Source organism: Methanobacteriaceae archaeon, assembly GCA_013403005.1.
Classification (GTDB): domain Archaea; phylum Methanobacteriota; class Methanobacteria; order Methanobacteriales; family Methanobacteriaceae; genus Methanobacterium.
This window is the reverse complement of sequence record JACBOA010000005.1, coordinates 1-57,671: the sequence shown is the minus strand read 5'-3', so window position 1 is coordinate 57,671 and position 57,671 is coordinate 1. Positions and strand designations below refer to the sequence as shown.

Sequence of the window (57,671 nt, the reverse complement as noted above, 5' to 3'; positions counted from 1 at the left end):
TCCGGAAACCAAGGAACACAAACAGTTAACTTCACCGTTAGAAACATAAGCCCCATAATAAATTACACAGTTACCTCCAAGGTAAAATCAAGAAATAATTTAATTATAATAGTTCACGCCAACCCCGACCCATGGAAAGTCACTGTATCAAGCCCCTTTGGAGAAATAGATCTAGAAAAACAAGCCAATGGATCATGGACAACCAATTACACAATCCCAGATACCGAAGACGGATATAAAAATCTATATATTAAGTGTTTATATGAAATGAACTGGTTTTCATGGCTATTACCCAATTATACCATAATGAATTTAGTTAGAAATACTGGATTCACAGTTGACAACACCCCACCTATTATTTCAGTTTCTGCCACACCTAATCCCATAAAATCAGGTGATGTAATCAAGATTTCATGTATCAGTACATCATATTTCGACCCAGACGATACTAGTACAATCACAGTCAATATTTTTGGACAAAATTTAAACCTGAATTGGACTTCTTGGACCTATTCATGGAGTCGAAACTCTGGTACCTGGAATGCAGAAACCATTATCCCACAACTTCCCGATGGAACTTATTCAGCCCTAGTAACAGCTAACGATGATGTGGGTAACCAAATCACCGAAAAAATCAACTTCACAGTGGACAACACCCCACCTACGATAACAGCTATAATAACTCCAGATAGATTAAAATATATTGATTTTAGCAGACAAAATACATCAATTATTGCAGAATCATCACCTGATGCGAAAGAAATTCACGCATATTTCGAAGATGGTTCCGAAGGTCTATTAGGTTACTCTGATAATAATTGGATTTTGCAATTAAATTTCCCATACCTACTCCCAATTGGAACCTATGTCATAAATCTAAAAGTATTCGATTATGCTGGTAATGAAGCACAAACATCTGTTAACTATTATGTATACCCAAACTTAAGTGTAAAAAATCCTTTAATTAAACCTTCAGAATCAGGAAGTGATTCATCAAACAATAATCAACCAGGGGACGGATCTTCAATAACAGGATCAGCCACAGGAACGTCAACACAGTCAACTGGAAGTGCAGCCGAAACCTCAGATGATCCCAACGATGGAACACCTTTATTGAAATTCGTCTTACAAGTTTTACTTATATTAGGGGATGCATGCACAATTATATTTGCTATTGGATTTATTGCTGTCCTAATATGGGCACTTTTAGCTGTTTTAACAATTTGTGGATGGATCCTTGGAATATTCCTAATATTTGTGGTTGCATTAATCATTGCAGCAATAATTATAGTAGTTACACTAATATTATATCAATATTATTATAATCTTAAGAGAGGTTGAATATATATGAAAACCGATAATATTGATTCAAGTAAGGTACTTGTAGGATTAGGTGCTTATATGATAGAATTAGATTCTTTTCGACCTCCTTTTATGTTGGGTATTAGCCCTCTATCTTTTACAGGGTCTTTAGAATTGTTATTTAAACAGCGGGCCAAGTCTTATTTTATCAAAAAAAATCGTGCAGTAAATCAGGAAATTAAAAAAGAGATTCATAATTTTAGATACGATACTAAAGTTGATTCTGAAGAGATGAAAGTGCCCCTTATGCTCATAGTAGGTGTTATATTTGTTACATTGGCAATTGCTCTTGGAATAACAATTATTTACTCACTCAGCATGCTCAAAATGAGCCTAATAGCATTTATAGTTGGTTTTACTCTTATTTATTTATGTTTTGCATATATTATCCCAAAAAGGAGAAGTGATGTAGGGGAAAGGCATGATGAAGAGTTAAAAAGAGCCGTACAGTCTTTAATTGATTTTGGAGTCCTTTTCTGCACAGAAAACAACTTAAATCCAGATATGTTCCCAATTAAATTACAGCACAATGATTATGATGGTTTAATCTATCAAAAAAAAGGACAAAATAATTATGTGGGGTATCTTAAAATTGAAACTAAATAAAAAGTTTATCCTAGTTATTTTGGCATTATTCTATGTTATAGTTGTCCTGAGGATAATTACTTTATACCTATTCCCAGCCGTAGGTATCAACACATCTTTAAGCCAACTACAGCAAGACACACTCCCTTATGCCATGATTATAAAAATAATACTTCTTATAATGGCTTTGTTTATGATTCCAATGTTCCTAGTTTTAAAAAAGGACATCGGAATAGATGATCATCCTGTTCCTAAAGAAATGTTTATTATTTTAATTTTGCTTGTTTCTGCAATTATTCCAATCGCAGCATTGTTAAATATTTTTTTAACAGGGGAACTATTCTTTTCTTCAATACTCATTATTTATGGATTAGTGTTCACTATTGTTATTTATGTCATTGAAAACTGAATAAAAAAGACTAAATTAATAACTAAAGTGAATATATGTGTGATGGAAGGCTCAATTACTATGATAACATTTAACTGGTTAAAATGAATCAGTGATACAACTTTTAAAGATACTATGAGTATAAAATAGCAACTACAAAAAATATACAATCTTTCATAAAAAAATAATTCATGTCAAATAGAAGAAAAAGGATATAATCCATATTCCAAAGGTGTTGAAGCTATCATTATAGAGCATGTTTTATATAAAAAAGAAAGTAGAATTAAATAAATTAATGTTTACAATTTATTTCTGATCTTTTTGACGACAATTTTTTAATCTCAAGAATAAATCCCAAAGATAATAATTTTTCTGGTGATTTAAATGATAAGATCGAGTTTATATGAATCATTTTTCAATCACTTCAAAACAGGACACAGGGAATCTAATTTTCAACACAAGGATATAAGATAACAATGAAAAAGATATAGTAATCATATGATGGAAATAAAGTTACACGACGGGCCTTCTAGATATGGTAATTATCAGGATACTGAAACACCATGTATTTTAACACCAGCAGATGAAATAATTGTTGAAGATGAACCTATGCCCTTTGATGTTCCCCTGGAAATGGCTAAATGGTCCGTGCAGAGCACCATTGAAAAAGCCAGAACTGATATTGATAAAGAAGATGAAAGGGATGGGAAAGAAAAGATAGCTGTTATTCATGGATCCAAATATCCAAAACTCCGCCTTGAATGTGTATCTGCACTTGAAAAAATGGGCTATCGCACTTTTCTAGTGGCGAACCCGGAAGAACTTCTTAAAAGACCCCGTGATCTTTTAGAGATTATAATCAGCCTCAGGGAGCATATGAATCCTAATTCCACCCTATTTTTTCCCTTCGCTGAATTAAACTTCATTCCCCTATTAGTTTACTTGGGTGTGGATTTATTTGGTGAATCAACTGCAGATTTCTATGCCCAGTTAGGAGTAATGACCACTCCCCATGGAAATTATGAACTCAAACAATACCCATTATACGATTTCAATCAAAAAGAACTGATTGAATACAACAGAAAATCTCTGGATTTCGTTTTAAGAGAAGTTAAAACACATATAATTAATGGAACATTGCGTAATCTAGTGGAAGAAAGATGTTGTTCCTCTCCAGAGGCTATGACAACTTTAAGAATATTAGACAGAGATTATGGTAGGTTTTTGGATAAATATACACCATTATACTAATCTATTCTTAGCTGCCATTCTAAGCCCAAACACTCCATCAAAGTCTTGATTATGATTTTTAATTAATTTTGATAAAAATTAACTAAATTTGGTTATTTGAAGAATTTTCATTGGACTAATAACTACAAATAATAACTAAAACAATTTTTTACGAAATCCATGGATTTAGCTATGCTTTTTCATTTTTTTTATACCTAAGTTCATTTCATTTTTACGGACTCAACCAGGTAATGGTATCTACCAACTTCTTGAGTACCCCTTATAACGAAACCATGTTTTTCTAGGATTTGTTCCACAGACTCCGGACTTAAACGGACATTGTAGGGAGGCCCTGGTGGTCCTTCCACTTTGTTGAATTCAACCACGGCAAAGGTTCCACCAGGTTTAATAACCCTCTTGATCTCATTTAAAACAGGTTCTAAGGTTCCTTCACTGGCAAATCCGTGTAGAACATTGGCCATGACACAAATATCTACAATGCTGTCCTCTAAAGGAATATTCAGAGTCATGTCCGCCAGGATTACTTCAATGTTGCTTATTTGAAATTCTTCAATCTCTCTTCTAAGACCATCAAGACTGGGTTCATATGCGTCAACTGCATATACTTTTCCACGTGCCTTCACCATATTAGACGCTTCTATGGAAATAAATCCATCACCACATCCTGCATCCATAAAATTTTGGCCTTCCTTTAATCCTATTGCCGTTAGAACACGTTTAGGATCCAGTATGTCCCTGCTGGATTTGCCATGATGTTTGTGGCCATGTTTTTCTGTTGTCATATTTACCTATGACCCTCCCCTTTAGTTTTATCTCCCTTTTTAGGTTTACAATCTCACCTTTTTTTTAAAGAATCATATAAAGAATTATATAATTCCTTTTTGTGAGTTCATCTCTTGTAATTTTTTCCTGATTATGATCTTGAGCATGTTTTCAGTTTTCAGCCCTTAATCTGTTTCTTGAAAATAAAAACACTCCTACTGCAAATAGTATAAGTGTTAAGAGTAGGGACCATCCCACCTGGTATGATATGCTATCCCATCCACCTCCAAATGTAAGGGTGGACCGGAGTGCCTTGAGAACATGGGTCCAGGGTAAGATGTCATAAATCTGAAAGGGTTGTCCCCAGAAATTGGCGATTACCACCTGAGGGAGTTGGAAGAAGGCCCCAACCAGGAAACTGGTAGGTACACTTATCAGAGTGCCCAGGTTGGCTGCTTGCCGGTCATTACGTGCAAATGCAGCAATAATCATTCCCAGTGAAATGGATGCTATTCCCCCTATAATTCCCACCAATACCGCCAGTGTCAGAGTATATAATCCGCCCTGCCAGTGAAAACCAATGAGTACGGCCACTGTCAGGAGAATAACTACTTGTGCTGCTGCAACCAGAGCCCATGGTATTAGACCCCCAAATAACAGATCAAATGAAGTCATTTTAGATAATTTTAATCTGGCAAGGGTACCTTTCTCCACTTCCCGGGTAAGGGCAGCCGCAACTGTGGTGGAAAGAAGTAGAATGGCAAATACAATCATTCCAGGAGCCATGAAGTCGAATGTGGTGAATGAACCTGTGCCGGGGATGGCTTCTACTTTGCTCTGGAGGTAATTGTTGGCATCAACCCCTGGACTGCCACTTACTGCAGACTGTGCCTGATTGACAATTTTATCCTTATATTGTTCTAAAACTCCAGTAAGTATTCCCTGACTAACACCGAAGCCCATGTATCCTGTATCTCCCTTGATGATTATGGTTGAAGTGATATTGGATGATTTTACGGAGTTAGTAGTGCCGGTTACTAGTTTTTGCTGTAGGGTATCGGTTATCAGGGCTACTACGGATTGGGAGAAGTTTTCAGGGATGATAACCTCTGCATCAACATCCCTCTGTTTAAGTAATTTTTCGGCCTCTGATTCCGTGGTCTGGTTAACTTTGAAAAGGTACACCTCACTGTTTTCATATTTGGAATCCTCTAGGACTTTGGTCAGGTTATTGCCGAAGTTAACCTGCTCCCCATTGGACATGGTGGCTCCCTTATCATAATTTACAACTACAATTTTGTGGGGCTGGTTGCTCTGCCCCATTCCTCCAAAGGCAAATCCAAAAACCAACATGAAAAAGAGTGGGAAAAGTAATATCATTGCCAGACCTCGTCGGTCACGGATTAACTCCTTGAAATCTTTTTTGGCTATGCTTATGAACTTCATTTTTTTTACTCCCTCAAACCGGTTCCAGTTAAATCAATGAAAACATCCTCTAATGTGTTCTGTCGCATGGCAAGGTCAATTACGCGGACTTCCAGAGTTTCTATTTTATCCATTATCAGGGGGAGTTTTCCAACAGCGTCCAGTGCTCTGATATTAATCTGACCGTTCACTTCTACCACCGACTGCACATCTTCCAGTTCTTTAACTGCATTTATTACTTCCTGATTTTTCAGAGAGTCTGAAATTTTCATTTCCACCACATCACCCTCTCCAATTTCCTTTTTGAGATTAGAGGGCGTGTCCAATCGGAGTAGTTTACCATGATCTATGATGGCAATGCGATCTGAAAGCCTGTCTGCTTCATCCATAAGGTGAGTGGTTAAAATAACTGTTTTACCCTCATTATCACGCAGGTTCCGGATATAGTTCCACAAAACCCTACGAGATTGAGGATCCAGTCCCTCAGAGGGTTCATCCAAGACCACAATTTCTGGTTCATGCACCAGTGCCAGTGCCAAGTTTAATCTACGTTTCATACCTCCTGATAGTTGTTTGACCACTGTATCTGCCTTTTCTGTGAGGAAGAGGTCTTCCAACAATTTTTGTACTTTCTTTTTGAGTTCTCGACCTGGAACCTCGTACATATCCCCCATAAGCATCAGACTTTCCTTGCAGGTTAAATAATCCCACAATACCAGTTCCTGGGGGCATATACCAATGGTTCCCTTTTCTATCTCCTGAACATCCTTACCACCAATGAATACCTGGCCACTGGAGGGTTTAAGGAGTCCCACCATCATACTAATGGACGTGGTTTTACCTGCCCCGTTGGGTCCCAAGAATCCGAAAACCTCTCCACGGTTTATTTTGAGATTGAGTTTTTTCACTGCCCGGAAATCTCCAAAATCTTTGCTTAGGTCCCGGGCTTCCATGATAACTTCATTCATAATTTTTCTCCCCAATATTTTCCTATATTTCTTACTTTGGTTCTTTATGGTTATTATTCAATATCCCTTATATAGTGTCGGTCTGTGTTTTCCTCATGATATAAGATAATATAAAAACCAAGAACATATAGTAAAGTGGTGATGGTGATGATCGATAGAATTGAAGTGAGTATGATAAATGAATCCGTGCATAACTTCCGCAGGGGAGAATTTGGCGTGGATTCTATTGAAATTCATGAAAAAAGAGGCTTGATTGAAATAATTTATGCATCACAAGAAACAGGAACTAAAATCGTGCTAATTCCCATGGAAAACGTTGAAAAATGTGAATTTATCATGAAACCAGAGTTAAAGGAAGTTTGAAAGAGCCAATAATGAGTTTAATTTAAAAAAGAAATTAAATAAAGTAATTAAATAAAAAGTTATTAACTAAAAAAATAGGTTAAATAGATAGTTTGTTCATGTAGTACTTGGAATATACTGCACCCAGAGGATTATGCGCCAGTATCCGGTCTTTTACAGCCAGTGTGGTTACTGGTGCCTGGGAATGTTCTGTAAATAACATATCATGACCTATACAGAGCCCAACTATTATATTAAGATCAGTATTTTTTTCATTGAGAACTGATGCTTGGCCAATGGGATTGCACATGGATTCTTTACGATTTTTATCGATTTTTTCCAGGTTAAAATCCTCTTTATCAATTCCACATACTTTACAACATGCAGAATACACTTTGAAATGTTTTTTGAAGATGGAATTTATTAGATTTGATTCTTTATCCAAACCCACACAGAATGCCAGGCCTATCTTTTTATACTTCATCATCTTCGAGAAAAGTATGATTTCCTCAATGCGGGTTTTTTTCATGTAATATCTGGATTCTACAGTTGCTGCTGTTTTTAATATATCCATCTCAGACTCATCGTACATTTTTTTAATATCTTCTTTAATTTTCAAGCAATCTTTTCCATCATAACAATCTCTTTTATGGCAGGAAGCACACTGCAAACTAAACATCCCCTTTAAACTTATTGAAGAGTGATTTAATCTATTAAACTTGATTTTAACTTGAATAATGCATCTTGAACAATGAAAATTCAGTATTATTCCTATTTTTTCATAATTACTAATTTTTAATAATTTCTTATAATTAACTCCTTTATTTCTCCTCTTCCCGATGTTTTGGAATTGATGTTACGCTTGGCAAGAACTCTTTCGATATTATATCCCGCATATAGTTCATCAAAAAAGTTATCATTTATATCATGATTTTTAGGGTCGCTGTTACTTAAAATAAGATTTGAACCCTTTTCATCCATTTTTTGAAAAAATTTTGCCAGTTTCCTCTGGTCTTCGTCATTAAATCTTTCACTGGAATATGCTGTGAAGTGAGAAGTGTTGTTAAGTGGCCTGTAAGGTGGGTCCAGATATACTAAAGTGCCCTCTTCGATAAATTCCTGGGCATGGGTGAAATCTGCACAAAGGAGTACTGTTTTTTTAAGTGCTTCATGAACATGCTGTAAGTTTACCTCATCACAAATCTTAGGATTCTTGTACCTACCAAAGGGCACGTTAAACTCACCCCTACTATTCAACCTATAAAGTCCATTGAAACAGGTCTTATTAAGGAAAATAAGACGGGCTGCCCGTTCGATCCAATCAACACCATAATTATAGTAGTCAATCTCAGGAGTCTGCTGGTTGTAAAGCTTTCGAATAATATAATAATTCTTTTTCCGACCTTCTTCAGATTTTTGGAGATGTTCATCCTCCATATCTCTTAACTGATGGATCAATCTAAGACAATCTTTCTGAACAACCCGGTAGGTCAAGATGAGTTCAGGATTAATATCCAGTAGTATGGAATATTTAACCTGATATTTTCTCTTTAAAAAAAAGAACATAGCCCCACCACCTAAAAAAGGTTCCACATATCTTTCAATAACCTTACTCTCCAACAAGGATTCAGGTAGTCGATTTTCTAATTCTAGAAGCAGCTGAGTTTTACCTCCAGCCCATTTAAGGAATGGTCTGGGAAGTTTAAAATCCCTTCTGGATGAATTTTCTGCCATTGAAATCCCATATTTGCCTAATGTGATATGAAAAATTTAAAAAAGTAATTACCCCTTTAATCTGATCACCCCCAGAATTGATAAACTATTTTTGAAATGTATTTATGCTTAATTTCCCACCTGAAATTAATTTCAAACTAACTAGTCTTTGAAAAGTTTTTCAGGAGCTCCTCCTAAAATAACCAGCCCTTCAGCCTCTAAAAAGTGCAAGTCCCCTGGTATTATAATACAATGAAGGGGTCCTCCAAAATCCTCCCCTAATAATTTTCCAACTTCATCAGCCCTGACCAGAGGGTTTTCTGAACCAGCGCGTGCAATCACCACTGCCAGTGAATCATCCGTGAATAATCCTTCCTTTAGATCATTTTCTACACGCATGAGGTATTCCAGACCTTCATTGGCAGTCATGTAATAGTCTCTGTGAGCTTGAATATCCAGTAAAACCAGAGTGTGCAATCCCATCTCCAGATTATCTTTTATTACCTGATAGGGGGAGTGGGGGAAGTAGTTATCCTCTGGACGCGGAATTGTGGTAACCTTTCCGAATTTGTATGCTTGAAGTCCTGCGATACCTGGAGCTGCTGATAGGATGGATGATGCGTGGATCACCCTGGTTTTAATCCCTTTCTTGCGTGCTTCCATTAAAATATCAGTATGTGTGGTGGCCATTAAAGGGTCGCCAGCTGTTAAGAATGCCACATCTTTATTTAAAGCCTGTTTTAATGGCACGTTATCTTCTTCAACTTCCTCTCGAGATAAAATATTTATTTGAACCCCTGAAAGAGTTTCCAATGACTTTAAATCTCCTCCGAAAAGACGTGCCGTGTAAAATTCAGCGTATACCTCATCAGCAGATTTGATGGCCTCCAGACCATTAATAGATACGTCTTTTTCATCGTAGAGTCCCAGTCCAACCAGGTAGAGCATGTTTTTCACCTTCAACATCTATATTATGAGAAGGGGAGTTTATAAAATTTTATTTTAGAGAGTTTCATTAGTTTCAGTTATATAAAAAATTTTTTAGAGTTTATTTTAGTTTGAGATTTTTATCATGGGTTATCATAATGTAACCTAGTATTAGGTAGGTGATAAAAAAAATTGCATGTACCCCAATTTGAGTATTTTTTGGGGATTAAATAGTATGCTGTAGTATGCTGCATGAGATCAGCATTAATTAATGAAATTAGATTAATGAAATAAAACTTATCATAAAATGGATCTGATTATATGGAAGTGCATATACCAGATACAATGATGAAAGAATTTCACAAGGTAAGATAATATTGAGGAATTCCATGATTGGATTAAAGTCTCCCAAAAAAGAAGCCAACCACTTACGGATTGTTCTACAGGAGAAAAATCTGCTGAACCATGAATTTAAGATCAGACGTTCAGATGATTATGTGTATCTCCCCCTTAATCAAAAACCTGATAATAATGTTTTGGAAGAACTGAACCTTAATAGTAGTTATATTGTAGATACTGATTTTGAAGAATATGAAAAAAGACCCCGTAGCATGGAGGATTACCTTAAAGGGAAAATCTCTCCTGGGAAAATGGATGATTTCAAAAAATCTTTTGATATCATTGGTGATGTGGTGATCCTGGAGATTCCAGATGAACTGGAAGAAGATAAGTACATCATTGGTGAAGCTGCCCTTAAATTCACTAAAAGGAAATCTGTTTACCGTAAAAAGAGCGAAATAAAAGGTATTGTTCGCACCAGGGAACTGGAGCACCTTGCTGGAGAAGACCAATCTATTACCATACATAAAGAATATGATTCCCAGTTAATGCTGGATGTGAAGAAGGTTTATTTCAGCCCCAGATTAGCCACAGAAAGGAAAATAATAGCAGATCAGGTTCAGGATAACGAGATAATCATTGACATGTTTGCAGGAGTGGGGCCCTTTGCCATTAACATCGCCAGACGACATAAAGTCCAGATATATGCCGTTGACATTAACCCCCATGCCATTAAATATCTTGAAAAGAATATAAGCTTGAATAAACTTAAAGGTAAGATTGAACCCATTCAAGGAGACGTTGCAGAAGTTTTCCAAAAGCATAATCTCAAGGCTCATCGAATCATAATGAACCTGCCAGGCAGCGCCTATGAATTTCTCCCAATTGCAGTTAAACACCTCAAACCAGGAGGGGTGCTTCATTACTACCAGTTCAGTCGCGATTTCGAAGACCCCATAAAAAAAATTGAAGAAGCTGCTTGTTCAAGAATTTTGGAGATTTTAGATAAAAGGAAAGTCAAATCCAGGAGTCCTGGTGTATGGCATGTGGCTATTGATGTGAGGTTATATTAAAACGGATATTAAATTGGATCGATTATTCCCTCCTCAGTAATAATACCCGTTATAAGGTCACTGGGCACAACATCAAAGGAGGGGTTCCTCACTTCAGTTCCCATAGGGGCTGCCTGACACCCTGCGAAATTCAAAACTTCCATAGGATCTCTTTCCTCAATTTCTACATCATAAATACTGTTCTCATAATCAAAGGTACTTTTGGGTGCAGCCACATAAAAGGGTACATTGAAACGTTTGGCTGCCAGTGCCACCATGAGTGATCCGATTTTGTTGGCTATTCCTCCTCTAGCCACACGATCTGCACCAATTACCACCTTATCTATTTGTCCTTCCTGCATCAGGCGTCCCGCAGCACCATCAACAATCAATTTCACTGGAATGTTTTCCTGCTGCATTTCCCATACACTCAATCTTGCCCCCTGGAGCACGGGACGGGTTTCATCACACACCACATTTATGTTTTTACCTTCTTCACTGGCTGCCCTTATAACTCCCAGAGCTGTGCCGTAATCAACACATGCCAGTGCACCAGCGTTACAGTGGGTTAAAATAGTATCTCCATCATCTATTACTGTGGCTCCGTGTTTTCCCATGAGCCGGTTGGTTTTTCGGTCCTCTTCATAGATGAGAAGTGCTTCTTTGACAGGATCATCTGATTCTATTACTCGGTCAACTGCCCAGAAAAGGTTCACTGCTGTGGGTCGTGCATCTTTCATATCTGAGGCTGCTTTTTCCATATCAACATCCGCAAGATATGCCAGTGCCATTCCAAAAGCTGCTGCCACACCTATGGCTGGAGCTCCACGAACTACCATAGTTTTGATTGCATTTATAACATCGATATACGTTCCGCAGACCATATATTCAATTTCATGGGGGAGCAGTGTCTGGTCTAAGAGATAAAGGAGATCATCCTTCCAGTACATGGTTTTCATAGTCCTAACATCCTGTTGTTACTAGATTTTAACAGGAAAAATGAATCTGCAGATTGAAATAATTCTAGAAATCTATCTGCAATTATTTCTTAACCTGTTCCAAAGTTTTTTAAAAGTTCATTAAGAAATTGAATAAGGGATTAGAGAGATTAACCCCTTAATAGTGGCTGGCTGGAGTCATATCCAGGTGCTTGTCCTCTTTTCCTGGGACTCCGTAGGCATCTGCCCGGCACTGGGTACAGGCCCGGAAGACGGGTAATATCTCTTCAACGGTGTCTCTTACATTGGAAAGTTCCTCACAACCGGGTCGTGGGTAGTCTTTCATTTTATAGAGGGGTATAAGTGGTATGACGTTCATAAGATTAGCACCGCGTTTTTTCACTTCCCGGGCTATGTCTTCAATATGCTTGTCATTAAGGCCAGGTATGAGTACGCTGTTGACTTTTACCACCACTCCCAGCTTGGCAACTTTTTCAATTCCTTCCAGCTGTTTCTCGGAGATTATTTTAAAGGCTTCCTCACCCTCGTAGACTTTACCTTTATAGACGGCTCTGGAGTATATTTTTTTACCTATTTCCGGGTCAATGGCATTCACGGTCACGGTGATGGTGCTTACATTGGCGGCGGCCACTTCTTCAGCCATATCTGCCAGTAACAGTCCATTGGTACTCATACATTTAATGAGGTCTGGGAATTTTTTGTCAATTATTTTGAAAAATTCCAGTGTTTCTGGGTTGGCCAGGGCATCTCCAGGTCCTGCTACTCCCACCACACTTATGGGCATTTCTTTTATGACCTTGGCCACATGGGTGACTGCTTCTTCCACTGTCATTACTCTGGATGAGACTCCAGGGCGCTGTTCACATTTGTTTATTTCACGGGTGCAGAAGTTGCACTGAATGTTACAGCGGGGTGCTATGGGCAGATGAACTCTTCCCACCTTATCATGCATTTTTTCATTGAAACATGGATGAGCCCTGGTTATATGGGCAAATTTAGATTCATTCACTCAGATTCCTCCATCTAGATATGATTTTATTTGAATAATATAATCGTATACTGAATAATGTAATCATCACTTGACTTTATTTAATGATAGGACTTATATGATAGGAATTATTTATTCACATATAGCTTGATTAGTATGGTGATTGTGATTGGAACTTCCTATTTTTTCATATCTTCAACAATTTCTCTGGTTTTTTCCAGGTATTCTTCTTTGATGTATTCATCAGAACAGGTTAATGCTATAATGTTCCCTTCAGAGTAATGATCTATAACCCGAAACCCTTCGGGTATGATTCTAAACAGTGCATCGTAAACCTTCTTTTTAAGATCTTCTTCAGGGTCATGTACCACCAGTCCCTCTAATTTAACCTGAGGGTCGTCGATTATAACCTCAAAACGGCTGGGCTGATGTACCTTATTCCTCCCTTCAAGTTCCCAGAGCTTTTTAAGAAGTTCGGGGAGGTATTTTTCATCTTTGATCCTTATGAATGCCTCATTTGCCTCGGGTTCGTATTCGTATTCAGTGAAATCCTCAATAACCACTGGTGGTGAAGTTTTGAGGTACTGCACAGCGATTATAAACACTGGCTCGCGGGGATCAACGTATACTCGAACATCTTTGACAGACCTGACAATCTGTACTTCCTGGAGTATGTGCCTGACAATCATGTCGTAGACTTCTTGTCCGCTTTCATCGTAGCATTCTACTTGCATTTATATCCCCTATAATTTTTTAGCTCCGAATTCTTTCTTATCTCCCAGTCCAGATACCAGTAAAGCAGCTCCTACAGCTCCAATGTGTTGAGAGTGTTCAGGTACAATGACATCCATACCACCCAGTACTGTGCTTACGGCTTCCACCAATCCACCTATAAGACTAGTCCCTCCGACCTGAATTAGAGGTTCTCGTACGTCTATTTCCTGTAATTGCTGTTCGTAAACCTGTTCAGCTACAGAGTAACATGCGGCTGCCGCTACATCTTGTTTAGTGCCTCCTGCAGCTAACGATGTGACCAGATCCTGAATTCCAAATACAATACAATAACTGTTGAGTAAGGCTTTTTTAAAGTTTCCCTTAAGAGCCAAGGGACCTAATTCGCTGATATCAACACCTAATCTTCGAGCGGTGATTTCCAGGAATCTTCCCGATGCTCCGGCACATATTCCCCCCATGGTGAAGTTGTCAGGGATTCCATCATTAACCGTGATGACCTTGTTATCCATACCCCCTATATCCAGGACTGTGGCTTCTCCTCTCTGGTGTCCAGCGAGATATACTGCACCTTTAGAGTTTACAGAGAGTTCTTCTTGAATAAGAGCAGCGTCCAAGTGTTTTCCAATGGTTAGCCTACCATATCCAGTTACTCCTACCCCCTCCACATCATCGAATTTGTATCCTGTGCCCTCAAAGGCCTGGTTCATTCCTTCCTGTGCAGTAGCTATAACATCAGTAGTTGGCAACCAACCAGTTCCTATAATCTTATCATTTTCCATTAAAACCACTTTAGTAGTGGTGGAACCGGAATCAATGCCCAGAGTAAGACCTTCCTGTTTTTCCCTGGCCAGTAAACTTTTCCGTGCTACAATGGTAGAAAGTGCTTCCATCCTGATGAAAAGTTCATCAGCCTTAGTTCGTTCAGTGAAGGAATAAGTAACCACAGGAAGGTTAGTGTTCTGTTGTATGAAACGCCTTACCTCATTTCTTACCAGCGCCCCTTCAGCACACCGAAAACAGGTGGCGATGAAAACAGCATCTGCATCTGATTTTCCTTCCACCAGAGACATTGCCCTGGCTATCATTAAGCGTATGCTACTGCTGGCTGCGTTGAAACCGAATTTGTTATATGCTTCATCAATGTAATCCAGGTCTGCTTCAGGGATTATTATTTCTGCTCCAAAGGTGGCTGCTGCTTTTTCTATCTCTTTCTGCACACCACTGTACTCGGTTCCGCACGAAATCTGCGCTATTTTAACCATTACTATTACTCCCCTTGCTCCTCAGTTTTTACTTTTAGAGACTCTTCGTACTCTTCTGTTTCATCTGAATTTTCCAATTCTTCCAGGAAGGTGTTGATCTTGTTAACCACTTCCATTGTTTCTTCCCTGGTTTCTGGATAGTGGATTTCCAGTACGGGTATGCCTCTTTTTCTTAAAAAGTACATGGAAAGTTCGTTGGTACGTGCACAGCCTATGCACCCAAATCCGTAAGGTGCATCTTCCATTATTATAGCTGCATCGGCTTCATCTATAATTGGTCCAAATATGGCCATCCTACCCCTCACACCAGAAGGAACTTCAATAGCAGCATATTTAAGACCCTTTATTGGCTCTTCTTCGGTGATGTTAAATGGTGGAGAATCTATTTCCGGATCTGTAACCTTCTTACGGATTTCTTTTTGGATAACCAGTGGTTCATGACCTCTCCTTTCCACCATGTCTGCCAGTATCAGGGAGTTTGGAGGAAAAACTGCTATTTTCATTATTAACCACTCCTAGAATCGTCTAATTCTTCAGGTCTCTTTGTAATTTCAATTATATCACTGTAAATACCCTGAGTTATGTCCACAAGACCTATGGCTGCTATTATTTCCCCTTTGTCAATGATAGGAACCACAATCACAGGTGTTCCCTGGTATGCCCCACTTTGAGGAATTACCTGAGCCATTTCCCCAGTTGCAAGAACTTCTTCCAGAATAGGTCCAGTGTAGTTATAGTCTATAACTTCACCGTCTTCAATGCGAACACCAGGACTTTCAAGGGTGCGCATGGTTAGTGGAAGGCCGTTTACTAATTTATGTATGGCTAGGGCTATGGGTGCTATTTCTTCTCCAGTGGAAGATGCATTGATATTCATTTTTCACACTCCTGGGCTATTTTTCTAAATTCATCAGGGGAAACTTTTTCCGGTTTTTTTAAAGTGACTTTCTCTGGGTTTTCCAGGGCTTCACACACATATTCTAAGAGTTCATATTCCTTCTCTAACTGGTGGAATCCTTCCCTGGCTGCTCCTCTTTTAGCACGGCACCTTCTAGGATCTCCTGGAGGAAATCCCCTGTCTTTGGTGAAAATATTTGATGGATCAAGACTTCGGATCTGGTTAATGGCATTCATCACCACTTTTTCCTCTCCATGTATAACTGCCCCGTAACAGGTTGATTTTATGGTGAGTGGAAGTTCCAGCATGTGTAGTTTTCCAACCAGTTCACTTTGACTTATTTGAGCTTTAGGACCCAGAACAATCATTCGAGTGACTTTATCTTCAAGTTTTTGGCCATTATCAATTTCTGGTGAGATTTTATTAGTTTCGAGTGACTCTTCCTTATTCATTGATGAAACTTTGCTGTTTCCTGGTGAAACTTCCTTATCCTCTGGTGACTGTTGCCTATCTGGTGGTGACATAAATGGTATCCCCCTCTTTATATTTTTCCAAGTTTTCCAGTCCTCTTATCACTCTTCCGATGATGTTGGTTCCCTGGAATGGTTCTCCAGTGGGTCCGAATTCATTATGATCCTCAAAGCGAACCCCCACCATCCCAATATGGCGGCGGGACATGTTGGTAACCCCTATCTGTCCTGCTTTAACCACATCCTTAGGAGTGTTTTCTGGTATTAATCCTTTAGATTCCTTAGGAACATCTTTAAACATCATTAATTTCATCCCTGGGAAGGCGAAATGCACATCCAGAGATCCGACTGGTGAATCAAGCAGTCCGGTAATTTTCTGGAAGTACCAAGTAGAACGTGGTGCCTGGTTATCCAATTCCAAGCGAACCAAGTCTTCTTCGGGAATTGCAAATGTTTTAACTTCACCCTGGGCTATTATATCCATGGTAAAATGGGGTTCCTGTCTTACAACCACTGCATCATCATCTTTGAGACCTTCACGAACCTGTTTAACACCTTTATCTATTAAAAATTCTTCTGCCTCTTTTTGTGTCATGGAAAGAGTCATTATCCTACCTGGAATTGTTCGGAAGGTTACCTCATCACTGTAACGGACCATATCCAGTAATTGCATTCCTTTCTCCACTTTACCCAGTACAGTGTGAGAAGGAGTGGAAACCCGGTCTTCCCTGTAAATGTAAACACGACCAACGCCTTTTCCCTTATTTCGTAGAGTTATAGTTCCTCGTTTTCTTTGGTCTATTTTTTCAGCTTTTTTTTCCAGTCCTTGTAATGCATAAAAACCAACAAAGGAGTTAGAATCATAGTCCACCCTGATTTTACCTGATTCCTGGAGTGCGTAGAAGTGCTCCACTGATTGTGGAGAGTCCGGATTGGGTTTTACTTCCACATAGGTAAATACCTGGTTTCCTTCTTCAAGGAGAGTTTCCAGATTAGTGATTGCAGAGCTTTTTATAATATTCTCCCTTTCCAGTACAGGTTTAACTTCCAATATTTCATCATCATCAGTGAGTTTCAGGACTGTTCTTTTCCCCCCAATTATACGAGCAAACACTCCCCTGTTTTCTTCTGGAGCTCCGTAAGTGGCTTCATGTTCTCCAAGAGATAATATGAGATGGGTTGCTTCTGAAGTGAATCCTGATAGGCTGAAAAGAACATCCCATCTATGGTATTTGTATTTATCTCTGCTGGGGGTAAGATCTGTTTTTATAGGGCCTACTGCCACTTCCTGGGAGGTGGTCCAGCGTACTCCCATTTTGGAAAATTCTTTGTAGCGATCTTTCCAGATTGCAACCAGATTTTTCGGGGCATTATCCAGTATTTCAATGATGATACTTCCCTGGTTGGTTTTGAGCTTGTACTTGTTTACATGCCTTTCAACTTCTTCTGTGCCCTTGATCAGACCCAGGACGCACCCTGATATGTAAGGTGCTTTCACTTTCTCGATGGCATCCTTTATGGTTGATCCTTCAGCGAGATCTACTTCTTCTTCATTGACTTTCACCCGCATTAATTACCCTCCTGGGTTTTCATCATGTATTCCAGTGATTTTATCTTTTTCAAAATCAAAAACGAGTTCTTTTTCACTGCCTGATATTAGGTATAGTTTTTTTTCTGGTATAATACTGCCCACCACTTTTGTGGTTATGTTTACTTTTTCCAGGATTTCAATGATGCTTTCCACATTTTCCTCCTTTGCAGTGAGGATGAATCCTGCTCCAGGGTATAGTTTAAGCCAATCCTCCCAGTTAACATCAGGGTTTCGGGGTATTAATTCTAACTCCACTGTTGCACCCACATTGGATGTTTCCAGTAACATTCCCAGAGTTCCCAGAGTTCCAGGGTTGCTGATGTCTTTCCCTGAACTCACCAGGTGCTTTCGTGCCAGCTGGTTCATGGTCTTGATCTGTGATTGTACCAGTTCTGGGCTTTTCATGGTGGTGGTGTCCCAGTTGAGTTTGAATTTAGGGTGTATTTTTCCATCCAGATCCACAGCCACTAGAACCTTTTCACCAGGTTGGGCGTTACAGCTGGTTATGAGGTCATCACGATCCATGATGCCGGTTATTGAAACATCCAGAGAGTTGTAGGGTGCATCAGGGTGAACATGACCTCCCACCATGGGCACGCCAAATTTTTTCACCCCCTCATTGATTCCGTCAATTATCTGCCTGCAGATGTCTTTATCTTGAGTGGCTAAAACATTGGTCATTGCCAGGGGTATTCCCCCCATGGCCGCGATGTCATTTACATTAACCAGAACAGAACAGTAGCCTGCCCACCAGGGATCTGCTTCCATGAGCTTTCCCCACATTCCATCGGCAGCTAAAAGTACCACCTGTCCGTTACCTATTTCTAGGGCTGATGCATCATCACCAAAACCCAGGATAGTTCTTCCAGATATGTTATAGGTCTCCTCCAGAAGATTAGTTACATCATTAATAAGATTTTTACGAGTAATCCCCTCAAAATTTCTTATAGAATCAACCAGTGGCTTTAAATCCAAGGGTGCACCTCTTTATAGTTTAATATTCTGTTATAATATCCCTATTATTGATTTGTGGATTAAGGGGAAGGGAATATATTATCTAGAATTTTATTATTAGAATTTAGGAATAATTTGAAATAGAACTCAATTCTGAATAACTGTTTCTTGATAATATTTCCATTATTCAAGTAAATTCATTTAATTCCTTTAAGTTTGAATCTCTAATGATTCACTCCCTTCATTTCACTCCAGCAAAAACTTATTCTTTAACCTTATTCTTTGACCTGGTAATTACTAGTTATACTACTAACTATCTGTAAGAGTTTACTTTTAAAATTTTCTATATTTTCTATTTCTATGGTCTCTTGATTGTTAAAGAGTTCAGAAAAAATCTTAGCACCTGCTAAATCATCTAAACCGCTTTCAAGTTCAACTATCAGCGATCCTTCGGCTTTAAAACCTTCCTCAACTACTTTATCTAAATCTCCATCAGTAATACCGATTATAGGAACTTTGAAACGGTATAGAATATCCGCAGCGACTAGAGTGGTGTCATCACCCACAGTAACTACCATATCTGCATTTTTCAACTTGTAAATGTCTTCTGCAGCATGGTTAAGAAAAGAAATATTGAATTTATGGTTATTTTTAATAGAATTTATTATACGAGGTGTAACTTTCGATTTACGTAGGAGTCCTGTTTTTATTATGGCTTTATCAAGCTCCACAACCCCCAGCTTCTCAACTCCATGTTTCTTGATCTTCCCCCCTATAAGTTGGGTTATTATACCATTTTCAGCTATTATTGCCACTTCTGAAGATGTGGATTTTCCGATTACTATCCCGTTGACAAAGATATTCTCATGTGGGGATACTCCTGCAATATTTCTACATATTCTGTTGTTATTCCCTTCAGTTCCTTCAGTGATGAATTCCTGGCAGGGATCTTCTTTAAATAATTTTTTCCTGATGTTTTGTGGAGAAATTAGTTTTAGGCCCAGCTTTTTTGAAATATCTTTTGCCAGTTCTTGAAGGTCCTGCCTCCAGGCAATGACTGTCCCGTCATTTTCTCCTGGCCTTTCCATTTGTATGAGAGGCGGCTTACCCTGGGAATTTGCATATACTTTGAATCCGAAGGCATGACCAGTTACACTGGATTTGCCATAGTTTATGAGAAAGATAACATCACATTTTTCCTGATTAAATATGTCAACTGATTGGCTGGGAAATAATTTTTTACTGATATCAATTCTATCTTCCAGGTGTGCATCAATTACCGCAGTTCTGCCCATAGTACCACCTAAGCGAGCATGAACCGTCCCATAGTCCTCTAATAAATCCATAATTTTTTTGGCATAACCTGAATCCACGATTTCAGGTCCATGTACCACCACACCAATCTTCATCTGATTCATGTTTCACCTTGGAATTAACAAGTTTTTATAATTACCCTCTAATACCCTTGAAAAGTCAGAAGATTGTACAGACGTGATAAATGATTGTGATATGCTTAAATTGAGTTCTAAATGGCCAGTTTAGTATTTTGAAGTTACTATTTTTATATTCTTAGATTTTTGTAGGGGATTGAAGTTCTAATTGAATATAAATGCGTCTAGAATGTTTATCATCTCTTTATTTTTATTTCTTTATTCTTTTACGGTAAACAGAAGAACCACAAATTTCACATTCATCCTCTTTATATTCCGGTGGATATTTTTTCCGACAACCCCTGCATATTTTTATCCAAGCATATACTTCATTTATACCCTCTGTTAAAACACTGCAATAGGGAATCTGGAGGATTTTCAGGATATTCTGTATGGAGTAATCATCAGTAACCACCAATGGATAATAATTTTTTTCCAGTGTCAGGGCCAATGCCACCAACTCTTTATCAACTGTAGATAACCTTAAAATATCACCAGAAGTGGTAATTGCACTTTGAACTTTACTGATTGAATCGGAACCAGGTTCTCCAATAACAAGTGAACCATCTTTTAAAGCGGATTCAACAATAATTTGCGATTTTATATCCTTTAATTCAGATATAACTGAGTTTGTGGTGATATTAAGATGTTTTGGAGATATAAAACCTCCGATTATTCCTGAAGCATCCAGCACATATATTTTATCTTTCATAAAACCCACCAGAAATTATGCATTAAAATTATATGAGATTAAGTGCATTTATTTGACTATAAAATGTACCTATAAGAATTTTTTTAAAAAATATAACATATACTAACGTTTTTGAATTATTTGAGTATTTAAAGTCGTTTTTTATTCCTGCATACTGCTGCGGGGAAATCTTTTTATGTAATTAAAACAATAAATTATTTGTTGAGGGAGGGTGACATTAGACTCCGTTCATAATTTTTCGCCTGCGAAAAACCGCCTCCGATTTGGACCTAATACCCTCCCCCACAATAATATGTTTAATATCCTGATCTAAAGAATTATCTATTAAATTACAACATTGAATGGAACTTTTATCTTGATAGTGATTTGATAGTGATTATATTATTTTAATACAGTTAACATTTTTAGAAATATTTTCAGATCTGTAATATTTTATTTATATGTAAATAATTATTTTAAATTGTATTTGAATAATCATATCTTATAAATATGTGCTTGTATCACGAATTGGACCCGCATAATCCCTTTATACCTTGATTAATTAGAATTAGTTAATGATTATAGTCCTGGAATGCTTTAAAAAGAGGATGAATTAATGAAGAGTAAAAGTATGGAAGAACACAGAAAAAAAAGCCCTTTAATGGTTAAAGTGGGGATAATTACTTTGAGTGATTCAAGATCCCATTCTCCACGATTAAAAAATTCTAATAAGGGAGATGTGTTGGATTATGCAGATTTGAAACAGGATTTATCTGGAAGAATTATAATTGAATCAATAAAAGATCAGCATGATATCATATCTTATAAGGTTATCCCCGATGATGCAGAGATTCTCCTGAAAACTATCCATAAAATGAGGGATGAAGGGGCTGAAATCATAATCAGCACAGGAGGTACTGGAATTGGGAAACGTGACATTACCATAGAAACCATTAATCCCTTATTTAATAAAGAATTGCATGGTTTTGGTGAAATATTCCGTTATGAATCATATAAAGAACTTGGAACCGGTGCCATATTGTCAAGAGCGACTGCAGGAGTCTGGAATGAAACAATTCTTGTGGCATTACCCGGATCTCCCAATGCAGTTACCCTTGGAATGAAACTGATTAAAGGAGAACTGGGACACCTGGTAAAACACGTGAAAAGTTAATATATTTTAATTTTTAATCATCATTAAGTTTTTAATCAGTTATTTCAGTTTGAAATACGGAATTGGAATTTTAATTGAAAAGAAAAGATAAATTGAAAATAAAAGACAATAAAGTTAGTTTTGACAAAAATTTAAAAAAAATAGCATCACTAATACGATAACTTTGCTATTTAAAATAACTGATTGCTATTTAAAATCATTGATGGTTACCAATGGTTCCAGAAGCAATCCTTCCTCTTTTAACTTTTCCACTGCACCTTCCTCCCGATCAACTACCACAAAGGTTCTTTCCACCACACCACCATTATCTAAAACCGCTTTAACTGCTTTCAGTAGGGAATTTCCAGTGGTGGTAACGTCTTCCACTACAATAACCTTATCACCGTCTTTAAGTTCCCCTTCAATGAGTTTTGAAGTCCCGTAATCTTTCTGGGCCTTTCTTATCATGAGCATTGGGATTTCAGAGTGGAGTGCCACAGCAGTTGCAATGGGAACAGCTCCCAGGGCAGGTCCGGCTATCCTATCGATTTCATCCTCCTTTATGAGATCAGAGATGATCTTTGCAATCTGGGATAGGATGCGGGGTTCAGTAATAGCCTTTTTCATATCCACATAGTAATCGCTTTCTTTGCCGGATGATAGGGTGAATTTACCCAGTTTGATAACTTGATTATCCTTTAATAAGTTAATTAGAAGGTTTTTTTCCGATTTTATTGACATTAACATCATTCCTTTATAAAACTGAATATTTTTTTTAAATATATTTTAGATATAACATTTAATCAGTTTTTTAAGAGATCAGTAGATTAACAGAGTCAGTAGAATTTTGGATGACTAGAATTTGAATGTATTTAAGTCTATAAATTGTTGATATTATCTAATGAATAACACTAATAATATGAATTATCTTTTTTATGAAACTTTAGACCCTTCTGGCAGCGTTTACATATTCCCTGATTTAGCTGGAAACACCTGCCACAAACTAATGCACCACACATTGAACAGGTGTACATTTTACCCGGTTGACCGCAGATATTACATATACCTCGGACTTCCACCACCAAACACCTTATTGTAATTGCTTTCTTAATGAATCTTAATGAAAGATTTCTGGTTATTAGATAAAACAATATTTAATATTTAACTAGAGTAACCAAGTGTTTAATTGAAATATTCGATTCTTAATGGATTGAATCCAGTAATTTTTTTAATAAATAAAGAATTGGCTAAAAAAATGAAATTGATTAGAACTCGTAAGTTGTAGTTTCATCTCGGCTTTTAAGAAGGATTTTATCCCCAATTTTACTCACCATATCACAAGGAACGATGGTTTCACCTTTGGATAGTCCTAATCCCTCTGAAATACCTCCTTTACCCACAACGAAAGCTTGGATTTCATTGGTCTCCAGATTTACTTCAACATCCTTTACTTTTCCAATTATAACTGCTGAACTATCTAAAACCTCTTTTCCCACGATTTCTTGTACTACTCTCATATTATCACCATTTACAAATCACATGCAAACAAAACTTAACCTAAAGGAAGTAAAAATTTAATAAATTAACTTAATCCTATGTTCTTGTTATAAATTTAAGTTTCAAGTTATACTTATAGTTTCAGAGATTATGAACATGATTTAGAAATAAATGATGTGAATCTTCTATAAATAGGAATTGAAATTTAATATTTAAAAATACGCCTAATTATGCCTTAATTTAAAAAAAAGGGAAATAGAGTAGAATTATTCTACTCCTTGGAAACATTTTTCCATGTGTTCCTTGCTGGGTTTTTTGGTTAGAAGGCTTACCACTATTGTGACCACAAAAGCAATTGGTAATGCAATTACAATGGGGTCTACGGTAGGCCATGGCATGCCTGGAATAACCATTGCACTTCCGGTAATGGCTTTTGCAATTCCCAGGGCTTCTGCTGATTTTTTGTATTCAAATACCAGCCAGAATAAACTGATAATAGTTCCAACTACCAGTCCAGATATGGCTCCAGCTTTGGTACAGCCTTTCCAGAAGAGGGCGAATACGTACATGGAGAGGAATGCTGCTGCGGTTATGGAGAACCACATGGAAGTTCCCACTGCAATAATATTTGCCGGTAATATGAACCCCATAATGACTGCAATTATCATGGCAATGGCTATTCCCATCCGAGCAACCATTACCGAAGCTCCTCCTTTTTTCCGGGCAATTGTTTCATAGATGTCTCTACCAAGAGCAGTTCCCTGTACATGAACCTGAGCACTTAGGGTTGACATTGCCGCAGATAAAAGGGTTATCATGAAAAGGTATGCAAACCATAAGGGCATAGCTGCTGTGATGAAAGCAGGTATTATTTTATCTGCATTTCCCCCTACAACCTGCACAGACAATTTCCCCACAGTGTCAAAGAAATATACATTGGATAATGCACCAACTATGAATGCAGTGCCGGTCATCATTAGTATGAATATTCCGCCCACTAAAACAGCTCTGTTTAGTTCTCGGTTTGATTTTACAGTCATGAACCTTACTACAAGCTGTGGTTGAGATAGAACTCCTATTCCTACACCCAAGATAAGTGTGCTGACCAGTGTCCACCAGAAGGGACTTCCCAATGCCGGCATGGAGGTCCATCCTGTGAATCCTGTGGCAGTTGCCGTTGCTGTGGCATTGGCCGGTACCATGTTAACTAGGTTAGTGAGAGCTTGATTGGCATTAACTACGCCTCCTAACATCCAGTAGGTGGATACCAGTAATATTGCCATTCCCACAAACATTATAGTTCCCTGAACAGCATCAGTGTACATCACACCCCTTATTCCTCCGAAAATAACGTATAATGCCACAATAACTGCCAGTACAATTAAAGCTATATTGTAATCTATACTCAGAGTTGTTTCAGCAAATCTAGCCATACCAATTAAAACCACAGATGCATACAATGTCATTCCGAAGAATATTACCAAACCACTGAAATACTGTATGAATCTGCTATCAAAACGTTTGGATAAAAATTCAGGAAAAGTTAGGGCGCCTAAATTGTGTCCCATTTTTCGGGTACGTTTTCCAAAAAATACGAATGCTATGAAAATACCCACCAGAATGTTCAGGAATGTCAACCATAAAAGACCCATTCCATAAACTCCTGCTGTTCCCCCAAAACCTACTATAGCTGCTGTGCTGATGAAAGTTGCACCGTAACTTAAAGCCATTATGACAGGATGAGTTTCCCTTCCCGCCACCATATAATCATCAGCAGTCTTGGTACGCCGCCAGGCCACGTATCCCACGTAGCCAGTTATAAATAGGTATATTAAAACTACTATACTTAATATCAATAAATCATTCATTTAATCCACAACCTATATCTTTATGAAATGTAGATTATTATGCATCTTCTTCATCCCAGAGACCCAATTCTTTCTCTTGCATTTCTTTTTCCTTTTTATGCCACTCCACTTCTTCTTTTACTTGCTCTTCTTCATCTTCGCCGCCTTTATTCCAATTTAATACTCCATAAACAACACAAAGAAGAGTTGCTAGAATGCATCCAATATATGCACCCCAAATCCATGGATCATTTATCCCCAGAACCAAGTTCTCACCTCCTTACCACAATCTATTTATCATTATAATTAATGAACAACTACTTTTTATATATTATTATCGATTTACTTGTCAAGCTCGAACCTAACATTCCCAATGGGTTAATAATAGATGAAATGAGGATATTCAATTAAAATACATAGAAAAAATATATAACTATTACAATTTCCTTAATATTCCCCTGTCAATGTTTCAAATTCCAATTAAAGAGCTAATTCTAGGAATTCGTTGGAAAAACAGAAGAATATATGTTTTTAAATATAAAAGAAGCTATTCATTCCCCATAACATGGTTTTTGAGCAAGTTAATAAAAAGTAAAGTATAATGAAATCTTCTAAAATTTGTAGAAAGATGAAAGGATTCCCATTTTGTGAATAGATTCAGTTTAAGATGGATAGATTAAACATGCAAATCATAAAGATACAATTGGAAAATGATTGGAATCTTAAGAATATACTAAATACTTAGAGGAATTTATTATCATAAAGGTGTTAATTATCAAGGAACTGGATGATGTAGACATGGAGGATTTTTTATGGAAAATATACCCGAAGCAATAACTTTTGAAAAAGTAAAACCTGCAATAGATGAAATTACCATCCCTGAAGAGTTTATTAAAGACTTTCATTGGTCCAATGATAATCATCTTATGATAATATTGCGGGTCATAGGCCAGGATTCTGGAAAAGTTAAAGATTTTTTTGAAAATAGTGAAAAGGATACATTCATCCTTAAAATCATTGGAAAATCAAACCAATCAACATCTGAAAAGTATGTTCTGACCTCAATGTACTTGGATGAAGGCCCTCCTATTTCAGTGGATATAAATCTAGAAATGCCAATGGTGAGAACCATTTTAGACTTTAAAAAGAGATAAAAAAGAATATTTAAAAAAATGTTAAAGTTGCCTATATTCTTAATTTTCTATTTTATCATAACATACCTTTTTTTCCATAATTGTTATCCTTCCTTAAAGCACAACATTAATCTTCACAACACATCCAACTTTTATTTCACAGTTTTATCTTGATTATTTTGAAATATTTTCCGCTGTAGATGGTGGTTCCTGAACTAGTCAATGATTCTAAAAATTTTAATGATTCCCCATCAGAACCTGATCCGATATTATTTATAGGAGCTCCCTGAGTCTGGTTTCTACTTCCAGGCATGCCCCCATCAGGTTGTATATTGTTAGAAGCCATATTTTCAGGAGGTGCAGCATTAGAGGTCATGTTTCCAGGAGATCTATTTGTGGTGTTGTTATTTTTTTCAGGATGCTGATTGTCTCTGTTTAGTGGATTTTGCATGGCAGTTGAGCCTCTATTATTTATCAATATACTATCCCACGAATTAGGTAAAAGGGGAGGTCCATAGGGGAGGAGGAAACTTAGATCATAACTGTTGTCCATGCCCCCACCTCCCATATTCCTTACCCTATTTCCAGGGTTTGATCCTGCATTCATGGGATCTGATGGCATGTTGCCCTGATTTGATATTGTATTTCCTGAATTGGATACTATATTCCCCTGATTTAGTGTTGAAGTTCCTGAAGCTGTGTTAAAGGTCTTTATAGAAGATGTTTGAGTATTTAGAGAACTTATTGCATATAAGGTGCTATTTTGATACTTTTCTTGGACTCCATTAATGTTTTCAACAACATTTACATTTTTACCTTGACCTAAGTCACCTAAAATATACTCCACCCAGTATTTGGTCTGGAAGTCTGATGCTAAAATGACTATATTTTCATCACTGTTGTTGACAAAGCTTGCCCTAATTTTAACCAGATCATTATACTCATCTGTGGTGATGGTAGGGCCCAGATTGTTGAAAGATTGTGAAGCTGTGTAGAAACTGGAAAAAGCAAATATTATTGCTATTCCAATTACTAAGAGAGTTGTTGGTAGCTTTTTAGAAGGATATCTGGCTAGAAATTCTGTTTCCATAAATTTTAGTCCTATTGGAATTATCAGCCCTAGGGGTAAAAAGGCAATTAACAAGAACCTTGACTGATAATCGGATGCTGGCATGACAGCTAATACAGTCACAACAGCAGCAAAGGAAATATAAACCCATGCTAAGAGTGTATTTATATTGATTTTCATCTGTGAAGAATTATTAATCTGGGATTCATTTGAGATTATTTCTTTTAATCCCCGGTAAAGTATTAATAGAGAAGCTGCAACTCCCAATAGGTAAGGTAAACTGCAAAATATCATGCCATTAACCGGACTACTCATTCCATGACCACCAGTTGTGATTGTAGAAGAGGAATTTAAAAAGGATAGAACAGTTCCATACTTGGTGTACATCACTGGATATGCCACGAATAGGATAATAAAACAGCCCAGTATTAATAAACTTAATAAACCCAATATTTTCAGGTCGAAGAGGGGTAATTTGCGAGTATTATATGTTTTTAAGACAATGCTGAAGATTAACAGGGAAAAGAAAATGGTTACAGCCAGGGCTCCTGTGTAAATATGCGTTAATAAGTTTATACCTAAGAATAAGATAGTTAAGGCTCCGTATTTTTTCCAATTTTCAATGTCTTCAAACCATTTAATGACATAATAAAAGAATATCGATAGGAAAAGAACCCCTACCAGGTTCTGCATGTAATTTCCTATTAGGGCAAAATAGTTTACATTAATTGTCACCATGAAAGCACTTAGAAGTGCTGGTATCCTTGATCCTAAGATTTTCCCATTTTTTTCCCTTCTATACAATTCTGTGAGCTTGAATGCTGGAAAAGCAAGCAGTGAACCTATTAGGGACATTCCAATTTTGATTCCTAAAAATGAGTTTCCAGAAAGAAATGCAAATGGTGCGAGTAAATAATACGCCAATGGAGGATCGTTACTCATTGGAAATCCGTATTGCATTATATTGCGTATTTGTATATCGTAAAATGCACCATCAATACCATATGAGAAGGAATATCGGGTTAAAACGAATATATCAAGTGCAAATGAGAATAAGAAAATGGCTATCAATATGATTAACCAGTATTTCTCTTTAAAGAATTTTATAATATCAACCCCTGAAAGAGATGCAATAACCTTATAATTTGCTATATCCATCATATCAACCTTTTTTGCATAGAATTTGTATTTTTTAATTTTTTTTGTTTAATGAGTAATTGTATCTAATTTTCCTTATCTGGCCATTTTCTAGGGTTAATATAAAAAACCATGGGAATGAAAATGAATCAGATCAACACATTTTCTTAAAAATTTTGTGTATGAAAATTCCTTTTACGATGATTCATTTTATTAAAAAACATCCTGTTCGGAACATTACAGCATCTTTAAATCCTTTTGATGTTTTTTTCTAGAATTAATGCATAAAAGTAGTTTTTCCCAGATTAAACCGAATTTTTACCGGTTCAATACAGCCTATACCCAAATCTTTCCCAATTTCAAGAATAGATCATTCTGTTAAAAAGATCGTGAAGCCATAAACTGGTCAAAAAAGCAAATTATTAAGGTAAATTCACAACATTTAATAAAAACTTAAAAAAGTCAAAATAAAATTGTATTAGCATTAATTCAAAAAAATAAATTTGAGTGAGGGTGAAATTGATTAAATAGATTTTCATTATGATTAAGATAAAAAAATAATTAAAAAGAACTAAAAATAAAAAAAAGTTGTGTTTTGCGGTTATTTCATGTTATTATTTCCAACTGATTTTTAAAAGCGCAGCCAGTGCTACTAACTGACTTATATTAATCAGTAAGAGGGAATATTCATTTCCTAAACCTCCTCCTGAAGGTTCTGGTGGTGGAGGTGGTGCTAAAAACCCCATTGAAAGTAGATTCTGGATAAGTAAAAAAGTTCCAAATATTAAAAGTCCCAAGGTGTATTCAGATTTCCATTTACTATAATTTTTCCAGTAAATTGAAAGTAAAATTACTATTATTGAGATATTGGCTAATGCCACTGCCATGCCTATATATCTTAACATACTGTCCACTCCAATATAAAACTCCAATTCAATATTATTTTAATTATTTCTTTCCAGATTCCTTCCAGATCTTCTTGAAAGAATCGAAGTTCTCTTCCATGGTATCTGAAAGCATGTAAACAGTCCCATATTGCCCCTCACCACACATAACCACAATATTGTTCTTATCCAAAACATTTAAATGATGTTTAACCGTCTTATAATCTAAATCAAGAATATTTGCCAGTTGATTAGCATTATATGGACGGTTTTTCAATTCATTGATAAGTCTGGCTCGATTTATACCACCTCTAGTCCCAGCAATCAGCCACCAAAGTAAACCTTCCATAATTATCACAGTTATATCTACAATTAAATTGTATAAAATCCTTCACCGAATACATTATTTCTAAACCAATTAATTTATATTAATTAGATTTAAGCTTTTACTACTATGAAAATTATTAGTGTTAATGAGTTTGCCAATAAATAAAATTATAGCTAAAATTTCTCTTTTTTTGAATTCAACCTCCAATTTCCTTACTTTTTTCCGCAATATCTTAATATTAGACATACTCTACCTTAAAAAAAAGTAAATATAAATAAACCCAGATAATGTATCAGTTGACTATTTCAATTGAGGGTTAACAGTGTCTTATAATCAAAAAAACAACTTAACTGAAGAAGTTTTTGAAGGGATCAGTGATATTTTTTTATCAGTTGACCCGAATTTTAGAGTTAATTATGTTAATAACGCTGCTGAAAAGTTCTTTGGAGTTTTAAAGGAAGATTTTATTGGTAAGGATATTTTAAAAGCTTTTAAAAACTGTGAAAACGATATTTTTCAGGACAAACTCCAATTATTACACCAAAAAAGAAGTTTTGAATTTGAATCTCATTTTAATACCCCTAATTCTGATAAATGGTACCAAATCCGTGTTTTTGCCTATAAAAATGGATTTAATATATTTTGTCAGGATATTAGTTCTCTAAAAAAACCAGAATTAGAACTTAGGGTAAGTGAAGAAAAATACCGATCCTTACTGAATAACATTCCCGATGTGGTGTGGACCACCTCCCCTAGTGGTGAAACAACATTCATCAGTTCTTCAATAGAAAAGATCTACGGTTATACTCCTGAAGAAATATATGCTGGAGGTAATTCACTATTTTTTGGAAGGATACACCCTGAAGATATTGAAATGGTAAAAAGGTCCTTTGAAAATCTTTTCACCAAAAATGAATTATTTGACATTGAATACAGGATCAAAAGAAAAGACGGTAAATGGATATGGGTGCATGATCATTCCATGGCTACCTACAAACAAGAAGGGGAATGGTATGCAGATGGTATTTTAAGAGACATAACCCATCGGAAAAAAATGGAAAAAAGTCTAGAGGAATCTGAAAAGAAATACAGATCAGTGATTGAAACAGCAGGGGAGGCCATAATACTTTTAGATCATAAGGGTTTTGTATCTGAAGCTAATCAAAAAGCATTAGAGTTAACTGGTTTTGAGAAAGATGAATTGGTAGGGAAATCTTTGATTAATATTGCCCCACTCATAAAAATAAATCCAGAAGAAGTTTTATCTGCCTTTGAAGACGTTATCCATGGCAGAAGTTTGGGAAAAATCCAATGGAATTTTACCGATAGAAAAAACAATGAAAAAACCGTAATTCTCCATTACAGCCCCCTTAAAGAAAATAACGAAATTAAAGGGATCACCCTTATCTTAGAAGATGTAACTGAACTTAAAAAAACGGAAGAAGCTTATAGGAAGCGTGACCAGCGTTGGACTAATCTGATTTCTAACTTACCGGGAATGGCATATCGCTGCAGGTATGATAAAAACTGGACTATGGAATTTGTTAGTCACCAATGTGAAGAAATCACAGGTTATAAACCCTCCGAACTTATTAATAATTCAATAATAGCATACAAGGAACTGATTTTTGAGGAAGACCGTGACCACGTATGGAGCACAGTCCAGGATGCAATTGGAAAAAATCAGCCCTATGAAACCAGCTACCGAATAAGAACTTTTAGTAATGAGATTAAATGGGTTAGGGAAAGGGGTTTGTGTGTTATTGAAGATGAAGATTTATTCATTGAAGGTTTCATAGAAGATATCACAGAACAAAAAAATGCAGAAGAGCTGTTAAAAAAATCTGAGGAAAATTACAGAAGTATTTTTGAAAATTCCATAGAAGGAATATTTCAGAGCACACCTGAAGGAAGATACGTTAGTGTTAACCCTTCATTTGCCAGAATAGCAGGATTTGATTCTCCAAAGGAAATGATTGGCTCTGTTACTAATATTAAAGATCTTTATGTTCACCCCCAAGATCGTGAGAATTTAATTGAACTTTTGAAGCATCAAGACGAGGTTAATGATTTCCAGACGGAAATTAAAAAAAAGGATGGTTCAGTAATATGGATTAAGATCAATGTCCGGGCAGTTAGGGATGAAAAAGGAGATTTATCTTATCTTCAGGGAAGTATTATCGATATCACTGCCAGTAAAAACGCACAGGAAACTGTGAGGCGTAGTGAAGAACAGCTTCGTCTGATTATCGACTCCAGTCATGATTTCATCTACAGTTATGACCGGCAGGGTAGATTTGTCAGTGCCAATAAAAGTCTTTGTGATAGTATGATGATTTCAGAAGATGAAATTATTGGCAAAACCCATGAAGAGCTCGGTTTCCCCCAAGATCAGTGCCAGGAATGGAATCAATTACACCAGAAAGTTTACAGAACAAACTCCACTGTTACCTCTCTTACCACATCTATCATGCCTGATGGTAAAATTCATGACTATGAGGTGGTTTTAAACCCCCTCCATGACTACAATGGAAATATTATCGGAATCTCTGGAATCACTAGAGATATAACTGAACGAAAAAAAGCAGAAGAAGCATTAAAGGAAAGTGAGGATAAATACAGAACCCTTTTTGAATCAGATCCTGATTATACCATCCTCCTGAACTTAAAGGGCATTATTCTGGAGGTTAATAATGCTGCTAAACAGATAACTGGTTTATCAAAAGAAGAAATTGTAGGGAAACACTTCATGGAGTTAAAAATTTTCCCTCCAGAAGAATTAAAGTGCAATGCTTCCATGTTTACTAAGTTTTTAAATGGTGATGATGTTAAACCATACGAATCCCTAATTTATGATAAAAATGGAAATATTCGGTGGATTGAAATTAAAATAACAAGTATTAAAAAAAATAATACCTTATCGTTCATTTTAGTTATCTGTAGAGATATTACAGATCGGAAGATAGTTGAAAATAAAATGAAGGAATCCTTACATGAAAAAGAAGTCCTACTAAAGGAGGTTCATCATAGGGTCAAGAATAATATGCAAATTATTTCTAGCCTGCTGAACCTTCAAAAAGGATACGTTGAGGAACAGGAAACTGTTAATGTTCTGGTGGAGAGTCAAAACCGGGTTAAATCTATGGCAATGGTGCATGAAAAACTGTATCAATCTAGGGATTTGACTAAAATAAATGTTCCAGGATATGTTAAAAATTTAATAAGTGATTTATTTTATTCCTATGCAATTAAAGAAGGTGAAGTTGAATCTATAATTGATATTGAAAATATAACATTTAATATGGAAACTGCCATTCCCTGCGGACTTATTATAAATGAACTTGTATCTAACAGTCTCAAATACGCATTCACCCCTGGGATGAAAGGTAAAATAGTGGTATCCCTCCAATCCAAAAGTGAGAAATTTGAATTAATAATTGCAGATAATGGAATAGGTTTTCCTAAAACGATTGATTTTAAAAATACGAAATCTTTAGGATTGCAGTTGGTTAACAGTTTAGTTAGGCAGTTAGATGGAGAAATAAAACTTGATAGTGGTCATGGGACAAAATTTACCATTAAATTTGCTGAATTAAATTATAAACCACGTTTCAATGAATAATATATTCCAATAGTTTATTATAAACTAAATTTTTTATAAACTAAATTCTAGCACATTATAAAAATCTTGATTGCTCTAAAAAAGCGAAAATTTGAATACAAAAATGTTTTAAAACCTTTAATTCGGGTTTTTTTGAATAGGACCTTATTATGGAATTAAGACCTTATTTAACTCAGCCCTAGTGCAGAAGTTCTTAGATAAAAGGAAAATTGATCTTTTGAAAAAATTTAAAAATTTTAAAAGTTCAGATGCTCATGTTGTAGATTATTTGAAAATGATTCAAAGAACAAAATTAGTAAAAATTATAATCACTGATTGCTATCTTTTTAATTTTCGATACATCTTATAACCGTAAAACCATCTAATAGACCAAATAAAATGGAATATTATCATGAAATAATAAGAAAAGAAAAAGAAATAAAAAATTAGGCCCAGTGCCACTTGTATGAACCCTATTATTAAAAATGAAACTGGATTTCTTATTAGAAAAGAAACAACACCCACTAATCCCAATCCCCCACCAGATAAAGATAAAACAGTTTGAGCAGAACCACCAGCCAAAAACCATAGAAAAGCCAGAATAGCGATTACAATTCGAAATAAAGATCTTCGTGGAGAAAGCTGTTTATCCATTTTGTCCTTCAGCTTTTTTTCTTCCTCTGAATCATCAGAAATCTTATTTGTGTTATTTTTGTCCATATGACCAACCAAAAAAAATCAAACAATAACCCGCTACAGCTTATCTGCCAAGGGCAATTTCACGAAGGTAAATAAAAAATAGACCCACCATCCTTTTTTTTGAACCTAATTTTCCTGATATTGAGACTGGCATCTAACATATCTTTCCATTAAATATAGCTCCTGCTTAGTTTATATGATAAAAAAGAAAACCATTAGACCTTATTCATGATTTTTAGTATCCCATAGACAATGAGGAAAAAACCAATGACCAGCGCCACGAAAAAAGGATTCATGGAATAATAGCCTAAAATAATAGATAGAATACCAACTATCACCCCTAGAACTCCTATAAGTTTCATGTTGCGGTCTTCTCCCATTAAAATAAATAATATACCTACTATTAAAAGAATTAACCCTGCCAGGTAAAATGTTATTCCAAAGAAAAAGCTGTATAAATTAATATTACCTATAATTAAAAATCCAATTGTGAACCCTATTATGCCTAAAACTAAAAAGGCAGAAGAACTTGTCCTGTTAACTTTCCAACCCTGAATACCGTGTAAAATTATCCATAAGCTAATTAGTAAACAAATGATACCATCAATAATACTGGCAGCAAATACACCTATCAATGGAAATACCATGACCATAATCCCCAGGATTATTACAAAAAGACCTATCAATAAGTTTCTATTTTTCAGCATGAAAATCCCCCTCTTTTTAAATTAATCAATCTAAATGTATTTATTTGATTTAAGTCTATTTATAAGTCCCTGTTGAAACTTTAATGTCCAAGATATGCCATCCAGTGGTAAGAATTAGATTCCCCTCATACTTATTTTTTTCCTATATTATCGGTTTTGAATTTTATAAAAAGGTTAAAAAATATCTATCTTTAATAAAAAGAGTGATATGAATCTTGTAATTAATTTTTCAAGCAATCTTAAAATGATTTTATTTTAAAACATCATGACCCGCACCCACCCTCACCTGAGGATACCTCTTTAAAAATTCAATTATTTTCTCCAGTGTTTCTTGTGCCTTTTCCACGTCCCATGTGTAATCAGAGGGTGCAACACCGCATTCCAGGTTTTCATGTATGAAACTAGCATCCATGGTTAAAAAAATAGGCCCCTCCAAGCCATTTGTTAGAAAAGAGATGTGTGAGGGTGTGTGTCCTGGAGTTAAAATAGCCCACAATGATCCATCCCCCAGAATATCTACGCAATGATCAAAGGGTGGAATTTCAGAGGCCTTAGAGAAATCAATTTCATGTAATTCTTCCAGTCCTTCCAAAAAATCACCATGGATCTCAGGGTGATATTCCTGATATTCTCCTTTACTTATAACGTAGGGGATGTTTTTGGGAAGTTCTCTAACTCCAGCTGCATGGTCTGGGTGAAGATGGCTTAAAAATACCATTTGAAGATTTATATTATGTTTTGATATGTGATAGGAAATATTTTCATGCATTTCCAGTTGAAATTCATCAACTGAAGATCCCCTTAAACCTCCTTTTGGATCATTGATATATGAGCTGTCCAAACCGGCATCTAAAAGAAAATCACCCATCTCTTCATGATGAATCCAGTGAACCAGTATTGGTACCTCTAATTTCTCATCAGTTACTAATCTGTCATGGGGATGATGAGGATTAAGGGCACCCTTCCTGTTTATGAACACAGAACCTGTTTTGAAAGTATATAAACTGACCGGACATGGATTTCGGAAGATTTCATCCCAGCTATTTATTTTATTTTTTTCAAATGGAAATACACTAATTTTCATAAAAATCTAAGATAGGGAATAATCTAGTGTTATTCCCCTTTTAAAAGGGATAATTATCCCTAGCCATCAACTCCCTCAAAACACTTATCCAGGAATTCCTTTTCAGGAGGTTTGGTGAGCAAACTGACCACTATAGTCATCAATATGGCCACGGGAAGGGCTACAATCATGGGATCCACTGTGGGCCAGGGCAACGTGGTTATAATCGTGGTTTGTCCTATTAAAGCTTTGGAAACTCCTAAAGCTTCTGCAGATTTTTTAAAGCCGAATACTAACCATATGAGGCTTACAACTGCTCCTGATACTAATCCTGCAATTGCCCCTTCTCTTGTAGCACGTTTCCAGTATAGAGCTGCCACATAAATTGCCAGGAATGCTGCTGCAGTTATCCCAAACCATATAGCAGTTCCTACGGCCACTATACTGGCTGGTAAGATGAATCCCAGAATAACTGCAATAACCACGGCTATAACTATTCCCATTCTAGCCACCCTTACTGAGGATCCTCCTGTTTTTTGAAGTACAGTCTCGTATACATCTCTTCCCAAGGCAGTTCCCTGCACATGGAACTGTGCTGATAGTGTGGACATGGCTGCGGATAAAAGGGTTACCATAAAAAGGTATGTGAACCATAAAGGCATTGCTGCAGTGATAAATGCAGGGATAACCTTGTCCAAATTACCTCCTGCCACCTGCACTGCAGTCTGTCCTGTTGTCTGGAAGAAATAGACATTGGAAAGTGCACCTACCACATAGGCACCGAAGGTGATCACAAATATAAATAATCCTCCGATTAGTACTCCTCTGTTTAATTCCTTGTTTGATTTGACAGTCATAAATCTGACTACCAGTTGTGGTTGGGATAAAACACCGATACCCACCCCCAAAATTAGGCTAGAGACCAGTGTCCACCAGAATGGGCTTCCCATGGCGGGCATGGATGTCCATCCTGTGAATCCTGTGGATTTGGCCGCTGCTGTTGCATTGGCAGGTACCACATTCACCAGGTTGGTTAGGGCTTGGTTGGCATCAGTCACTCCACCTAGTATCCAGTAGATGGCAATGAGTAAAAATATCATACCAAAAAACATTATACTTCCCTGCAGGGCATCGGTGTACATCACACCCCTTATACCGCCAAAAATAACATATAAGGCCACAATGACCGCCATCACAACTAATGCTATGTTATAATCCACTTGTAAGGTGGTCTCCACAAATCGGGCCATTCCGATCAATACTACCGAAGCATAAAGTGGCATCCCAATGAATATCACTGCACCGGAGAAGAACTGTATGAATCGACTGTCAAAACGTTTGGATAAAAATTCAGGAAAGGTTAAAGCACCCAAATTGTGTCCCATTTTACGTGTACGTTTTCCAAAGAATACGAAGGCGATGAATATTCCGACAATGATATTTAAAAAGACCAGCCAGAGTATACCCATACCATAGTTAGCAGCTACCCCACCAAATCCCACAATAGCTGCAGTGCTGATGAATGTGGCCCCATAACTCAGGGCCATTATGAAGGGATGTGTTTTTCTACCTGCAACCAGATAATCATCTGCACTTTTTGTTCTGCGCCAGGCCACATATCCCACATAACCAGTTATCATGATATAAATCAAAACAACAAGACTCAGTATCAGTAAATCCATGAAATCACAACCTCCTTGTTAAAAGTTTATCATTATTAACAATGATTAATGAGGGAAAGAAGATTATAAATAACTAACGAATTTTTTAATATAAACAATAAATAAGATATGATAAAAAGATTTAGGGTTGTTACTTATCTACAAATTTAAATAATGCTTGGGATCAAATGCTCTCATATCTACTAGGTTAAATATGGTTTTAGATAGGGTTAAATTACCTTTAAATCAAATAAGATAAAAGGGAATCACTTGAGAGTGTGAATTTTTTGAGCGAAAAAATCCCCCCAAAACTGAGAAAGCCAGGAACTAGTAAACAGGAGAAGGAAGGTTCTCTTAAATTAGAAAAACTAAACATCAACCTTATTAAGGAAAAGTTAGGTTCTCTTAAAATTAATAAACCAGAAACTGGCATTAAAAATAAAGTTACTTCCCTTAAATCAAAGACAAAGGAAGATGCAAATAAAAATGATGGGCCTCTGAAACTGAGAACTCCTGATACTGAAAAGAAAACAGAATCCAAAGTAGATCTTCTAAAAAATGCTAAACAGATTGTGAGTGAAAGGCCATTATTAAGCCTGGTTGGCCTTGCAATTTTAATAATTATAATAATTTCCATTGCTGTTTGGTCTGCTGCTGATAGACCTAACAACTTCACCAACAATACTACCAACAATTTCACTACTTTCCAAAATCATTATTCAGATGGAAACATATCTTTTGACTATCCAGAGGGTTGGAATGTTACCCGCACTGGTAACAGCACTAATCAGTACAAATTCATAGTAACTGTTTCAAAAAATGAAAATAATAGTTTTACCATCTTTAAACAGGATTTAGGGCTGCAAAACTTCACCTATCTGGTAGCAGCTTGGAGGTCTAATATTCTAAAAAATGGGATGATCTACTATGAAGGTGATCTGACCATTGATAACACCACGGCCTATGAACTTGAAGCAAACTACAAACCAGGAGATACTGTTTTCACAACCAGAGGAATAGCTTTCAAAAAGAATAATACAGCATATTTCTTAATTTTCGTATTTGATGATCCGCTTCTGGAATATAAAAATGAGATGGATAAAGTGATAAACAGTTTCCATGTAATAGAAAAAGTTGAAAAGTGATTCTTAATTTAATTAATGGCCAGGAGATTGAATATGATCTGGAATGAGAAAATCGAATGTGCGTCTCGAGAAGAAATAGAAGAACTGCAACTGGAAAGACTGCAGGATGTGGTTAAAAGGGCCTATGAAAATGTTCCTTATTACAGGAAACGTTTTGATGAAGAAGGAGTTAAACCAAAGGATATTAAAACATTAGATGACATCAAAAAGCTTCCTTTAACTACCAAAGATGATCTTCGTGCAGCGTATCCTTTTGGAATGTTTGCAGTGCCCCATAGGGAGATAGTAGAGGTACACACCTCCTCTGGAACCACCGGGAAACCCACAGTATCCGGTTACACCAGGGAAGATATCCAGATCTGGAGCGAGGTCATGGCCCGGGGTTTGACCATGTTCGGACTCACTGAAGATGATATAATACAGAACACCCATGGTTACGGCCTATTCACCGGTGGTTTCGGAGTGCATTATGGTGCCCAGAATATTGGAGCCACAGTTATTCCCATCTCCACCGGACAGACAAGACGACAGATCGAGATAATGAAGGATTTCGGAACTACTGTTTTAATCTTCACCCCCTCCTATGGCCTTTACCTGGCAGAAGTGGCTGAAGAGGAAGGTTTAACCAAGGAAGACCTTAAATTAAAATCAATCGGGTTTGGAGCAGAAATGTGGACAGAAGAAATGAGGCAGGAAATTCAAAACCGCTTTAATGCCCCGGCATATAACATTTATGGACTAACTGAGATTATAGGACCTGGAGTGGCTCTGGAATGCTCAGAACAGGATGGTTTACATGTGATGGAAGACCATTTCTATCCAGAAATCATTGACTCACAAACCCTGGAAGTCCTCCCTGAGGGGGAGAAGGGTGAACTTGTCCTTACCACTCTAACCAGGCAAGGAATGCCCATTATTCGTTTTAGAACCAAAGACGTTACATGTCTTAGAAACGGGACATGTGCCTGTGGCCGGACCCATGTGAAAATGGATCGCATCACCGGAAGGACTGATGATATGCTCAAGATCCGGGGGGTGGCTGTGTTCCCCTCCCAAATTGAGAAGGCACTTCTGAAGATGGATGGTATTGAACCACACTACCAGATCATTGTAACCCGGCCTCATCACCTTGATGAACTGGAAGTTCAGGTGGAAACATCCCCCAAGCTCTTCTCTGATGAAGTGAAGGAACTGGTGGGAATAAAAAAGAAAATAGAAAATTACATTCAAAATGAGATTGGTCTGAGAGTTGATGTTACCCTGGTGGAACCTAAAACACTTCCACGTAGTGAGGGTAAAGCAGTAAGAGTGATTGATAAAAGAGAATTATCATAAAGGGGATCAGCTTATGAAAATAAAACAGTTATCCATATTTCTTGAGAATAAAAAGGGTAGAATGAGGAATGCTCTGGAAGTTCTGGCAGAAGCCGGATTCAATATTAGAGCACTATCCATAGCAGACACATCAGACTTCGGGATTCTACGACTGATTGTTCCAGAACCAGATGCAGCCAAAAAAGTTCTAGAAGAAAATAACTTTGTAGTGAAAGTGGGCTACGTGATTGCAGTGGAAATGTCTGACCAGCCAGGAGGACTCAGCAGTATATTGGGAATGCTTGATGACTCAGATATAAACCTTGATTATCTTTACGCATTTGTAGATGAAAAAGAAGAAAGAGCTATTGTATTACTGCATCCGGAAGATATAGATGCAGGTTTAGAAGCTCTTGAGAAAGGTGGAGCTACCATAATACCCTCAGAGGATGTTTATAACTGGTAAATGCCAGTTTTATCCTCTTATTAACATTTTATTCATAAACTCTTTTTAAGGAAATTTTTTAATTCATTTTATATAATAATACTGGTATCATCCTGTTATTCTATTTTCTAAGACACTAAATCTGGTTTTTTAAGTAATAGGTTGTAAAATGGAATCTTAATTCTGAAAGATAAGTTTTGATGTTATTCTTCCCTTATTCTCTATCAATAAATCCCAAAAATTTCTTTTAACCTCCAAATTGTAGTCAGCCATATGCACCTCGAATAATGTGCTGGTGTAAAAATTCTCATAATACTCGTAATATCTATTTAAATATCTATTTGAATTTCTAATTTAGAAAGAATTGTTTAACAATCGTATATAAATTAAAACAAATATTTACATTTATTAATAAGCATATAGGAAAAAAGAAATAATAAGATTTTAAGATGAAACTAATCATTGACTAGTTTTTTCACCATTAGGTCAGGTCGAACCTGTCCAGGTTCATGACCTTGTCCCAGGCTTTTATAAAGTCCTGCAGGAACTTCTCTTGGGAGTCTGCACATGCATAGACTTCAGCCAGTGCCCTGAGTTCAGAGTTTGAACCAAATATGAGGTCAGTGCGGGTTGCTGTCCATTTTAATTCACCAGTTGCTCTGTCCCATCCTTCAAACAGGTTTTCATCTTTTGTTGCCCTCCATTCTGTTTGCATGTCCAGTAAATTCACGAAGAAATCATTGGTAAGTGTTTCAGGCCTATCTGTGAAAACTCCATTGGGTGATTGTTCATAGTTGGCATTTAAAACACGCATCCCCCCAATGAGCACTGTCATCTCAGGAACTGTAAGTGTTAAAAGTTGCGCTTTGTCCACCAGCAACTCCTCTGGCCTAAGTGGGCTGGGTGCTTTCTGATAGTTCCTGAATCCATCTGCGAATGGTTCAAGCACGGCGAATGAATCCACATCAGTCTGTTCTTCCAGGGCATCCATGCGTCCCGGATTAAAGGGCACCTCTAGATTGTATCCGGCATTTTTGCCAGCTTGTTCAATTCCAGCGCATCCCGCCAGAACAATTAGGTCCGCCAGGGAAACTCTCTTATCACCCGATTGTGCTTGGTTAAAATCAGCCTGAATGTCCTCCAGTGTCTGCAGCACTCTGGCTAACTGTTTCGGTTGGTTAACTTCCCAATCCTTCTGGGGTGCCAGGCGAATACGAGCACCATTGGCACCACCCCGCTTGTCTGAGCCGCGGAAGGTGGATGCCGAAGACCAGGCAGTGTAAACCATTTCCCTGATTGATAGATCACTGGCCAGTATCTCAGCTTTCAAAAACTTGATGTCCTGTTCATTGATTAATTCATGGTTGACTGATGGGATGGGGTCCTGCCAGATTAGCTCCTCCTCAGGTACTTCCGGTCCGAGGTAGCGTGAACGGGGGCCCATGTCACGGTGGGTTAATTTGAACCAGGCCCTGGCGAAGGCTTCAGCCAGTTCCTCCGGGTTCTCATAGAAACGTCTTGAAATCTTTTCGTATTCTGGGTCGAACCTTAAAGAAAGGTCTGTGGTCAGCATACCCGGGGTGCGACGTTTGGATGGGTCATGGGGATCAGGCACTGTATCTTTACCAGCACCGCCCTTGGGTTTCCACTGGTAGGCACCAGCCGGGCTTTTCTCCAGCTCCCATTCGAATTCGAATAAATTTCGTAAGAAGTTGTTATCCCAATTAATGGGGGTCTTGGTCCAGATAACTTCCGGGCCACCAGTAATGGTGTCATTGCCTTTCCCGGTGCCGTAGCTGCTTTTCCAGCCCAGACCTTGTTCTTCGATGGGGGCTGCTTCTGGTTCTGGTCCCACATATTTGGGGTCACCTGCACCGTGGGTTTTGCCGAAAGCATGGCCACCAGCTATGAGGGCCACAGTCTCCTCATCGTTCATGGCCATGCGCGCAAAACTTTCCCTTATATCATGAGCTGCAGCCACAGGATCTGGTTTTCCGTCAGGGCCTTCAGGATTAACGTAAATCAGTCCCATTTCAATGGCAGCCAGTGGTTTTTCAAGTTCACGATCACCTGTATGGCGCTGATCTGTAAGCCATTCTGTCTCAGGACCCCAGTATACGTCTTTTTCAGGCTCCCAAATATCCTCACGTCCTCCCCCAAAACCGAAGGTTTTAAAGCCCATAGATTCAAGGGCCACATTACCAGCGAGGATCATTAAGTCGGCCCAAGATATTTTACGGCCATATTTTTGTTTTATAGGCCAGAGCAATCGTCTTGCCTTGTCCAGGTTAGCGTTATCAGGCCAGCTGTTTAATGGAGGGAAGCGCTGGTTTCCACGCCCCCCACCCCCACGTCCATCGCTGACACGGTAGGTTCCGGCACTGTGCCAAGCCATACGGATGAACAAAGGTCCATAGTGGCCGAAATCTGCAGGCCACCAGTCCTGTGAATCAGTCATAATTTCAAGGAGGTCCTTCTTCACAGCATCCAAGTCGAGACTTTCAAACTCACGAGCGTAGTTAAAATCCGCATCCATGGGATTGGACTTTTCAGAATGCTGCCGCAGGATATCCAGATTCAATCTGTTTGGCCACCAATCAATATTTGTGGTTCCACTCATAGCACTTTTTTGGCTTTCATCACCCATATTCTCACCCTCTCTCACGCTTCTAACTCATCTATTTCAAATTTCTAAGCCATCCTTTTAGAGTTTTTAAATCTAATCACAATCTACAATCTAAAAGATTCTCTTCTGAAAAATAATTTAATTGTTTTAAAAGTTTCTGTAAACAATTACTATATTCATCTTTTAATAAAATTTTATTGATTGGTACTGGTAATTCTAATAAAAAGCTGTTTTTTTGTCTGCGGAAATTAAGGAAGGATTTATTTATTTTTAAATAGATTCTAGTAGCTTAATAAGAATAAAAAAAACAAAAAAAAGCTCAATAGCCACATTTGGTGAAAATTAGCTTTTTTAAGACGAGTGACCTAATTAATAAAACAAAAAAATGAAAAAGTCATGAAAATAGGGAAGAAATTCATGATAATGTGTTAAAAATCTTTGAATTACAGATTTATCTTTAATTATCTGAAATGCCCATAAAATATTCCCCAAAACTGCTATTAAATTCAGATAATTGTTCATGTTCATAGTCTGTCAGAGCAGAACTTGTATCCTGCCTCAAAGGCCTTCCTATTTACGGGAATGCTCTTCTCGGGTAGATTGTCCTGCATTGACTTTATAATTATCTCTTTATCCAGGGGGAATCCGGGTACAGCTGCTGCCCCTCCTAACATTACCATGTTCACTGACAGGATGTGACCAGCCTTTTTTGCCATATTCTCTGCATCCATGGCTATCACCCTTTTGGCACGCTGTTTTAGATCTCCCAGTATGGTTGATAAATGAGGGTAGGGCTGTTTGCTCTGCCTGATGTTAAAGGGATAGATGGGTGATGTGTTCATAACCACATAGGTATCCGGGTTTACCATGTTTATGGCCCTTAATGCTTCCAGTGGTTCGAAGGCTAAGAGGAGGTCTGCTTTTCCTTCTTCTATTAATGGACTGTGTGAGTCTCCCATCTTCATCTGAGTGGATACTACTCCTCCCCTCTGGGCCATACCATGTATTTCACCCCCCACCACTGGCAAGTTATTTTTCATGGCTGCTTCACCCATGATCACTGAGGTTTTTATAATTCCCTGACCACCTACTCCAGAAATGTATATATTGTAGGGATGCATTTATTCATCCTCCTCAAGAGTGGTATTTTTTAGTTTTTTATCGAAATTTTCTTCCATCACAGCTTTATCAATTTTTTTAGCCCTTATTGCCTTTTCAGGGCATGTCTGCACGCACACATTGCACCTTCTGCACATTAGTGGATCAATACGGATTTTACCATCATCTCGGGTGTATATGGCTGGACATGTTAATTCCATTACACAGGTATCACAGCCTGAGCATTTATCATCCATAACTTGGATTATAAAATTTTTTGCCTTCTCATCTCTGCTTTTTATGAGCATGCAGGGGTACTGGGAGATAACCACTGCTACTCCTTTAAACTGGAGGGCTTGTTCAAACAATTCTCTGGATTTGCGTACATTGAGGGGATTAATTATTTCCACAAAATCAACACCACAGGCTCTAACTATGTCTGGTATGGATATTTCCGGTGCTTCCAGTCCCATTCCATCCACTGGGAGTCCGGGATGTGGTTGTCCACCAGTCATGGCCGTGGTCCGGTTATCCAGTATCACCAGGACGAATCGGTTCTTGTTGTGCACCGCATTGATTAATGGTGGAATTCCAGCATGGAAAAAGGTGGAGTCCCCTATAAAACTTACCACTGTCTGGTCTGTGGCTTTACTAAATCCACAACTAGTTCCAATGGACGATCCCATGGATAAAAGATAATCTGCCACCTCATAGGGAGATTCTATTCCCAGGGTGTAGCAGCCAATGTCTGTGGGGAATATGAGATCATCAATTCCCAGATTCTCGGCAGCTTTTTTAACTTCAAAATAGGCTGCTCTGTGGGGGCATCCTGGGCAGAGGGTGGGTGGCCGGTTGGGAAGTTCCACTGATGCTTGGACTGTTTCTTTAGCAGGAACTTCCACACCCATCATCCGGGCGAATCCTTCCAGTATTATATCCGGGTTGTATTCATATATTAAGGGCATAACACCGTCCAGTTTACCATGAACATTGGTGTTAAGATTGAATTTACCTGCAATGGCCAGTACTTCTTTTTCCATTATGGGATCAACTTCTTCCACCACCAGAACCCGGTTAAACTTCTCAAGAAATTCACGAACCTTTTTCTCAGGGAAGGGATAGGTGAAGGTTAATTTGAGGATGTTTACTGGTAGCCCGTTTTCATTCACCACATCAGCCACATAGTTATAGGCACTGCCACTGGTTATAACACCCACATTTCCCCCTTTATCATAGATGGAATTTGAGGTGGATTTATTGGCGACTAACTCTATCTGGTCCATTTTCTCCACCAGTTTCTGGTGCATTACCCGGGCAGTGACTGGCACTGGAACGAATCTCTCTGGATCTTTCTGGAAGTGTCCCTTAACTGGTGCTTTTTTTACTGGTCCCAATTGGACTACGCCCCTCATATGGGATACCCTGGTGGTTGTGCGTAAGATAACCGGTATTTGGAATTCTTCTGATAATTCATAGGCATATTTCATGAGATCCTTGACTTCCTGGGGACTGGAGGCTTCCAGGAGTGGTATGTTGGCCAGTCGTGCGTAGTGCCGGTTGTCCTGTTCATTCTGGGAGGAGAACATGGAGGGGTCGTCTGCAGTGATGATCACCATCCCTCCCCTCACTCCAGTGTAGGCCACACTCATCAGGGAGTCAGAGGCCACATTAACTCCCACGTGTTTCATGAAGGTGAATGATCTTAAACCGGATGCTGCTGCAGCTGCAGCTACTTCCAGTGCCACCTTTTCATTGATGGAGAATTCAAAATACATGCCTGCATCTTCTGCAAGTGCGGATAAAACGTTTCCAATCTCTGAGGATGGTGTTCCAGGATAGGTGCTGGCAACACTAACCCCTGCTTCCAGTGCACCTCGCACCGCAGCTTCATTACCCAGTAAAAACAGTTTATCCTGATCTTGTCCAGTGAGGATTTCTCTGATATTCATAATTATCTTCCTAATTTACTCATAGAGGGATATTTTACTTATGTTATCCCTTGAAAAGCCTGATTTAGATATGTTGGTCAAGTATATTCAATGGATTTAGATTAGATAAATTCAACTCTTAGATAGACCTATTACAATAATACTTTTTAGGTTATTTTATGATTTTAATAATTATATGGATAGTTATATGGATAGAAAACTTTCCTATTAAACAATTATTCTATAAGATTGTAGTTTTTAACTTATTTTTAACTTATTTATAGTTTTGAATAAATTGTTTCATCAAATATTCACCATACATTTTTTTTACCAGTTACTTCTCCCAGCATATAATCCAATTTTTCCCACATCTAATAAAAATATTTGACCAATGAAAGCCTAACCTCGTAATTTAAGTTATATTATTGCATTTGTGAGTATTACTGATCCATAGGTTGGCACTTGAGTATTTAGATAATTATTTGAAATTTTTATTGGTTCTGGGTTATGGTTACCTGTGTTGGATTGGGCTTGAGTCAGGGGTAGTATGGATGAGACTTCCAATTGAATTATATTCCTTCTGGGAATATGCCCTTTGTCAAATATTTCAATAGGTATTCAATAGATATCTCCCGATTAGACCAATCTCTAGAATTACTACTTCATTAATCTCTAAATTTGTCCCTGATTGTCCATATCATCCTTAAAAACCTAATAAATGGCGGTTCCTGGACTAGAATCCATATCCATGCCACCAGAAGATTCCACTAATAAAAAATATGTGCTGAATATAAAGTGCTGAACATAGTATTTTTCATATCCTGACTCCATCATCACCACCTCATCAGGATGTCTGTGGAGTAAAACAGCCCATATACATTGAAATAACATTCCTATGACGATAATATTAAATTTCCTACTTTTTAGAATAAAATTTATTTGATGATGAATTATAATTAACTCGATGAAAGTCAAAATTAATGATATTGAGGTAAAGTACCATGTTTTCCACCGGAAGGTGAAATATGCGCGTTTAGAGATAAAAAATGGTGAACTTGACCTTATAATGCCCCATGGTGTTAATGACTACCAAAATTTCATAAAAAAACATGAAAATTGGATATATCAGAAGATATCACGAATAAATAGGTTGAAAATCGAATCTGAAGATAGGAAGCTGGATTTTAGTCGTGAGGAAAATGAATTTAGAGAATTGGTAAAATCACTGGTGAATGCTTTATCAAAAGAAATGGATTTAAAGGTTAATAGAGTTAGTTTTCGAAAGATGAAAACCCGTTGGGGTAGTTGCAGTAATTCTGGAAACATAAATATCAATTCACGTCTTAAATATCTTCCTGAAAGTCTTATTGAATATGTGGTGCATCATGAAATCTGTCACCTTAAAATAAGAAAACACAATAAAGATTTCTGGAACCTAGTAGCTTTAAAATATCCGGACTATAAAAAAAATGAAGAAGAATTATCTATTTACTGGTTGTTAGTTAAAAATTTGTAGTGTAAGTGCCAGAGATATTTCTTCCTTCTATTTCAATGAAATAATTTCATAAAATAAAAATTTTTAATAAAAAAAAAAGAATTGAATTAGAATATATAAAAATGAAATTTTTAAAAAAATTATATTAAATTTTCTGTAACAGTTTTTTCTATAATATTTTTTATAGCAAGTCCACCTAATATCTAATGATTCTTATTTTAATAATATGGAATCGAAATTTTACTAAATTAAATAAATTATGATCTAAACCCATATAATTCATAATACATCATTCAAATGGAACTTTTAGGATTGAACTCACCTGGAGATGGAAATGATTAAAATAAGTGTTTTACGGTACTATCCCCTTGAAGATGAAAAACCACACCTTGAAACCTATTCTGTGGAAAAAAAGGAAAGAATGAAGGTATTGGATGCTTTAAACTACATCAATCAGCATCATCAAGCTAATATAGCTTATCGTTCCTCCTGCAGGGCAGGTCAGTGCGGTTCATGCGCCCTGAAGGTGAATGGAGAAATGGCTCTGGCCTGTAAAAAGGAAATAAAAGATGGAGATATTATTGGACCCCTTGATCTTCCTGTAATTAAGGATCTGGTTGTGGAACGTGGTTCAGTAGAGGAGAAAGTTAAAAAAATGGATCTGTTTCTAGAGGATGATTGTGAAATTGCCGAGTGCCCTGCAATTTTAAACCCGGAAGAACTTACCAATACCAAAAAATTAAGGAGCTGTATTGACTGTTACTCCTGCTTGTCAGCCTGTCCGGTTTTGAAGGTGAACGATGAATTCGCAGGTCCCTACTTCATGCGTTACCTTTCGAAATTTGCCATGGACCCGCGTGACTGTGCAGACCGTGCTGAAGAAGGAGTTGAAGAAGGACTATACTGCTGCACATCATGTGCCAAGTGTGTGGAGGTCTGTCCTAAAGAAATTAACACCTTCGGAGGTGCCATTGAAAAATTAAGGGAGATAGCTTGCCAGGAAGGTATCGGACCACTACCTCCCCACCGTTCGGTAAAAGAACTCATTGTAAAGACGGGCAGATCTGTAGAACCCATGGAAGAAGGTCCTATGAGGGCTGGTTTCATGAAAACAACTATCAAAAAACAGGAAGCTGAGATGGTTGATCATGATGAAACTGACCGTGAAGGAAAAAAAGAAAAAATAGCATTCTTTACTGGGTGTCTGGTTGATTATAGGCTGCCAGAGATAGGAGTATCCCTTTTAAATGTTTTGAATAATCATAATGTGGAAGTGGTAGTTCCAGCAGGGCAAGTTTGCTGTGGTTCTCCAATGATCCGGACCGGGCAGACTGATGTGGTGAAGGAACTCTCTCAAAAGAATGCCAAAGCATTGAAGGGTTATGATACCATCATCACTGTCTGCGCAGGTTGTGGAGCCACCCTAAAAAAGGATTACCCCGAGTATGGAGTCAAGCTCAATGTGATGGACATCAGCGAATACTTGGTTGATAGACTAAATACCAAGGATATGAAGCCCGTTAATATGAGAGTAACTTATCATGACCCATGCCATCTTATTAGAGGTCAGGGGATCCGTGATGAGCCTCGTGAAATACTCCGGAAAATTAAAGGTTTGGATTTCGTGGAGATGGACACCCCGGACCAGTGCTGTGGTGCAGGGGGTGGTGTAAGGTCTGGTAAACCAGAGATTGCTGAGGCTCTGGGACGTGAAAAAGCAAAAATGGTGGAAAAACTTGATGTTGATGCTGTGATCACCATCTGTCCCTTCTGTGAAAACAACATCCGGGCCAGTCTGGAGAGAGAAGGAGTCAAACTGGAAGTTATGAACATACTCACCCTTCTGGAGAAAGCATACGAATCTTAAATTATTTAACATAACTAAAACGCCTAAAGCAGGTTTAAGCTGGTTGAAATGATTTATGTGGTATTTGTGGAGCCAGAAACTCCGGGCAATATAGGCTTTCTTGCCAGAACCATGAAAAATTTCGGTTTGGAGCATTTAGTTCTAATTAATCCCTGCAAACTGGAACATGAAGCCTATTATCAATCCATGCATGCTCGTAACATCATATACAACCACCAGGAGTATGATTCACTACATGAATTTCTGGAAAATGAACGAATAGATTTTGCAGTGGGAAGTACAGGGACTGCTGGAGGAAGTTATAATATTCCCCGTATTGCGGTTACCCCTGAAAATTTAGCCCAATCCTTAAAGGTCAAAGGGAAAATTGCCCTCATATTCGGAAGAGAAGGAAATGGTCTCACTAATCATGAACTTGAACTCTGTGACGTGGTGGTTTCCATTCCCACTCATGAATCTTACCCCATACTTAACATTACACACGCAGCAGCCATAATTTTCTATGAAATATTTAGAACTCAGAAAGATTATCCGGTGGAAGATTTGGATGAAGCATCTTTAGAGGAGAAACAGGGTTTAATTGATTATGTGGATGATGTGCTGGATAAACTGGATTATCCACCCCATAAAAAGAAGAATGCATCAACTGTATTCAGAAGAATTTTGGGAAGAGCATTTATATCTGGAAGAGAAGCTCATACACTCAAAGGGATGTTTCGGAGAATAAGAGATAGAATGTAATTAAAACTATTTAAAATCATTATAGCTATAGAAATTTATAATATTTGAAAATGGCAAGAGGGAGCAGAATGGCTATTCTAAGTGACCGTGACATCAAGAAATACTTGGAAGAAGGGAAAATTTCCATTGACCCATTGGAAGACCCTGGAAGACAGATCCAACCATCATCAGTAGATCTAAGAATTGGTAATGAATTTAAGGGTTTCCGTATTATCCGTAAACCATGTATTGATCCTTTAGATAAATCAGATCTGGAATCATACATGGAGTCATTTCACTTAGAACAGGGGGATGCATTCATCATCCACCCGGGGGAATTTGCTCTGGCCACCACCTATGAAGCAGTTAAACTCCCTGACGACCTGGTGGCACGTGTGGAGGGGCGTTCATCCATGGGACGGTTGGGTATCACCATGCATGTGACTGCGGGTTACATTGACCCGGGGTTCGAGGGGAAGATCACCCTGGAGATATCCAACATAGGTAAAATGCCAGTAGCTTTATACACTGGTCAGAGAGTATGTCAAATCGTGTTCGAAACCATGACCAGCCCATCCGAGCGACCCTACGGCCATCCTGAGAGAGATAGTAAGTATATGGGCCAGGATAGGCCAGTTACCAGTAAAATAAAACATGATTACGAGATAAGGGATCGTAAACAGACAAAATTGCTCTAAGACAATAATACTCTAATTTAGTAGGATCTTGGAATAAATTTTATAAAAAAAATAATCTGTTAATAAAGCGTGGGAATATTGGCTGTCCAATAATTAAAATCAGGAAAAATTAGGGTAAATATAGCTTTAAATCACTAAAACCAAAAAAAAGAGTTATAAAAAGTTCATTATTCCAAATCGCATTAATTGGATGAAAATTTTTTAATAAATTGAACTATAAAAAAGGAAAAATAAGGTTTATATTTTTTAATTTGAGATTGAGAGGATTATAATGAAAAATGAGGATGTAATGAATATTTCCAAGAAACGAGGATTTTTATGGTCATCATTCGAGATCTATTCTGGAGTTGCTGGATTTTTTGATTACGGTCCTTTAGGTGCTATTTTAAAAAATAAAATAATGAACAAATGGCGTGATTTTTATCTTGTTGGTGAAGGTTTTTATGAAATAGAATCCCCCACCATCATGCCAGAAGAAGCTCTTAAAGCCTCCGGACATGTTGATCACTTCAATGATCCCATGACTGAATGTAAGGAATGTTTAGAGGTGTTCAGAGCTGATCACATTATTAAAGATGCTATTGGGGAAGAAGTTGAGGGTCTGGAAAATCAGGAACTCACAGAAATTTTATCCAGAGAACAAATTCGCTGCCCCCGCTGCGGAGGTCATTTAACCCACATCTGGAGTTATAACCTTATGTTCCAGACTCTTATTGGTGCAAAGGGTAAAAAAACAGGTTATATGCGTCCTGAAACGGCTCAGGGAATATTTATCCCATTCAAGAGGTTGTTAAGATTTTATCGTGGGAAACTTCCATTTGGTGTGGTGCAACTGGGCAAAGCTTACCGGAATGAGATTTCACCACGTCAGGGTGTTATAAGGCTACGGGAGTTCACTCAAGCAGAAGCTGAAATCTTTGTCAATCCTGAAGATAAGAGCCATCCCCGTTTTTTGGATGTGGCAGACCAAATTCTTACTTTATACCCTGCAGATATTCAGGAAAAGGGTGGAGAACCTATCAAACTCACCGCCAGGGAGGCAGTTGAAAAAGGTGTGGTTTCCAGTGAAATCCTGACCTACCAGTTATGTCTGGCAGACAGGTTCATGGAAGAACTTGGAATACCCTCAGATATGATAAGGTTCCGTCAGCATCTTAAAACTGAGATGGCCCACTATGCCATTGACTGCTGGGATGTGGAAGTACATACTGACCGTTATGGCTGGATAGAAGTTATAGGGATTGCTGACCGTACCGATTTCGACCTTAAATCCCATAGCCAGTACAGTACTGAAGACCTGCGAGTATTCATAGAATACCCTGAACCTAAAACCATCACCCAGTTAGAGGCTAAACCTGACATGAAAAAATTCGGACCTTTATTCAAGGGTGATGCCCCTAAAATAATGGTTGCACTTAAAGAAACAGAACCTGAAACCATAAAAGAAGCATTTGAAAAAGAAAATGTTTATAAAATGGAATTAGATGGAGCAACATACCAGCTAACACCTGACCTCTTATCCTTTGAAGAAGTGGAAGAAACTATCAGGGGAGAAAAGATATATCCTCATGTTATTGAACCTTCTTACGGTATTGACCGTATAACCTATTCTGTACTTCTTCACTCCTTTGCAAAGGAAGATGACAGGAATATTTTCCATTTCCCTCCAGATATTGCTCCTGTGGGAGTAAATGTGTTCCCTCTGGTGAATAAAGATGATCTGGTGCTTGCTTCAGAACATATAATGAATGATCTACGAGGTGAAGGTGTAATAGCAGAAGTGGATACTTCTGGAACCATTGGTCGTAGGTATGCTCGTTCTGATGAGATTGGTACGCCATTTGTCATAACTGTGGACCATCAAACATTAGAAGACAGTACCGTGACTATCAGAGAAAGAGATTCTCAAAAACAAGTCCGTTTACCTGTAACTGAAATTCCAGAAACAATGAACGGCCTTCTAAATAAGAAAATTAATTTCAATGATCTTGAAGCAATTTAAAAGCTTCAAATCACTGAATATTTTACTACTTTTAACTATACCTTGCTATAAAAAAGGTTTTTCTGTGAAAAAATCTTTTAAACTCTTTTAAAATTGGTAGAAGATTATTTTTTTAGATTATTTTTTAACAAGAGCCTCTAGTTCTTCTTTGGGAATTAATTTAGCGATTTTTAGCTTGGTGGGGCAGCGACCAAGTTTAATGTCATGTTTTTTGGCTATTTCTTTTAAATCTTTCATGGTGGCCTTTTTTGCCATTTCTTCTACATCCATACTCACACCTCAATTTCAATATTTGAAGATGACTCTTATTATTATATAAGTGCAAAGCTCTTAATAACTTTAGGACTTATTTGATAACAAGGGATATGATCATAAGAGTGATATGAGAGAAATCTGAGGATATGATAGAATATGATCAATGGACAAGCTCTTTATGCAGTAAAATCCATAAATCTGTGGAATGTTAGGAGTTGAGTTGTAATGATAGATGCACATATACACGCTGATTGCAGGCCATATGAAGATTTTGAGATGATGGCGGTGGCTGGAATTGAATCAGCCCTCACCTTAGCCCATGATCCCTTGAGGATGAGCACTTCTGCAGTAGTGCTGGATCATTTCTACCGTATTATTGAAAACGATTTAAAGCGGGCTGAAAGCAGTGGTTTAACCCTTAAAGCAGCATTAGGACTTCACCCTCGAAGTATTTGTCAGGATTATAAACTGGTACTTCGAAAACTTCCCTGGTTTCTGGAAATGGATGAAGTGGCTGCCCTGGGAGAGATTGGTCTTGAAACTGCATCTGAACTTGAAAAAGAGGTTTTCAAAACTCAGCTTCAGATGGCTGAGGAAATGGGAATAAAAGTGGTAGTTCATACACCCAGACGTAATAAAAGAGAAATAACCATAAAAACCCTTTCTATAATTGAAGATAATATCGATCCATCAAGGGTGGTGGTGGATCATGTGGATCCATCTATTATTGATCTTATGGGAAACTTTGGTGGGATGCTAGGGATCACTGTCCAGCCACAGAAAATGACCCCCACCGAAGCAGTCCAACTTTTAGAAGCAAGCATTTCTGATTATGGGCCTGAGAGGTTTATTATAGATAGTGATATGAGTTCTTCACCTTCTGACCCATTATCTGTTCCCAAAACAGTGCATAGAATGAAACTGGCTGGTTGGTCTGATAGTAAAATTAAACTTTTATGCCACAAAAATGCCGCAGCCTTTTTTGGTTTTTAAACTACCATTGATTCCTAAAATCCTATTTTTTTGAATTTATCTAAAGTTTAAGAAATTCTCTAAGTGTAAGATCTCTAAAGTGTAAGATTTTTTGTTGGAATCAGAGATCCTCCCACTTGCTGTACACAAGAAGATGCTACCTGATTAGCATAATCTAGACAATACTTGAGTTTTTCATTTTTTAGATAAGCTGCAACAAACCCTGCAGCAAAGTTATCCCCTGCACCTGTGGTATCCACTGCATTAACTTTGATGGATGGGGAGAAAATAGTCTCATCTTCAGTGAACAATCTGGCCCCTTCACTTCCACGGGTCACTACAATCACCGGAACACCTAGTTCTACCAGGTAAGAAATTCCATCCTCTTCATTCATTCTCGTCAGAATATAAACCTCTTTATGATTCAAAAAGAGTATTTCAGTTTTTTTTATGGTTTTTTTTAGCTTATCTATCCCTATAGAACATAAAGCAGGTCCGGGATTAAAAGATAATCTATTAGAATATCTTGATGCTTTTTCAGCAACTTCCCAGTACATGCCGGTGACATGCAGTAGATTAGAATGTTTAATAAGATTTATATCTTCTTTTTCAAGTTTGAACCTGGAATTAACTCCGATGTAACTGTATACAGATTTTCTACCAGTATCATCGATGGCTATGAAAGCCATTCCAGTATTACCCTCAATTGGGATAACATTACAGATTTCAAGGTGATGTTCCAGTTCTGTTCTTACTAATTCCCCATAATAATCCTTTCCTACTCGTGAAAGGATTCCTGTTTTAAATCCCAATGAGCTAATTCTAGATGCAAAATTCAGAGCTGATCCACCTAAGGAGAAAAATAACTTTTCAACGTTTATTTCTTCATCAGAAGATGCGAAATAAGGTACTTTACTGATAAAATCAATATTACATGTTCCCAAACAGGATACATCCAGTTTAATGCTTTCCATTTCTTTGAATTAAAAAATTTTTTTTTAAATTAAATTATGGAATAATTTAAAATCTATATGGATATAATTGGATTAAATATTCAATTGGATGAATCTAATACACATAATTCAATATAAGTTTATTTGTTTTCTGGTAGAATACCCACAAATTTCTTAATTCTCTCCATAATGCCTTCTTTGTCTGGTTGGACTGGTTTGTATTGTTTTCCAACTAGGTCTGCTGCTAGCTGCATTATTTCATTACTTATAGGGGATGCTGGGTTTAACTCCATCACTGAGCTTCCTAATGCTATGGAACGATCCATTTCCCGGTCATATGAAACAACTGATATCATTGGTACTTCCAGAATTGATTCAATTTCTTTAACTGAAAGTAGGAATTTATCATCATACCACATGTTCAAAACAAAACCTAGAATATCTATATTAAGCTCGTTTAAGAGTATTCTGATCTTAAGCGCATCGGCAACTGCAGGCATGGTGGAATTAGTTACCAATATAGCTTCAGTATCTTCTGGAAGGGCTTCGAATATGTTAGAATTTATTCCTGAGGGTAAATCCATTAGGAAAATGTTACCATAAGAAGCTATTTCTTCTATTATCCTTTTCCATGATACATAATTGGGATTTATTGTTTTAAGGGTTTCAAAGTGCATTCCCGTGGGTATTACTAGTGCTCCTTGATTAACCTGATACACGCAGTCCTGAACTGCCTTGTCACGCATTAATACATCATGTAAGGTAACTTCGGGGTTTAAGAGTCCGGTGATTACATCCATGTTGGACATCATCAGATCCAGATCCAACATAACCACTTCTTCACCGAAAAGGCTTAAAGCTACCCCTAAGTTAAAAGTAAGGGACGTTCTTCCCACTCCCCCCTTTCCGGATGCTAGAGCAATAAACCTAGACATATTACTCCCAATAAAAAATTAAAATTATTATCTCCGTCCCAGCAGGCCTTCCACCAGTTTGGATATAACGCCTTTTTTATCTGGTTCGATTGGCTGGTATTCTTCACCAATCAGATCTGCACCTAGTTGCATTATTGCATTGCTGGTAGGTGATTTAGGGTTTTTTACAACTAATGGTTCTCCGAAAGCTGCTGCTCGACTGACCTCTGTGTCTTCTGGAATCACAGCTATTACTGGAACTTCCAGAATGGTTTCAATCTCACTGATGGTGAGGAAGGTTTTATCGTGTTGTTCACGGTTTATGACTACTCCCAGGATGTCCACACCCAGACGGTTGGCAACAATTTTGGTTTTTAGTGCATCACTGATGGATGGTACTTCCGGAGTGGTTACCAGTATCATTTCCTGTGCTGCGGCTATAGCAGCCAGGGCATCTTTTTCAAGACCTGCAGGAGCATCAATAAGTAATATATCCGCACTTTCAATTAGGATTTCCAAAGCATTTTCCAAGCGGTCCATTTTGATTTTCCTTAGACCTTCAAGTGATATACCTGCTGGTACTACTTTCACTCCACCAGGTCCTTCATAAATAGCATCTTCAATATCTGCATCTCCAGAGAGAACATCGTGTAATGTGACTGATTTTCCTTCCATACCCAGAATCAGTTCCAGGTTGGCCATTGCTACATCAGCATCCAAAACAATGACTTCTTCTCCGTAGGTAGCCAGGGCTACACCTAAGTTTGCAGTGATAGTAGTTTTTCCAACTCCACCTTTCCCTGATGCAACTGTTATCACTCTTGTCATCAAATTCCTCCTAATATTATATTACTACTCCTTTCCTATTCCTCGTTGATCTTCCTTAATTTTAAGTAAACTCTACATTAATGTCAAATTTTTCCACTACTTCTGGGTACTGCCTGAAACTCTTCTTTATGGCAATTTCTGCTATGTTAATTATTTGTCTTCTGAGATTGGCAGCTGTTCTATTCTGACCCATTATTCGATTTAGGAAACCCTGACTTTCATATTCGGTGATGATATTTATAGTTCCAGAAAGTTCCTTATAATTATCCAAGAACACCATGACCTCGGTTCCTGTTATTTTAGGAATTCCAAGTACTGATTTTTTGATTAGGTTCATAAGAGCTAACTCAACTTTTTCCACATCATCATCATTAATTATACCACCTTTATAAGATTGCAGGAGATCTTCCACTTCTTGATCTTCAACATCTTTAATACCATACTTTTTAAGAAGTTCAGAACGATCAACTGTAACCTCAGGCTCCTTAACCTCAGGCTCCTTAACCTCAGGCTCCTTAACCTCAGGCTCCTTAACCTCAG

Annotated in this window: 56 protein-coding genes (1 of these 56 running past the window's edge); 18 read left to right on the top strand and 38 right to left on the bottom strand. The window is 37.5% G+C overall.

The window, feature by feature from the left end; translation table 11 throughout:
- The 4 genes from HVN35_05300 to HVN35_05285 form a co-directional block, all read left to right on the top strand.
- Positions 1–1,341, top strand: the end of a protein-coding gene (locus HVN35_05300) for a PD40 domain-containing protein (protein ID NYB51955.1). The gene continues 2,298 nt to the left of window position 1, outside the view; the window shows 1,341 of its 3,639 coding nt (coding positions 2,299–3,639); its start codon lies off the left edge, out of view; the stop codon is at positions 1,339–1,341.
- 6 nt (positions 1,342–1,347) lie between these two features.
- Entirely contained in the window at positions 1,348–1,968 is a 621-nt protein-coding gene (locus HVN35_05295) for a hypothetical protein (protein NYB51954.1), read from the top strand.
- Positions 1,955–2,356, top strand: a complete 402-nt coding sequence (locus HVN35_05290) for a hypothetical protein (GenBank protein NYB51953.1) — start codon at positions 1,955–1,957, stop codon at positions 2,354–2,356. The genes HVN35_05295 and HVN35_05290 overlap by 14 nt, the downstream gene beginning before the upstream one ends.
- 477 nt (positions 2,357–2,833) lie before the next feature.
- Positions 2,834–3,586: an archaeosine tRNA-ribosyltransferase gene (locus tag HVN35_05285; GenBank protein ID NYB51952.1), complete on the top strand. Its 753-nt coding sequence runs from the start codon at positions 2,834–2,836 to the stop codon at positions 3,584–3,586.
- 200 nt (positions 3,587–3,786) lie between these two features.
- Here HVN35_05285 and HVN35_05280 read toward each other — a convergent pair whose 3' ends face one another.
- The 3 genes from HVN35_05280 to HVN35_05270 form a co-directional block, all read right to left on the bottom strand.
- The gene (locus tag HVN35_05280) at positions 3,787–4,368 is read right to left on the bottom strand and encodes a class I SAM-dependent methyltransferase (GenBank protein ID NYB51951.1); all 582 of its coding nucleotides are present in this window, start codon (positions 4,366–4,368) and stop codon (positions 3,787–3,789) included.
- Between the two features lie 151 nt (positions 4,369–4,519).
- Entirely contained in the window at positions 4,520–5,794 is a 1,275-nt protein-coding gene (locus HVN35_05275) for an ABC transporter permease (protein NYB51950.1), read from the bottom strand.
- Between the two features lie 5 nt (positions 5,795–5,799).
- Positions 5,800–6,741: an ATP-binding cassette domain-containing protein gene (locus HVN35_05270; protein ID NYB51949.1), complete on the bottom strand. Its 942-nt coding sequence runs from the start codon at positions 6,739–6,741 to the stop codon at positions 5,800–5,802.
- Between the two features lie 147 nt (positions 6,742–6,888).
- On the opposite strand from HVN35_05270, the gene HVN35_05265 reads away from it, so the two are divergent.
- Complete coding sequence (locus HVN35_05265; GenBank protein ID NYB51948.1) at positions 6,889–7,104, top strand: hypothetical protein; 216 nt, start codon at positions 6,889–6,891, stop codon at positions 7,102–7,104.
- A 79-nt stretch (positions 7,105–7,183) separates the two neighbouring features.
- Here the strand turns inward: HVN35_05265 and HVN35_05260 are convergent, their stop codons facing one another.
- From HVN35_05260 to HVN35_05250, 3 genes are all read right to left on the bottom strand, one after another.
- Complete coding sequence (locus HVN35_05260; protein NYB51947.1) at positions 7,184–7,753, bottom strand: DUF1847 domain-containing protein; 570 nt, start codon at positions 7,751–7,753, stop codon at positions 7,184–7,186.
- 125 nt (positions 7,754–7,878) lie between these two features.
- On the bottom strand, positions 7,879–8,817 hold the full coding sequence (locus HVN35_05255) for a DNA adenine methylase (GenBank protein ID NYB51946.1): 939 nt from the start codon (positions 8,815–8,817) through the stop codon (positions 7,879–7,881).
- Between the two features lie 141 nt (positions 8,818–8,958).
- Positions 8,959–9,744: a diphthine synthase gene (locus HVN35_05250; GenBank protein ID NYB51945.1), complete on the bottom strand. Its 786-nt coding sequence runs from the start codon at positions 9,742–9,744 to the stop codon at positions 8,959–8,961.
- 368 nt (positions 9,745–10,112) lie between these two features.
- Between HVN35_05250 and HVN35_05245 the strand changes: the two genes are divergently transcribed.
- Entirely contained in the window at positions 10,113–11,135 is a 1,023-nt protein-coding gene (locus HVN35_05245) for a class I SAM-dependent methyltransferase family protein (protein NYB51944.1), read from the top strand.
- An 8-nt stretch (positions 11,136–11,143) separates the two neighbouring features.
- On the opposite strand, the gene mtnA is transcribed toward HVN35_05245, so the two are convergent.
- From mtnA to HVN35_05190, 11 genes are all read right to left on the bottom strand, one after another.
- Positions 11,144–12,073 (bottom strand): S-methyl-5-thioribose-1-phosphate isomerase, encoded by a 930-nt coding sequence (gene mtnA / locus HVN35_05240; GenBank protein NYB51943.1) that lies wholly within the window; start codon positions 12,071–12,073, stop codon positions 11,144–11,146.
- A gap of 157 nt (positions 12,074–12,230) precedes the next feature.
- A complete protein-coding gene (locus HVN35_05235; GenBank protein ID NYB51942.1) occupies positions 12,231–13,082 on the bottom strand; it encodes a radical SAM protein in 852 nt (283 codons plus the stop codon).
- Positions 13,083–13,240: 158 nt separating this feature from the next.
- Positions 13,241–13,795 carry a methanogenesis marker 17 protein gene (locus tag HVN35_05230; protein ID NYB51941.1) on the bottom strand — a complete coding sequence of 185 codons (555 nt, stop codon included), beginning with the start codon at positions 13,793–13,795 and terminating at the stop codon, positions 13,241–13,243.
- 9 nt (positions 13,796–13,804) lie between these two features.
- Positions 13,805–15,058, bottom strand: a complete 1,254-nt coding sequence (locus HVN35_05225) for a methanogenesis marker 15 protein (protein NYB51940.1) — start codon at positions 15,056–15,058, stop codon at positions 13,805–13,807.
- Between the two features lie 5 nt (positions 15,059–15,063).
- Entirely contained in the window at positions 15,064–15,561 is a 498-nt protein-coding gene (locus HVN35_05220) for a methanogenesis marker 5 protein (protein NYB51939.1), read from the bottom strand.
- Positions 15,562–15,563: 2 nt separating this feature from the next.
- Positions 15,564–15,935: a DUF2111 domain-containing protein gene (locus HVN35_05215; protein ID NYB51938.1), complete on the bottom strand. Its 372-nt coding sequence runs from the start codon at positions 15,933–15,935 to the stop codon at positions 15,564–15,566.
- Positions 15,932–16,324, bottom strand: coding sequence for a methanogenesis marker 6 protein (locus HVN35_05210; GenBank protein NYB51937.1), 393 nt, complete (start codon positions 16,322–16,324; stop codon positions 15,932–15,934). The genes HVN35_05215 and HVN35_05210 overlap by 4 nt, the downstream gene beginning before the upstream one ends.
- Positions 16,325–16,463: 139 nt before the next feature.
- Positions 16,464–17,996: a methanogenesis marker 3 protein gene (locus HVN35_05205; GenBank protein NYB51936.1), complete on the bottom strand. Its 1,533-nt coding sequence runs from the start codon at positions 17,994–17,996 to the stop codon at positions 16,464–16,466.
- A gap of 3 nt (positions 17,997–17,999) precedes the next feature.
- Positions 18,000–18,992, bottom strand: coding sequence for a methanogenesis marker 2 protein (locus tag HVN35_05200; protein NYB51935.1), 993 nt, complete (start codon positions 18,990–18,992; stop codon positions 18,000–18,002).
- Positions 18,993–19,246: 254 nt separating this feature from the next.
- Positions 19,247–20,380, bottom strand: a complete 1,134-nt coding sequence (locus HVN35_05195) for a DUF2117 domain-containing protein (protein NYB51934.1) — start codon at positions 20,378–20,380, stop codon at positions 19,247–19,249.
- 232 nt (positions 20,381–20,612) lie between these two features.
- The gene (locus tag HVN35_05190) at positions 20,613–21,113 is read right to left on the bottom strand and encodes a ribonuclease VapC (GenBank protein ID NYB51933.1); all 501 of its coding nucleotides are present in this window, start codon (positions 21,111–21,113) and stop codon (positions 20,613–20,615) included.
- A gap of 595 nt (positions 21,114–21,708) precedes the next feature.
- Between HVN35_05190 and HVN35_05185 the strand changes: the two genes are divergently transcribed.
- Positions 21,709–22,266, top strand: coding sequence for a MogA/MoaB family molybdenum cofactor biosynthesis protein (locus HVN35_05185; protein NYB51932.1), 558 nt, complete (start codon positions 21,709–21,711; stop codon positions 22,264–22,266).
- Positions 22,267–22,452: 186 nt separating this feature from the next.
- On the opposite strand, the gene HVN35_05180 is transcribed toward HVN35_05185, so the two are convergent.
- The 5 genes from HVN35_05180 to HVN35_05160 all read right to left on the bottom strand — a co-directional run bounded on the left by HVN35_05180 (position 22,453) and on the right by HVN35_05160 (position 25,857).
- A complete protein-coding gene (locus HVN35_05180) occupies positions 22,453–22,986 on the bottom strand; it encodes an orotate phosphoribosyltransferase (GenBank protein NYB51931.1) in 534 nt (177 codons plus the stop codon).
- 170 nt (positions 22,987–23,156) lie between these two features.
- Complete coding sequence (locus HVN35_05175; protein NYB51930.1) at positions 23,157–23,324, bottom strand: orotate phosphoribosyltransferase; 168 nt, start codon at positions 23,322–23,324, stop codon at positions 23,157–23,159.
- Between the two features lie 186 nt (positions 23,325–23,510).
- On the bottom strand, positions 23,511–23,762 hold the full coding sequence (locus tag HVN35_05170; GenBank protein ID NYB51929.1) for a PRC-barrel domain-containing protein: 252 nt from the start codon (positions 23,760–23,762) through the stop codon (positions 23,511–23,513).
- 246 nt (positions 23,763–24,008) lie between these two features.
- Positions 24,009–25,610, bottom strand: a complete 1,602-nt coding sequence (locus tag HVN35_05165) for a sodium:solute symporter family protein (protein ID NYB51928.1) — start codon at positions 25,608–25,610, stop codon at positions 24,009–24,011.
- A 37-nt stretch (positions 25,611–25,647) separates the two neighbouring features.
- The gene (locus tag HVN35_05160) at positions 25,648–25,857 is read right to left on the bottom strand and encodes a hypothetical protein (protein NYB51927.1); all 210 of its coding nucleotides are present in this window, start codon (positions 25,855–25,857) and stop codon (positions 25,648–25,650) included.
- Positions 25,858–26,401: 544 nt separating this feature from the next.
- On the opposite strand from HVN35_05160, the gene HVN35_05155 reads away from it, so the two are divergent.
- A complete protein-coding gene (locus HVN35_05155) occupies positions 26,402–26,743 on the top strand; it encodes a hypothetical protein (GenBank protein ID NYB51926.1) in 342 nt (113 codons plus the stop codon).
- 136 nt (positions 26,744–26,879) lie between these two features.
- On the opposite strand, the gene HVN35_05150 is transcribed toward HVN35_05155, so the two are convergent.
- From HVN35_05150 to HVN35_05140, 3 genes are all read right to left on the bottom strand, one after another.
- Positions 26,880–28,949 carry a glycosyltransferase family 39 protein gene (locus tag HVN35_05150; protein ID NYB51925.1) on the bottom strand — a complete coding sequence of 690 codons (2,070 nt, stop codon included), beginning with the start codon at positions 28,947–28,949 and terminating at the stop codon, positions 26,880–26,882.
- A 593-nt stretch (positions 28,950–29,542) separates the two neighbouring features.
- The gene (locus HVN35_05145; GenBank protein NYB51924.1) at positions 29,543–29,833 is read right to left on the bottom strand and encodes a hypothetical protein; all 291 of its coding nucleotides are present in this window, start codon (positions 29,831–29,833) and stop codon (positions 29,543–29,545) included.
- Between the two features lie 43 nt (positions 29,834–29,876).
- A complete protein-coding gene (locus tag HVN35_05140; GenBank protein NYB51923.1) occupies positions 29,877–30,161 on the bottom strand; it encodes a winged helix-turn-helix transcriptional regulator in 285 nt (94 codons plus the stop codon).
- A gap of 301 nt (positions 30,162–30,462) precedes the next feature.
- Here HVN35_05140 and HVN35_05135 point away from each other — a divergent pair, with 301 nt between their 5' ends.
- Complete coding sequence (locus tag HVN35_05135; protein ID NYB51922.1) at positions 30,463–33,762, top strand: PAS domain S-box protein; 3,300 nt, start codon at positions 30,463–30,465, stop codon at positions 33,760–33,762.
- Between the two features lie 318 nt (positions 33,763–34,080).
- On the opposite strand, the gene HVN35_05130 is transcribed toward HVN35_05135, so the two are convergent.
- The 4 genes from HVN35_05130 to HVN35_05115 form a co-directional block, all read right to left on the bottom strand.
- Positions 34,081–34,461, bottom strand: coding sequence for a hypothetical protein (locus HVN35_05130; protein NYB51921.1), 381 nt, complete (start codon positions 34,459–34,461; stop codon positions 34,081–34,083).
- A 194-nt stretch (positions 34,462–34,655) separates the two neighbouring features.
- The gene (locus HVN35_05125; protein NYB51920.1) at positions 34,656–35,147 is read right to left on the bottom strand and encodes a DUF308 domain-containing protein; all 492 of its coding nucleotides are present in this window, start codon (positions 35,145–35,147) and stop codon (positions 34,656–34,658) included.
- 250 nt (positions 35,148–35,397) lie between these two features.
- The gene (locus HVN35_05120; protein NYB51919.1) at positions 35,398–36,231 is read right to left on the bottom strand and encodes an MBL fold metallo-hydrolase; all 834 of its coding nucleotides are present in this window, start codon (positions 36,229–36,231) and stop codon (positions 35,398–35,400) included.
- A 59-nt stretch (positions 36,232–36,290) separates the two neighbouring features.
- A complete protein-coding gene (locus tag HVN35_05115; protein NYB51918.1) occupies positions 36,291–37,892 on the bottom strand; it encodes a sodium:solute symporter family protein in 1,602 nt (533 codons plus the stop codon).
- A gap of 266 nt (positions 37,893–38,158) precedes the next feature.
- Between HVN35_05115 and HVN35_05110 the strand changes: the two genes are divergently transcribed.
- The 3 genes from HVN35_05110 to HVN35_05100 are packed head-to-tail and all read left to right on the top strand — an operon-like array spanning position 38,159 to position 40,796.
- On the top strand, positions 38,159–39,016 hold the full coding sequence (locus tag HVN35_05110; protein ID NYB51917.1) for a hypothetical protein: 858 nt from the start codon (positions 38,159–38,161) through the stop codon (positions 39,014–39,016).
- A gap of 33 nt (positions 39,017–39,049) precedes the next feature.
- Positions 39,050–40,351, top strand: coding sequence for a phenylacetate--CoA ligase (locus HVN35_05105; GenBank protein NYB51916.1), 1,302 nt, complete (start codon positions 39,050–39,052; stop codon positions 40,349–40,351).
- Positions 40,352–40,364: 13 nt separating this feature from the next.
- On the top strand, positions 40,365–40,796 hold the full coding sequence (locus tag HVN35_05100; GenBank protein NYB51915.1) for an ACT domain-containing protein: 432 nt from the start codon (positions 40,365–40,367) through the stop codon (positions 40,794–40,796).
- 460 nt (positions 40,797–41,256) lie between these two features.
- Here HVN35_05100 and katG read toward each other — a convergent pair whose 3' ends face one another.
- From katG to HVN35_05080, 4 genes are all read right to left on the bottom strand, one after another.
- Positions 41,257–43,422: a catalase/peroxidase HPI gene (katG, locus tag HVN35_05095; protein NYB51914.1), complete on the bottom strand. Its 2,166-nt coding sequence runs from the start codon at positions 43,420–43,422 to the stop codon at positions 41,257–41,259.
- A 503-nt stretch (positions 43,423–43,925) separates the two neighbouring features.
- Entirely contained in the window at positions 43,926–44,522 is a 597-nt protein-coding gene (locus tag HVN35_05090) for an indolepyruvate oxidoreductase subunit beta (protein ID NYB51913.1), read from the bottom strand.
- Positions 44,523–46,448 carry an indolepyruvate ferredoxin oxidoreductase subunit alpha gene (gene iorA, locus HVN35_05085; GenBank protein NYB51912.1) on the bottom strand — a complete coding sequence of 642 codons (1,926 nt, stop codon included), beginning with the start codon at positions 46,446–46,448 and terminating at the stop codon, positions 44,523–44,525.
- Between the two features lie 690 nt (positions 46,449–47,138).
- Complete coding sequence (locus HVN35_05080) at positions 47,139–47,318, bottom strand: hypothetical protein (GenBank protein ID NYB51911.1); 180 nt, start codon at positions 47,316–47,318, stop codon at positions 47,139–47,141.
- Between the two features lie 73 nt (positions 47,319–47,391).
- Between HVN35_05080 and HVN35_05075 the strand changes: the two genes are divergently transcribed.
- From HVN35_05075 to glyS, 5 genes are all read left to right on the top strand, one after another.
- Positions 47,392–47,943, top strand: coding sequence for a M48 family metallopeptidase (locus HVN35_05075; protein ID NYB51910.1), 552 nt, complete (start codon positions 47,392–47,394; stop codon positions 47,941–47,943).
- A gap of 313 nt (positions 47,944–48,256) precedes the next feature.
- Positions 48,257–49,789, top strand: coding sequence for a succinate dehydrogenase/fumarate reductase iron-sulfur subunit (locus tag HVN35_05070; GenBank protein NYB51909.1), 1,533 nt, complete (start codon positions 48,257–48,259; stop codon positions 49,787–49,789).
- A gap of 48 nt (positions 49,790–49,837) precedes the next feature.
- Positions 49,838–50,530, top strand: a complete 693-nt coding sequence (locus tag HVN35_05065; GenBank protein NYB51908.1) for a TrmJ/YjtD family RNA methyltransferase — start codon at positions 49,838–49,840, stop codon at positions 50,528–50,530.
- 68 nt (positions 50,531–50,598) lie between these two features.
- Positions 50,599–51,207, top strand: a complete 609-nt coding sequence (locus HVN35_05060; GenBank protein ID NYB51907.1) for a dCTP deaminase — start codon at positions 50,599–50,601, stop codon at positions 51,205–51,207.
- 271 nt (positions 51,208–51,478) lie between these two features.
- Positions 51,479–53,209: a glycine--tRNA ligase gene (gene glyS / locus HVN35_05055; protein ID NYB51906.1), complete on the top strand. Its 1,731-nt coding sequence runs from the start codon at positions 51,479–51,481 to the stop codon at positions 53,207–53,209.
- A 117-nt stretch (positions 53,210–53,326) separates the two neighbouring features.
- On the opposite strand, the gene HVN35_05050 is transcribed toward glyS, so the two are convergent.
- Positions 53,327–53,479, bottom strand: a complete 153-nt coding sequence (locus tag HVN35_05050; GenBank protein NYB51905.1) for a hypothetical protein — start codon at positions 53,477–53,479, stop codon at positions 53,327–53,329.
- A 210-nt stretch (positions 53,480–53,689) separates the two neighbouring features.
- Here HVN35_05050 and HVN35_05045 point away from each other — a divergent pair, with 210 nt between their 5' ends.
- Positions 53,690–54,457 carry a TatD family hydrolase gene (locus tag HVN35_05045; GenBank protein ID NYB51904.1) on the top strand — a complete coding sequence of 256 codons (768 nt, stop codon included), beginning with the start codon at positions 53,690–53,692 and terminating at the stop codon, positions 54,455–54,457.
- A gap of 74 nt (positions 54,458–54,531) precedes the next feature.
- On the opposite strand, the gene HVN35_05040 is transcribed toward HVN35_05045, so the two are convergent.
- The 4 genes from HVN35_05040 to HVN35_05025 form a co-directional block, all read right to left on the bottom strand.
- Entirely contained in the window at positions 54,532–55,410 is an 879-nt protein-coding gene (locus HVN35_05040) for a carbohydrate kinase family protein (GenBank protein NYB51903.1), read from the bottom strand.
- A 119-nt stretch (positions 55,411–55,529) separates the two neighbouring features.
- A complete protein-coding gene (locus HVN35_05035) occupies positions 55,530–56,324 on the bottom strand; it encodes a P-loop NTPase (protein NYB51902.1) in 795 nt (264 codons plus the stop codon).
- Between the two features lie 27 nt (positions 56,325–56,351).
- Entirely contained in the window at positions 56,352–57,131 is a 780-nt protein-coding gene (locus tag HVN35_05030; GenBank protein ID NYB51901.1) for a P-loop NTPase, read from the bottom strand.
- Between the two features lie 61 nt (positions 57,132–57,192).
- On the bottom strand, positions 57,193–57,671 hold a 479-nt coding region (locus HVN35_05025; protein ID NYB51900.1), incomplete at its 5' end, for a DUF2226 domain-containing protein.

Bases quoted from the DNA above. Each gene is read 5' to 3' on its own strand.
- HVN35_05075 (NYB51910.1), top strand. From the start codon at position 47,392: ATGAAAGTCAAAATTAATGATATTGAGGTAAAGTACCATGTTTTCCAC.
- HVN35_05090 (NYB51913.1), bottom strand. From the start codon at position 44,522: ATGCATCCCTACAATATATACATTTCTGGAGTAGGTGGTCAGGGAATT.
- katG (NYB51914.1), bottom strand. From the start codon at position 43,422: ATGGGTGATGAAAGCCAAAAAAGTGCTATGAGTGGAACCACAAATATT.
- HVN35_05035 (NYB51902.1), bottom strand. From the start codon at position 56,324: ATGTCTAGGTTTATTGCTCTAGCATCCGGAAAGGGGGGAGTGGGAAGA.
- HVN35_05180 (NYB51931.1), bottom strand. From the start codon at position 22,986: ATGTCAATAAAATCGGAAAAAAACCTTCTAATTAACTTATTAAAGGAT.
- HVN35_05285 (NYB51952.1), top strand. From the start codon at position 2,834: ATGATGGAAATAAAGTTACACGACGGGCCTTCTAGATATGGTAATTAT.
- HVN35_05275 (NYB51950.1), bottom strand. From the start codon at position 5,794: ATGAAGTTCATAAGCATAGCCAAAAAAGATTTCAAGGAGTTAATCCGT.
- HVN35_05170 (NYB51929.1), bottom strand. From the start codon at position 23,762: ATGAGAGTAGTACAAGAAATCGTGGGAAAAGAGGTTTTAGATAGTTCA.
- HVN35_05040 (NYB51903.1), bottom strand. From the start codon at position 55,410: ATGGAAAGCATTAAACTGGATGTATCCTGTTTGGGAACATGTAATATT.
- HVN35_05145 (NYB51924.1), bottom strand. From the start codon at position 29,833: ATGTTAAGATATATAGGCATGGCAGTGGCATTAGCCAATATCTCAATA.
- mtnA (NYB51943.1), bottom strand. From the start codon at position 12,073: ATGAAAACCATGTACTGGAAGGATGATCTCCTTTATCTCTTAGACCAG.
- HVN35_05185 (NYB51932.1), top strand. From the start codon at position 21,709: ATGAAGAGTAAAAGTATGGAAGAACACAGAAAAAAAAGCCCTTTAATG.
- HVN35_05265 (NYB51948.1), top strand. From the start codon at position 6,889: ATGATCGATAGAATTGAAGTGAGTATGATAAATGAATCCGTGCATAAC.
- HVN35_05255 (NYB51946.1), bottom strand. From the start codon at position 8,817: ATGGCAGAAAATTCATCCAGAAGGGATTTTAAACTTCCCAGACCATTC.
- HVN35_05215 (NYB51938.1), bottom strand. From the start codon at position 15,935: ATGAATATCAATGCATCTTCCACTGGAGAAGAAATAGCACCCATAGCC.
- HVN35_05125 (NYB51920.1), bottom strand. From the start codon at position 35,147: ATGCTGAAAAATAGAAACTTATTGATAGGTCTTTTTGTAATAATCCTG.
- HVN35_05030 (NYB51901.1), bottom strand. From the start codon at position 57,131: ATGACAAGAGTGATAACAGTTGCATCAGGGAAAGGTGGAGTTGGAAAA.
- HVN35_05280 (NYB51951.1), bottom strand. From the start codon at position 4,368: ATGACAACAGAAAAACATGGCCACAAACATCATGGCAAATCCAGCAGG.
- HVN35_05130 (NYB51921.1), bottom strand. From the start codon at position 34,461: ATGGACAAAAATAACACAAATAAGATTTCTGATGATTCAGAGGAAGAA.
- HVN35_05295 (NYB51954.1), top strand. From the start codon at position 1,348: ATGAAAACCGATAATATTGATTCAAGTAAGGTACTTGTAGGATTAGGT.
- HVN35_05205 (NYB51936.1), bottom strand. From the start codon at position 17,996: ATGCGGGTGAAAGTCAATGAAGAAGAAGTAGATCTCGCTGAAGGATCA.
- HVN35_05250 (NYB51945.1), bottom strand. From the start codon at position 9,744: ATGCTCTACCTGGTTGGACTGGGACTCTACGATGAAAAAGACGTATCT.
- iorA (NYB51912.1), bottom strand. From the start codon at position 46,448: ATGAATATCAGAGAAATCCTCACTGGACAAGATCAGGATAAACTGTTT.
- HVN35_05195 (NYB51934.1), bottom strand. From the start codon at position 20,380: ATGAAGATTGGTGTGGTGGTACATGGACCTGAAATCGTGGATTCAGGT.
- HVN35_05105 (NYB51916.1), top strand. From the start codon at position 39,050: ATGATCTGGAATGAGAAAATCGAATGTGCGTCTCGAGAAGAAATAGAA.
- HVN35_05120 (NYB51919.1), bottom strand. From the start codon at position 36,231: ATGAAAATTAGTGTATTTCCATTTGAAAAAAATAAAATAAATAGCTGG.
- HVN35_05045 (NYB51904.1), top strand. From the start codon at position 53,690: ATGATAGATGCACATATACACGCTGATTGCAGGCCATATGAAGATTTT.
- HVN35_05115 (NYB51918.1), bottom strand. From the start codon at position 37,892: ATGGATTTACTGATACTGAGTCTTGTTGTTTTGATTTATATCATGATA.
- HVN35_05060 (NYB51907.1), top strand. From the start codon at position 50,599: ATGGCTATTCTAAGTGACCGTGACATCAAGAAATACTTGGAAGAAGGG.
- HVN35_05225 (NYB51940.1), bottom strand. From the start codon at position 15,058: ATGGTTAAAATAGCGCAGATTTCGTGCGGAACCGAGTACAGTGGTGTG.
- HVN35_05140 (NYB51923.1), bottom strand. From the start codon at position 30,161: ATGGAAGGTTTACTTTGGTGGCTGATTGCTGGGACTAGAGGTGGTATA.
- HVN35_05070 (NYB51909.1), top strand. From the start codon at position 48,257: ATGATTAAAATAAGTGTTTTACGGTACTATCCCCTTGAAGATGAAAAA.
- HVN35_05245 (NYB51944.1), top strand. From the start codon at position 10,113: ATGATTGGATTAAAGTCTCCCAAAAAAGAAGCCAACCACTTACGGATT.
- HVN35_05080 (NYB51911.1), bottom strand. From the start codon at position 47,318: ATGTTATTTCAATGTATATGGGCTGTTTTACTCCACAGACATCCTGAT.
- HVN35_05190 (NYB51933.1), bottom strand. From the start codon at position 21,113: ATGAAAGATAAAATATATGTGCTGGATGCTTCAGGAATAATCGGAGGT.
- HVN35_05210 (NYB51937.1), bottom strand. From the start codon at position 16,324: ATGATTGTTCTGGGTCCTAAAGCTCAAATAAGTCAAAGTGAACTGGTT.
- HVN35_05050 (NYB51905.1), bottom strand. From the start codon at position 53,479: ATGGATGTAGAAGAAATGGCAAAAAAGGCCACCATGAAAGATTTAAAA.
- HVN35_05230 (NYB51941.1), bottom strand. From the start codon at position 13,795: ATGCAAGTAGAATGCTACGATGAAAGCGGACAAGAAGTCTACGACATG.
- HVN35_05150 (NYB51925.1), bottom strand. From the start codon at position 28,949: ATGGATATAGCAAATTATAAGGTTATTGCATCTCTTTCAGGGGTTGAT.
- HVN35_05165 (NYB51928.1), bottom strand. From the start codon at position 25,610: ATGAATGATTTATTGATATTAAGTATAGTAGTTTTAATATACCTATTT.
- HVN35_05155 (NYB51926.1), top strand. From the start codon at position 26,402: ATGGAAAATATACCCGAAGCAATAACTTTTGAAAAAGTAAAACCTGCA.
- HVN35_05065 (NYB51908.1), top strand. From the start codon at position 49,838: ATGATTTATGTGGTATTTGTGGAGCCAGAAACTCCGGGCAATATAGGC.
- HVN35_05100 (NYB51915.1), top strand. From the start codon at position 40,365: ATGAAAATAAAACAGTTATCCATATTTCTTGAGAATAAAAAGGGTAGA.
- glyS (NYB51906.1), top strand. From the start codon at position 51,479: ATGAAAAATGAGGATGTAATGAATATTTCCAAGAAACGAGGATTTTTA.
- HVN35_05270 (NYB51949.1), bottom strand. From the start codon at position 6,741: ATGAATGAAGTTATCATGGAAGCCCGGGACCTAAGCAAAGATTTTGGA.
- HVN35_05220 (NYB51939.1), bottom strand. From the start codon at position 15,561: ATGAAAATAGCAGTTTTTCCTCCAAACTCCCTGATACTGGCAGACATG.